The organism is Endozoicomonas sp. G2_2, from assembly GCF_017744135.1.
Classification (GTDB): domain Bacteria; phylum Pseudomonadota; class Gammaproteobacteria; order Nevskiales; family Salinisphaeraceae; genus Salinisphaera.
This window is the reverse complement of the sequence record NZ_JAGHQU010000014.1, coordinates 1-55,195: the sequence shown is the minus strand read 5'-3', so window position 1 is coordinate 55,195 and position 55,195 is coordinate 1. Positions and strand designations below refer to the sequence as shown.

Genomic DNA, 55,195 nt, shown 5'->3' with positions numbered 1-55,195 from the left:
TGTCCGGCGGGTGCGCGAGCTGGAACAGCCCGCCCTGGCGGATGCCGCCCGGGCGATGATCCATACCGAGGGCCTGACCTGGGTGGTGGTCGGCGACCTGAGCCAGATCGAGAACTCCATCCGCGAGCTCGGATGGGGTAAAGTCCGCACCGTGGACCCGGAGACACTGGAAATGTCGTCCGGGGATTCCGTCGAGGGGGAAAAGGATGAATAGGCGGATGTGGAGTCGCTTCACGGCGACGCTGCTGCTGGCTGCCTGCGCGACGCAGGCACTGGCCGTGGTCGAGCGCGAAGACATCATCGTGCTCGGCGCCGACGGCCTGCGCTATACGAGCTACAAGACGCTGCGCTCGGATCTGGCCGAGCGGGTTCTCTATCTCGGCCCCGACGAGGCGCCCGAGGATGCCGTGTTCATCGTGCCGGCCGACTACGAGTCGACGCCGCTCGACGACGGCGGCACACGGCTGCATTTCAAGAGCGGCAGTTTCGCCCTCATGAACACCGGCGTGTTCGACGCCGAGGTCGAACGCAAGGCCAACGGCATTCGCGTGTTCACCAGCTGGGACGGCGTCACGCGCAGCGACGGCCACCTCGGCAAGTGGAACGCGCCGGACGATTTTTCGTCGTTCTCCTATACCTGGGTCATGCCGCGCAATATCGATATCCTCGCCTACGAAGCCAACCGGGCCGGCACCTGGGAAAAGCGCGAGAACACGCTTAACTGGACCGGCAAGCAGGTCAACGACATCGCGTTCACCATCCGCTATCGAGTGAACGATCCGGATGCGCAGACGGCTCAGGCGCAACCGTCCACGCCGCGCCAGGCACCGTCGTCACAGCCGCCGGCCGCGCCGGCCCGGCCACAGCCGAACTACGCCGGCAACGGTCTCGAAACGGCGCCCTCCACCAGCTTCGACGGCGAACCGCCGCAGCCGGACAGCGCGCTGGCCGAGACCTCGCCGGCGCAACAGGCGCCCGAGGCGTCCCAGCCCGAGCCATCAGGCGACATCGATGCAAAAGCGCGCAGCGTGACGCTCGACAGCGTGGTCACGCTGGCAGACGGACGCCCGCAGGTCACCGCGCGCGGCCAGCGCGTGCTGCGTCGTCTCGCCGGTGCGTTGGCCACCGACGACACCCAGCGCGTGGTCATTCACGGCCCCGGCTTCGTGGCAAGCCGCGACACGGGCGGCTCGGTGGCCCAGGCCGCACGGGTCTCGGATTTCCTGGCCGCCCACGGGGTCGCCGAGGAACGGATCGAAATCCGCGCCGGCGAGCGTTCGGACGATGCGAGCGGCCGCACCATCGAAGTGACCGTGCAACCCGGCGGGCTGCTCGACCAGTTCTCCGAAGGCCGTTAGCCGACGCCGCGCCATTCGCGCACAAAAAAGCCGGGCCCTGTGCCCGGCTTTTTTCATGCCGCAAAAACGGCTGCGATGCTGGCGATCAGCGCGCCGGGCTGCTCGCCTGGAAGTTGCCGAGCGGACGAACGAAAGTATATTTGCCCGGCTCGACCACCAGCCGATTGCCGGCGTCGCTCGCGTTCATGCCCAGCAGCGAGAACGGCAGCGACACCACGAACAGACCGGCGCCGAGCGCGGTCGCCGCGAGGCTCACCGGACGCACGAGTACCATGTCGACACCCATCGCCGCTGCAGACGGCGTCCCGGCCGAGGCATAATCATCGATGGCCGACGCAGGGCCGGCCAGCCCGAGCCCCAGCGCGGCCACGAGAACGATAAGCGCGCGGCGCGCGGAGAATACGGTCATGATTCAAACCCCCTTTGACTACGTGCAAGTCACATTAGCAAAGCGCTCCGGCAAGTCAATTACAGACGCACTACCGGCGTGCGCGGGCCGACAAACGGCGCCATGAGCGGTCGGGAAGTCTATCTCGCCGCCGATCCGGTGAATGCCGAGATCGCCAAGGATCTGCTCGCCAGCCACGGCATCGAGGCCCATGTGCGCAACCAGTATCTCTGGGGTGGCATGGGCGATCTGCCCGCCAACGTCTTCCCGAGCGTCTGGGTCGACGAGGCCCGCGACTACGACGCTGCCCGCCGCCTGGTGCTCGAACTCGAACGCGGCCCGATTCGCGCCGGTCGCCCCTGGCAATGCCCGGCATGTGGCGAATATCTGGATGCCCAGTTCGAGCAATGCTGGAACTGCCAGACACCGAAACCGGCCGACGCCTGATGCATATCGTCCTGCATCAGCCCGAAATTCCACCCAATACCGGCAACGCCATAAGACTGTGCGCCAACATCGGCGCCACCCTGCACCTGATCCACCCGCTGGGTTTTTCCATCGACGACAGACATATGCGTCGCGCCGGGCTCGACTATCGCGAACGCGCGGTGATTCACGAATGGGACGACTACGACGCCTGGCGCGCTGCCCATCCGCAGGCGCGCGTATTTGCCGCCACCAAACGCGGCACCACGCGCTATGACAGGATCGCCTATCGAACGGACGACGCCCTGCTGTTCGGCTGCGAAACGCGCGGCCTGCCCGCCCCCCTGATCGCCCAGGCCGATGCGGCGATCTATCTGCCCATGCGTGCCGGCAACCGCAGCATGAACCTGTCGAACAGCGTAGCGGTAGCGGCTTTCGAGGTCTGGCGCCAGGCCGATTTCGCCTAGCATTAGCGGCGGCTAGCGGCTCAGATCCTGGTGATCGTGAGTGCCCGGTGCGGTCATGCGATCGAGCAGCACTTCCCAGCCGGCGCCGTCGGCGGCCTCGGAGAGCCGCTTGTCCGGCTGAACGGCCACCGCCTCCTCGACCGCGCGAAACAGATGCGCGTCGGTAATCGAATCACCAAAGGCAACCGCGCGATCCAGCGACAGCCCCGTCTCGCGCGCCAGCGCCCGGGCGGCATCGATCTTGGTCGGACCGTAGGGATGACGCAGCGGCGGCGCGCCGGTATAGACGTTGCCGCGCGTTGCACACAGCGATGCGTGGCTGTGCGTCACGTCCAGCGATTCGGCCAGCGCGTCGGCGATGAACTGCGGCGTGCCGGAAAGCAACGCGACCCGGTCGCCGGCTGCCTGATGCGCCCGCAGGCGCTCGAGCGCGGGGGTATAAAGCGCGTACGACAATCGCGTCGCGACGAAATCGCGCGCGAGCGCGGCAATCTCGGCCTTGGTATGGCCGCTCAGGTAGGCCTTGTTCTTCTGCATGACGTGCCGGCCATAGCGCGGAAAATAACGCAGGCAGAACCAGGCGAACGCCAGCAGTTGCCGCATGCCGAGCGCGCCCTGATCCCATAGGTAGCGCGCAAACCGCGCCTCGGAGCTGGCGCCCGGCACCAGCGTGCCGTCGATATCGAACAGCACCAGGCGCATCAGGCCTTGCCCACCTGCGCACCCGGGCGCGCGTTGGCACAGAATTCGATGATCACCGGCAGGCCGCGGGCGATACAGATCGCCGCCGATGCCCAGGCCAGCGCCAGGCCGATACCGTTGAGCAGCGGTCCCCAGGCGGTCCAGAACTCGGGCGCGAGGAACGGCGCCGGCTGCCAGGCCAGGATCCAGGCGAAGGTCACGGCCTTGAGGACCGCGTAGAACCCGCGCATGAAACGCCCCGCGACCAGAAAACGGCCGATGGGCGACTGCATCATGTCGAAGGCGGCGGTGCCGGACTGCGCGCCCTTGCTGCGGATCGCGTCTACGAGATTACCGCGGATGATGAACAGCAGCGGGATCCAGACGCCGATGAAGCCCAGATGCGCCAGCACCACCCAGAGCACGGTCTCGACGATCCGATCGATGGCGATATCGAACGTCGCGCCGAACAGCGACTCTTCACCGAAACGGCGCGCGACCCAACCGTCAACGCCGTCGAGGGCGATGATCAGGATCGTCAGCGGCGCATTGACGAGCTGCAGCGCGGGCGCACCGGAGTAGACGATGCCCAGCAGCACGAAAAGCAGCAGAAAACGGCCGAAAGTTACCCAGTTCGCCATGGCCCGGAAGTCTTTTGTGTGGTTCTTGGTGCGGTCTAGAACATGCAGCGGCGTGGATTACACCAGCGCCGACTGTCATATTTTAGTCTTTTTCGGCCCGGAACGGGCGATCCGTCAATTTACGCACGGCATCGCGAGGCGCGACACCCTCGTGCAGCACCCGGAATGCCTGGGTGGCGATCGGCATTTCCACGCCGAGTTGTTCGGCGATGCGATGCACCTCCCGGGCCACGCGCACGCCCTCGACCACCTGCTGGATCTCGCGCTGCGCCTGTTCGACGTCGTGCCCGGCCGCCAGCGCCAGGCCCATGCGGCGGTTGCGTGACTGATCGTCGGTGCAGGTCAGCAGCAGATCGCCGAGGCCGGCCATGCCGGTGAAGGTGGTGCGTTCGCCGCCGAGCTTCTCGCCCAGGCGCATCATCTCGGACAGGCCGCGGGTGATGAGCAGGGCCCGCGCGTTGGCGCCGTAGCCCAGCCCGTCGGAAATGCCCACCGCGATGGCAAGCACGTTCTTGACCGCGCCGCCCACGCCCACGCCGACCACGTCGGTCGTGGTGTAGACACGAAAAACGCCGTCGTGAAAGGCGCCGGCCATGTCGCGGGCGAAATCGGCGTCGGCCGCGGCAATGGTGACGGCCGTGGGCATGCCCTGGCCGACTTCGCCGGCAAAGCTCGGACCCGAGAGCACAGCCGTGCGGCGTTGCGACCCGAGCACCTGCTCGGCCACCTGGTGGGGCAGCAGGGCCGACTGGGGCTCCAGGCCCTTGGTCGCCCAGATTACGCGCTGAGCATCCCCGAGCAACGGTGCCAGCCGCTCGAGGGTTTCGCGCAACGCATGGCTGGGTACCACCACGAGCACGTCGTCGGCAGCGGCGACAGCCGCCGCCATGTCGGCTTCCGGAACGAGGGTGGCCGGAAAGGCGCAGCCGGGCAGATAGCGTTCGTTCTCGCCCGCCGCGGCCATGGCGCTTACCGCCGCGGCCTCGCGTGCCCAGAGCCGCACGTCATTGCCGTTGCGCGCCAGCTGAATCGCGAGGGCCGTGCCCCACGAGCCCGCGCCGAGCACGGCCATGCAGCGGTCGGCGTTGTCGTGCGGCGCCGTCATGGGCAATCAGTGCGTGGCACTGCCGACGTCGGTCGGCTGGCCGCCCTGATTCTGCTGATGCTGGGCATAGAGCAGATCGAAGTTGACCGGCTGCAGCAGAAAGTGCGGAAAACCCGCGCGCTGGACCATGTCGCCCACGCTCTCGCGAATGTAGGGAAACAGGATCGACGGGCAATAGGCCCCGAGCAGATGCCCGCGCGCCTTATCGTCGTCGAACCCCTCGATCTGGAACACGCCCGCCTGCTGCACCTCGACGATATAGGCCGTGCGCTCGCCCTGCTTGGCCGTGACCGTCACGGTGAGCGTGACCTGATGGGTCTCGCGGCTGAGGTTCTCGATGCGAGTGTTCAGGTCGACGTTGACGTCCGGCTTGTATTCCTCGGTGAACACACGCGGACCGTTCGGCACTTCGATGGACGCGTCGCGGATATAGATCTTCTGCAAGCCGACCTGGCGCTGGGGTTCGCCGTTGCCTGCTTCGCCCTGCCCGTTCTCTTCGGCCATGTTCGTCTCCTCGTTCGCCTGAATTGAAACTCGTCTCACCCGGCGCGACCCGAGCGGACAGACTTGCGATTCGCCGCGCCGACTACTTGCTGGTCACCGGCATGCCGTCGGCCTGCCAGGCGTTGATGCCGCCCTTGAGGGCATGCGCACGGCTATAGCCCAGCTTGCGCAGCTTGGCGGCCGCCTGCGGCGCGACATTGCCGATACCGCAATAGCAGATGATCACGCGGTCGGTGTTCTTGCTGATTTCCTTGGCGCGCTCCTCGATACCCGCCATGGGCACGTGCTTGGCATTGAGGATATGGCTTTTCTTGAAGTCGGAGGCCGAACGCGTATCGACCACCACCGCATCCTCGGTGTTCATCAGCCGCACGGCCTCGTTGGCCGGAATCGGGTTCTGGCCCTTGACCGCGCGCAACGCCTCGTTGACCGCCAGCGCGATCAGCGCAATCACCAGCGCGCCCCAGAGGAACGGATGATTGACGACGAATTCCTGAATCTGCTCCATGTTCATGGCGTGTACGGTCCAAATCAGCCCCGATCGGGGCCGGTGAATTCACGATCGAGAGATGCGCAGGCCGCGCGTCGGCCGCGATTATTGCATACAGGGCGCGGCGCTCGCCCGCCGACGTGGCTTACACTTGGCGCCATGCGGTTCGTTCTGTTCGCCGGCCTTTGCCTGCTCGCCCTCGCTGTGGCCCGCCCCGTGCTGGGCCAGGACGACGACGCGCGCTCGCAGCGCGCCGCCGCCGAGCTGGACGCGCTGCGCGACCGGATCGACACCGTGCGTCAGCAGATCGCGGCCGACAAGACACAGCGCAGCGAACTGTCCACCCGCCTGTCGCAGACCGAAGCCGAGATCAGCTCCGCCGCCAAGCGCCTGCGCTCTCTCGACGACAAGATCGCCGAGGCGCGCGAGCGGGTCGCCCAGCTCACCCGGCGCCGGGATACCGAGCGCGATCGCCTCGCCGACCAGCTCAGCGGCCTGCGCGATCAGGTCCGCGCTGCCCACGCCAGCGGCCAGATGGACAAGATGCGCCTGCTGCTCTCGGGCGAGTCGCCGGAAAAGCTCGGCCGCATGCTGGTGTATTACGAATACTTCGCCAATGCCCGCACCGCGCAGGTGACGTCGCTGCGCGACGCGCTCGCCGATCTGGCAATCCGCCAGAATGCGCTCTCCAACGAGCAGGCCGAACTCACCCGCCAGCGCAGCGCTCGCGCCGACACCCTGGACAGCCTCAAGGCGAGCCAGGCCCAGCGCAAACAGGCGGTTGCCGCGCTCGACCGCCAGCTTTCGAACAAGCAGGCCAGCCTCGAAGAAATGAAGGCGGACGAGCAGCGCCTGCAGCGGCTCATGGGCCGGCTGCAGAACGAGCTATCGAGCCTGCCCCCGGCCACCCCGGGCGACGACACGCCCTTTGGCCAGCTCAAGGGCCGCATGCAGCCGCCGGTCAGCGGCCAGGTGCTCGCCCGTTTCGGCACCGCCAAGGCGGGCGGGCCGCTCAAGTGGCAGGGTCAGTGGCTGGCCGCCGATGCCGGCGCGCCGGTGCGCGCGGTCGCTGGCGGGCGCGTCGTTTACGTGGGCTACATGCACCGCTACGGGCTGATCGTGGTGCTCGACCACGGCGACAACTACTACACGCTCTACGGCCACGCCGAGAGCACCTATGTCGAGGTCGGCGACCGCGTCGAGCGCGGTCAGGCCGTGGCCAAGGCCGGGCACAGCGGCGGCCATACGCGCGACGGCACCTATTTCGAGCTGCGCCGCGGCCGTACGCCGATCAATCCGGCCAGCTGGCTGTCCGGCTAGAACCGGCAAAATTGCCTGCGATCCCGGCGGGAAACGGCACGCGTTATGCTATCTTTTGACTGCATTATTCGCGTATCGGATACGTTCAAGCATTAGCGCGCGAGTTGCGCGTACCGGGCCGGTGGGACGGCCCCAGGGGAGTCAGGATTCATGCGACCGAAAACCCGCAGCTCGCTGCTGATTGCGCTGGGCGTGGTCATTGGTGTGATCGTGAGCATCGGCCAGGGGGTCTGGGCCGAACGCAGCGACAACAATGGTGACGACGACGGTGACATTGCCGCCCACGGTCTGCCGCTCGAAGAGCTGCGCACCTTCGTCGAGATCCTGAACCGCGTGAAGCAGGGCTATGTCGAGGATGTCTCCGACCAGGCGCTGCTCGAAAACTCGATCCGCGGCATGCTCGACGGCCTCGATCCGCATTCGGCGTATCTGAACGCCGAAGAGTTCAAGGAAATCTCGATCTCCACCTCCGGCAAGTTCGGCGGCTTGGGTATCGAGGTGCAGATGCAGAATGGCTTCGTGCGCGTGGTGGCCCCCATCGACGACACGCCCGCAAGCAAGGCCGGCATTCAGGCCGGCGACCTGATCATCCGTATCGACGATACCGCCGTGAAGGGCATGACGCTCATGGACGCGGTCAAGGCGATGCGCGGCGAAGCAGGCAGCGAGACGACGCTGACCATCCTGCGCGAAGAGCGCGACGATCCGTTCAAGGTCACCCTCGAACGCGCGGTGATCCGCGTACAGAGCGTGAAGTCGCGCATGCTGGACGATGGCTACGGCTATGTGCGCATCACCCAGTTCTCCAGCCAGACCGGCGACAGCCTGCAGCGCGAGATCAAGAACCTGGAAGACGAGGCCAACGGGCCGCTGCGCGGCATCGTGCTCGATCTGCGCAACAACCCGGGCGGCGTGCTTAGCGCCGCGGTCGACGTGGCCGATACCTTCATCAACAACGGCGATATCGTCTCCATCCGCGGACGCGCGCCCAACACCGACCAGCAGTTCGACGCCACGCCCGGCGACATGCTCGACGGCGCGCCGATCGTGGTGCTGGTCAACGAAGGCTCGGCTTCGGCGTCCGAGATTGTCGCCGGCGCCCTGCAGGACGACAGCCGCGCGGTGATCATGGGCACGCGCACCTTCGGCAAGGGTTCGGTACAGACCATCGTGCCGTTGCAGAACGGCGCCGCGCTCAAGCTGACCACCGCCCGCTACTACACGCCCAGCGGGCGCTCGATACAGGCCGAGGGGATCGAACCGGATGTCGGCATCCAGAACGTCAACGTCACCGCCGCCGAAAGCAGTGGCGTGACGCCGTTCTCGGAAGCCGATCTCGCCGGCGCACTCGCCAACGACACGCTCGACGAAGACGCGATCGTCGCGCCGCCCAAGACGAAGAGCGAGGGCGGCGGCCTGGCCGAGTCCGACTATCCGCTCTATGAAGCGCTCAACCTGCTCAAGGGCCTGCATATCCTGCGCTCACGCGACTAGCGCGGGCCGTGGCGGCCTGGATCAGCCTTGCCGGCACTGGCCACCGGCCGGCCAGCGCATCTCGATGTGCATCCGGGTCTCGCCCGTCACTTCGAAACCGTGGCGCTCGTAGAAAGCGCGGGCACGCGGATTGCTGCGAAACACCTTGAGCGTCACTGCGCGCCGCTGCCGTTCGGCCGTCGATTGCAGGTAACGGATCAGCACCGCGCCGACGCCCTGCCCGCGCGCGTTCGGGCGCAGCACGATGTTGGCCAGGTGTAGCGCGCCCTCGCGTGCCTGGATCTGGATATAGCCGACGCCCACGCCATGGCGCATCACCACCAGCGGCGGCAACGCGGCGAACAAGTTGCCGAAATCGCGGCGCTGCCAGTCCTCGTCCCAGGACCACAGCTGCTCGATGTAGGCGCGATACGCCTCCACGTGCCAGCGATAGAGGATCGGCCGGTCGAGCGCATCCGCCACCCGTAGCGACAACGTCTCGTCCACCGCTCCGGCGACCAGCGCCGGCTCGGGCGCGTTCACGCCCGCGAGGCGCGCACCCAGCAGCCGAAGCCGGCCAGGCCGCCGACCACGCCGAGCCAGACCGGCACCGGCGGATAGATCACCAGCAACACGGCCGAAACCACCAGCCCGGTGCCCACGACCGTCCAGCGCATGGCCCGGCGCGCACTGCGCAGCTCGGCGGTGATATCGGTGAGCGCGCGTTCCAGCTCGCGGGCGGCCGGGTTGGTGCCTTCATCGAGCCGCTTCATCAGCGTGGGCACCATGCGCGGCAGGCTGTCCATGATCTGCGGCAGCTGCGTCTTCAGCCGCTCGCCCGCCACCTTCGGGCTGGCGCGGTGGTGCATCCATTCCTCGAGCACCGGCTTGGCGGTCGCCCAGAGATCGAGCTGCGGGTAGAGATCGCGGCCCAGGCCCTCGACGTTGAGCACGGTCTTCTGGAGCAGCACCAGCTGCGGCTGGACCTGATAGCGATAGCGGCGCGCGATCTTGAACAGCCGCACCAGAAACAGGCCGAAAGAGATCTCGGCCAGCGGCTTGTTCATGATCGGCTCGGAGACGGTGCGGATCGCGCCCTCAAACTCCTCGATGCTGGTATCCGCCGGCATCCAGCCGGATTCGACGTGCAGCTCGGCGATCTTGCGGTAGTCCTGGTTGAAAAACGCCAGGAAGTTCTCGGCCAGATAGCGCTGATCGTCAACCGTCAGCGAGCCGACGATGCCGAAATCTAGCCCGACATAGCGGGGCCGGTGCGGCATGTCGGTCTGCACGAAGATGTTGCCGGGGTGCATGTCGGCATGGAAGAAGTTGTCGCGAAAGACCTGTTTGAAGAAGATCTCCACGCCCCGCTCGGCCAGCGCCTTGAAGTCCACGCCGGCCGCCTTGAGCGTGTCCACGTCGTCGATGGGCACGCCCTGCATGTGCTCCATCACCAGCACGGTTTCGGTGCTGTAGTCGAAATGGATCTCGGGATGCACGATCAGGTCCGAGCCGGCCCAGTTGCGCCCCAGCTGACTGGCGTTGGCGCCCTCGCGCATCAGGTCCAGTTCGTCGGTGATGATGCGGTCGTATTCGGCCACGATCTCGACCGGCCGCAGGCGCTTGGCCTCCGGGTGAAAGCGCGCGGCCAGGCCGGCCAGCCGGTAGAGCACGGCCACATCACGGCCGATGCGCTCGTGGACGTCGGGCCGCAACACCTTCACCACGACCTCACGGCCGGTGGCTTCGCCTTCGCGGGCATGCAGGCGAGCGGCGTGGACCTGGGCGATCGAGGCGGCCGCCATCGGCTCGGTCTCGAAGTGTTCGAAGAAACGATCCAGCGAATGGCCGTAGGCCGCCTCGATCAAGCGACGCGCCTCGGCGCCCTCGAACGGCGGCACCTCGTCCTGCAGCTTGGACAGCTCCTCGGCCATGCCCTCCGGCAACAGGTCGCGGCGGGTCGACAGGGTCTGGCCGAACTTCACGAACACTGGCCCGAGTTCTTCCAGCGCCAGGCGCAGCCGTACGTTCAAAGGCTTTTCGAAATCGCGCGGCTTGCCCAGCAGCCAGGTCGGCGCGGCATCGCCCATGATCTCGCCGAGACCGTAGCGACGCGCCGTGCGCAGGATTTCCAGCATGCGGCGGCTGCGATCGAACATCAGCGGCCTCCCTCGAGGCGGCGCAGGCGGGCGGCGAGCCGCTCGGCATCGTCGCGCAGGGTTTCCACCTCGGCCGCGAATTTCTCGTGCTCCCAGGCGCCGATCACGTCGCGGGTCTCCTCGCGCAGGTATTCGGCGGTCTGTCCGGGCAGCTCGCTCGCCGCACGCGAGAACAATGCCCGCGCCTGCTTGAGGCCCTTGCCGATGAAATACGCCGGCACCGGGCCAAGGCGGGCATCGATGAAATCGGTGAGATCAAAATCCACGCTGGCGAACAGGTCGGCAAAACGCTGGGCCACACCGACATCGCCCTCGATCCGCAGGCCACCGCCGGTGATGCCTTCGCGCCCACCGGAAAACAGAATGCGCCCGAACGCACTGGCCGTGCCGGTCAGGCAGACATCCGCTTCTGTTTCCGGGGTACCGCGCAGCTGCATGCCGTGGCTTTCGGCGATGAACACCAGCCGCAGCCCGAGATCGGAAAAGCGCAGTTCCAGCGCGCGACCGGCCAGGTCTTCACAGAGCGCGAGCGCACGCGGATCGCTGCCCAGATAACGGTTGAGCGCGATCTCGGCGGCGCCGAGCGCCGGCGTCGGCAGGCTGCGCAACGACGAATCGGTCATGGCGACTCCCTGAGAATGCGCTACGGCGCGTAGCCGCGATGAACCGCGACGATGCCGCCAGTGAGGTTGTGATAGCCACAACGCACCAGCCCGGCCGTCTGCATCATCGACTTCAGCGTCTCCTGGTCGGGATGCATGCGGATCGATTCCGCCAGATAGCGGTAGGACGCTTCGTCCTTGGCGACATTCTTGCCCAGCCAGGGCAGAACCGAGAACGAATAGATATCGTAGAGCTTGTCCAGCCCCGGCACGGCGGGCTTGGAGAACTCGAGCACGATGGCCCGGCCACCGGGGCGCGTGACCCGGTTCATCTCGGCCAGCGCGGCCGGCTTGTCGGTCACGTTGCGCAGACCGAAACCGATGGACACGCAGTCGAAGCTGTTGTCGGCGAACGGCAGTTTCTCGGCGTTGGCCAGACAGTAATCGACATTTCCGACCACGCCGCGATCCATCATCCGCTCGCGGCCGTTGGCGAGCATCGCGCCGTTGATGTCCGACAGCAGCACGCGCCCGGTCGGGCCGACCCGGCGCGCGAAACCCGCAGCCAGATCGCCGGTGCCGCCGGCCAGATCCAGCACCCGTTCGCCTTCACGCACGGCCGCCAATTCCAGGGTGAAGTGCTTCCACGCCCGATGAATGCCCATGGACATAAGGTCGTTCATCAGGTCGTAGTTGTCGGCCACCGAGTCGAAGACCGCGCCCACGCGACGCTGCTTGTCACCGCGGGCGACGCGTTCGTAACCGAAATCGATGGTGTTGTCGTCGCCGGGCGGCGTTTCGGCGCGCGGCGTGCCGCGGCCGGAGGAATCGTCTTGCGGGACCATGGCGGACCTGAGATTGAGGCTGCGGCAAGCTTACGCGAGGCACGGCAGGCGGCCAAGCAAGACCGGCCCCCATGCGCTCGCCGCCGGGTAATCTGCGTTGTCTAGTAGATTGTCGGGCAAATCCCTATCGGCATATCCCAGCATGGACAAACCCGCTTTCGACATCGTGGTCTTTGGTGCAACGAGTTTCGTCGGCCAACTCGTCTGCCGTTATATGGCCGAACGCTACGGCGACGATGGCGACGTGCGCTGGGCCATGGCCGGCCGCTCCAAGCAAAAGCTCAGCAAGGTGCGCAGCGAGATCGGCAATCCCGAAGTCGCGATGATCATCGCTGACGCCAACGACACCGATTCGCTCGAAGCCCTGTGCAAGCAGGCGCAGGTCGTGGTGTCCACGGTCGGCCCCTATGCTCTGTACGGCGAAGCGCTGGTCGCGACCTGCGTCGAAACGGGCACCGACTACTGCGATCTGACCGGCGAAGTGCACTGGATCGCGGACATGCTGGCGAAATACGAGGCCAAGGCGAAAGCCAGCGGCGCGCGCATCGTGCACTGCTGCGGCTTCGACTCCCTGCCCTCGGATCTGGGCGTGCATTTCCTGCAGAAGCAGGCCGCCGAGCGTTTCGGCGCCCCCTGCACGCGGGTGAAGATGCGCGTGAAGGCCATGCGCGGCACGTTCTCCGGCGGCACCGTGGCCAGCCTGGTGAACTTCGCCAAGCAAGTACGCAGCAATCCGGCACTACGCAAGCAGCTGGCCAACCCTTACTCGATCTGCCCCGAAGGCTATCGCCCGGAAGTACGCCAGCCCAATCCCAAGGGCGCGTCCTTCGATGACGACGCCAACAGCTGGATCGCGCCGTTCATCATGGCCAGCACCAATACCCGTGTGGTCCAGCGCAGCAACGCCCTGTCGGGCCAGGCCTACGGCGCCGACTTCAAGTACGACGAGGCGATGATGACCGGCCGCGGCACCCGTGGCCGTCTCAATGCCTATGGCCTGACCGCCGGACTCGGCGGTTTTCTGATGGGGGTCGCGCTCAAGCCGACCCGCGCGCTGCTCCAGCGCTTCGTGCTGCCCGAACCCGGTGAAGGCCCAAGCCCGAGCGCGCAGGAGAAAGGCTTTTACGATATCCGTTTGTTCGGCACCACCGCGGCCGGCGACAAGCTCACGGCCAAGGTGCTGGGCGATCGCGATCCGGGCTACGGCTCGACCTCGAAGATGCTGTCGGAGGCCGCGATCTGCCTGGCCACGCGCGGCGAGACGGAAGGCGGCTTCTGGACACCGGCCACGCTCATGGGCGATGCCCTGATCGAGCGCCTGCACGAACGCGCCGGCGTGACCTTCGAACTGCTCGACTGACGCGCGCTCAGCCGGCGATCGGCTGCGCGAGTATCCAGAGCCCGGCCGCCGTGAAAGCGAGCATCAGCGCGAGCATCGGCAGCTGGCTGCGCGCCGCGCGCCAGCGCCCGCCGAACACCTCGAGCGCGATGGCATGGCTGACATACACGCCCACGATATGCCCGAGCACGATCACGCCCACCTGGACATGCCAGACAGTAGTCGGCTCGGGCACGTTGGCGCGCTGCCACCAGTCGGCGGTGCCGAACAGGTTCCAGCCGTACCCGAACGGGTCGGAAGCCAGCGGCACGATCTTGAGCCCCTGGGTCTGGAGCAGCGTGTAGTAGTGGCTCACGTGGTAGGCCAGCGCGATCGGCAGCAGCGACGGCGCAAACCGCCGCGCCAGTTCGGCGGTCGAGCGCTCGCTGCGCGCCACCCATCGCATCGCGGCGACGAACAGCCAATAAACCACGAGGTAAGTCAGCGGCGACAGCACCAGCCATAGCGTGTTCCAGTACGCATAGAGCTTGAGCAGGACGGGAAACGCCGCGATCGGATTATTGCCGACCCAGCCGGACAGCACCGCCGGATACAGCTCGACCCAGAACAACCGCCGCCAGAGCTGGGTCTCGTGCAGGCCGTCGAACGCCGTTGACGAGAGCATGAACAGAATGAACAGCAACAGGCTGTTGTGCGCGATGGCCATATAACGCAGCCCGGCAAACGGCGCCCGCCAGGTCCACGAAACGCCTTGCCCGCGCGCGGCGACGACCCGGGGCGCCATGCGGCCGATCAGGCAGAAGAACACGCCGAACAGCTCGCCGTAGCGAAACCAGTCACGCGCACCGAACAGGCCCACGGCCACCATATTGATCGCGGTATAGGCCAGCAGCGCTACCGCGAGTGAAAACGGCCCCGTATCACCGAACAGTTCCAGCCAGACCAGCGCAACGTAGAACCCGAGCGCCGGCCAGTAGGCGAGCCGTTCGGGATAACGAAAACGGCCATCCGCGAACCCACGCCAGAGCCGTTCCAGGCCGTACACAAGCGCTCGCCAGGGATTGACGGGTCGATAGACATCGCCGACCAGCGCCACGAGATAGGTCAGCCCGAGCAGAAACACGATCCAGAACGCGGTCATGCTGAAATTCGCGTACGGCCCGGCGACACCGAACAGCCCGCTCGCAATGCACAGCCCGAGCAAAGACGTGCCGACGATCGCAGGCAGCCACGACAGGCGCGACCGACGGCTTGCTCGCGCGGGCTCATCGTCCGCCCGCGTTGCATTCGTTATCGATGACGGCTGCTTCGTATCGGCAGTCAGGAAAAACGCCATGACCAGAAAGGACAGCGCCAGCGCAGCGCAGGCGCCGTACAGATAGAGCCAGACCGGCACCGGCAGGCGATAGACCTGGCCAAAGGAATGCGCCAGCAGCGGCGCCGACATGACGAGCGTCGCGCTCGCGCACCCACGGGCAGCCCATGCCGGGCCGCGACGAACGCGCCTCACGCCGGCGCGACCTCGAGCGTGGTCAGCACCTGGTGCGTATCGTGCAGTTCGATCGTAAAACGCCCGGCGCGGTCGAGTTGCAGGCGCAGCGTGGCCGGCGTGCCGGCCGCCACGGGCAGCGTCCGGTCGTAGCCATGCACATGCAGTTCGTCGTCGCGGTCGGTCGTGACCTGCAGTTCGAGAACCCCGCCCTGGTCCATCGCGATCACCGCCGGGCCCTGCACGCGCTTGCCGTCGCGCAGCTCGAACGCCTCGCGGCGCGGCGTGTCGGACACCGCCGCCACGCCGGGTCGCGCCGGGCGCTCGGCCGGCGCGAACGCCCAGAAAAGCGCGGCCAGCACGGCTACACCCACGGCAATGAAGAACAGCCCGCGTCGCATCGCTGACCTCGCGGCAAGGGTCGAAAAGTATGTTTTTACCGTAGCTGGCCGCAGGCCGGCGCGCTAGATTTAGGCAGGGCCGCTTCGGCCCGGCGACGCAGCATCGCCCAGAGCCGCCATACAGACCGGTACGACAGAAACCGGCAGCACATCGACGGGGAGAACGCCATGCGATTCCAGATCGTATTCATGCCATTGCTGATCAGCCTGGCATTGCTGCTCGGCGGCTGTCCGTCGGACAACGACGACGTGGCACTGCGCTCTGGCAACGCGAGCGAAAACGACAGTGGATCGGACGCCGGATCGGGCGCTGGTGACGATAGCGATGACAGCAAGGGCGAGGAAGACCCCGACGACGACGATCCGGAAGCCGTCGGCGATATAGTCGAGCGCAACCGTTATGCGTTCAACAATCAATGCTTTGCCATCCGCGCGAACGACACCGGCCGATTTCTCGTACGCACGGCGGACGGCGGCTACCAGAGCAGCGCCGACAGCGCCGAAAACGGCGAGGCTTTCTTCATGAAACCCGCGGCGCTGGGCGCGTATCTGCTGTTCGACAGCGAAAGCCGCCTGCTCGCCGCCGGCGCGCCGGCAAACACCAATACGCTCGAGACACCCAGCGACGACAACATCTGGACCGTGACCGGCGTGGGCGATTCCACCGCCTACCCCGAGACGCCCGAAGTCTGGACCGAGCCCACAGTCGACTATCTCGACGGCTACCGCAGCTTCGACGACCCGGAAACCGCGTTCGACGCCTTCACGCTCGGCGCGGCCACGCCGGCGCAGAACCTGGCGGTGGATGCCCAGGGTGTGCTGACCACGGCCGAGGCCAACGACGCGGCCGCCGCCCAGCAGTTCGCCTTCGCCCGCCGCGCGAACAGCGACTGCGCGGAGTTTCCGGAGGCCCAGTCGAACACCGTCGGCGAAACGTTCAAGGGCACGACCGCCGACGGTCGCGTGCTCGGCATGGCGGATGTGCACGTGCATATCAGCGCGACCGAGTTTCTCGGCGGCGCCGAGTGGGGCGCGCCGTTCAGCCGCTTCGGTGTGACCCAGGCGCTCGGCGACGGCGTTGAACGCCATGGTCCGAACGGCACGGCAGACGTGCTGGGCGCGTTCTATGTCGGCGATTTCGACGGCCACGACACCGCCGGCTGGCCGACCTTTCCGGACTGGCCGTCGGCCGAATCATTCACCCACGAAGCGATCTACTGGAAATGGATGGAACGCGCCTGGCAGGCCGGGCTGCGTATCGCCGTCAATGACCTGGTAGAAAACCAGACCCTGTGCGAACTGCTGCGCAACCTCAACGGCGCGAACCCGCTGCGCAACTGCAATTCCATGATCAGCGCCCGGCGCCAGATCGGCACCATGTACGCAATGCAGGACTACATCGACGCCCAGTACGGCGGCCGCGGCGAGGGCTGGTTCCGGATCGTGCTCGACCCGGCCCAGGCCCGCGACGTGATCGAGGACGGCAAACTCGCAGTCGTGCTCGGCATCGAGATATCCAACCTGTTCGACTGCAAGCTCACCTACAGCCAGCTGCGCACCCAGGAGCCGTTCGAGGAAACCGGCGAAGGCGCGCTGGAGAACAGCTACGACTGCGCCATGACCGAAACCGGCGCCGACAACGAAGTACTCACCCAATTGACCGCGCTGCACGCGCTTGGCGTGCGCCAGATCATCACCATCCACGAGTTCGACAACGCCTTCGGCGGCAACGGGCTGTTCAACGACCTCCTGCTCAACGTCGGCAACCGCGAGAACAGCGGCGGCATTCCCTCGGGGGATCTCTCCCGGATCACGCAGTTCATCAACAGCGGCGCGATCAATCAGCTGCAGGACCCCACCAGCAACGATCAGGAAGGCCTGATAACCCTGCAGCCCTTCGGCGACCTCATGCTGGGGGACTATCTACAGGGCCTGCTGTCCGACGAACCCGAGCTGCCGACGGGCGAGTTCTGGACCACCTACGACTGCCCGAACGACACCAACACGGAAGACTTCGAGGGCTATCTGTTCAGCGATCACGGCGGCGTCATGCTGCAGAGCATCCCCGGCCTCGGCCCGCTCGCGAGCTTTACCGGCCAGGGCGGGCGTCCGGGCGGCATCGCGCCGCTCTACCCCGAACGCTATCAATGCAACGCCCGCTGGCTGACGCCGATCGGCATGTACACCTTCGAAAAGATCATGGAATCCGGGATGATCTTCGATTTCGACCACATGGAGCTGGAGATGAAGAACCAGCTTCTGGAAATGGCGGAAGCGCAGACGCCGGTCTACCCGCTCGTGTCCACGCACGGCACGTTCGGCGGCATCACCAACGACCAGGCCGCCCGGGTGCTGCGGGGCGGCGGCTTCATCTACCCCAGCCTGGACAACGGGCCGGATCTGCTGTCGAAGATGGAAGAACTGCGGCTGATCTACGACGAGGTCACCGCCGACATGCCCGCCAGCGAACGTCCGCTCTACGGCTTCGGTTTCGGCACCGACACCAACGGGCTGTCCAAACAGGCTGCGCCGCGCGCGACCATCGAATCCGGCAAGGCAGTTCGCTACCCCTATACCTTGTTCGACGGCGCCGTGTTCGACGACATCGACGACTTCGACAACATTCCGGGCGTGGTCTTCGAACAGCCGCGAACGCGCGCACCCGACGGCCGTGGCCGTACCTGGTCGCTCGACATAGACGGCAGCGCCCACTACGGCATGCTCAGCGGCATGGTCGAGGAAGTACGCCAGGAAGGAAACGCCGAGCAGGTGCGTAACCTGTTCGACTCGGCCGAGCATTTCCTGCGCACCTGGGAGCGTACGCTCGAGTCGAGCGCCGCGATCCGCGAGAACGGGTTCAACCGGCCATCCGGCGTACTGCGCGCGGCGCCGAAACCGGATCTGCCGATCGGCCAGCTACCCTTGCAATAGACCTCGGGCACGCGTTTCGCCTGCACGTTTCCGATCGCGCAGGCGATCGCTTGCCGGCTCAGTCGTATTCGTAGGCCCCCACGTCCACTGCGCCACCGTTCAGGCGCGGTCGGCCCTCGAAATCGAGATCGCCGAAGGCGGAGTCGCCGATATTCAGACCGGCGTCGATGGCCGCCGAGCGATGGCCGAGCCGGAAATCCTGCACCGCGCGCGCCGCCACGAAGCGGGGGTCGGCAAACCGCGAATGCCGGTCGTTGCCGGTTGCCCGCACATAGGCCGCCATGCCCTGGAAATGCTGGCCGCGCCATTGCCATTGGCCGGCGGACCGGCCGCGCTCGACATAGAACAGGTTATGGTCGCTGGCCAGCGGCCGCGCGGTGGATTCGACGTAATAATTGATGAACACCGCCTGCTCGTTGGCGTAGACGATGTTGTTGTGGAACCGGTTGTCGCGCGCGTTGTGCTGGATCACCACCTCGCCGCCCCAGCTCCGGGCCGTATCGTTGTGATAGAAGGTGTTGTGCACGATCCGGCAGCCCTCGGCGCCGCCCACGTCCGGCGCATAACCGCCGATCGCCAGGCCCATCGAGCGGTTGTGGTAGATCAGGTTGTTGCGCACGAGCACGTTGCGGGTGGCCTTGCCGCCATGCTCGCTGGCGAGTTCGATGCCAATATCGTTGTCGAACAAGCGGTTGCGTTCGATGATCACGTCGCGGCCGCCGTCCACATAGATCCCCCCCGCGGCCATTTCGCCGTCCGGATAGGCGCTGTTGGCGCTGGAGGTGATGCCGTGGACGGTGTTGGACACGATCACGCCGTTGCGGGCGACATCGAAACGCGGGTCCGGCGCCATGCCTTCGTGGCCGATCACGTCGATACCGATATTGTTGTTGTCGTGGATATGGTTGTGCGCGATCTCGAAGTCGTCGACATTGCCGTTGATCGATACCGATTCGCTACAGCCGGTCTTCAGATGCGCGACCTCGTTGCCGCGGATACGGATCTCCGACAGCGCCTCGGGCGCGCGACGACCATAGACCGCGATGCCCAGCGCGTTGCCCTCGCAGCCCGGCTGATGCGTTTCGATGGCGGTGACGCGGTTGTCGAGCAGCTGGATATGGCGCCCTGCCCCGGTGACGAACACGCCCATCGGTACCGATTCGTCATCGGAGCGAAACCTGGTGATGTTCAGCCCCTGAAGACGGATATAGCTGCGATCGGCGATGGTCACGAGCCCCTGCTCGCCACCCGCCACGCGCAGGCCGCTGCCATCGATCACCGCCCGCTCGCCGGGCACGTTGCGCAGCGTGATGAAGCCATTGCGCCGCGAGCCGGAACGCGGAAACCGGACTTTCTCGGCATAGCGGCCGGCGTGCAAAAAGACGGTATCGCCGGCATGGGCCCGTGCCAGGGCGAAGTCGATGGTCCGCCAGGGCGCATCGCGCGTGCCGGCCGCGGCGTTGCTGCCGTGCGGGGCCACGTGAAACTGCGCGGCGTGGCTGGCCGCGGTCACACACAGGCACAGGAGCGCGGCCAGCACGGCCTGGACGATCAGGCGTGGCGGCATCGGCGAGCTGGCATGTCGCGGTTTCGGCATCGATCGCTTCGGCATGTGGTTCGGCACGGGCGGCAAGGCATCGCCACCCACGGCGCGCCCGACTGTTACGGGTATCGACCGCGCGCACCGGCTCTTGACCGCGGACAGCCGCGCCATCCGCGGCTAGAGTAACGGGCGACGCCCGCTGACCCGCGAACGCCGATGAAGAAATACGGACTCCTGATCGCGCTCGTGATCGCGCTGGGCCTGGGCGCCGAACGCCTCGCGCCGGTTCTGGATACGCCGCCGAGCACGCAAGCGGCCCGTGGCGACGACGCCCTCCGCACGGCGTTCCGCGACAAGGCCGAAAACCGCGCCGTGCGCGGCCAGGGCGAGGTCGCGGCCGTATTGCCTGACGATACCCGCGGCAGCCGGCATCAGCGTTTCATCCTGCGACTCGCTGATGGGCATACCGTGCTGGTCGCCCACAATATCGAACTCGCCCCGCGTATTCCGGCGCTGGAGCGCGGCGATACCGTGCACTTCAAGGGCGTGTACGAATGGAATCCCGAAGGCGGCGTGGTGCACTGGACCCACCACGACCCCGACGGGCGTCATGCCGGCGGCTGGCTGCGCCACAACGGCCAGACCTATGAATAAACAGCCGAATCGTCCCCGCGACCCGTTGGGCTCGGGTAGGCTGGCTATCGTCACATACGCCGGAACCGCGCCATGACCACGACCGATAACCGCACGATCACCACGCAACGCGGCGCATTCCACGTGCGCCTGCGCGGCCCGGCCGACGGCACGCCGGTCGTGCTGCTGCACGGCTGGCCGGAAAGCAGCTACTGCTGGCAGGGGGTGGCCGACGCATTGCCCGACGACTATCGCCTGATCATGCCGGATCTGCGCGGTCTCGGTGACTCCGAACGCACCCTCGACAACAGCGCCTACACCAAGCAGGCGCTGGCCGCCGACATGCTCGGCCTGCTCGACGAACTCGGTATCGAGACCTTCGCGCTGGTCGGCCACGACTGGGGCGGCGCCACCGCGCAGGAGATGGCGCTCGCAGCGCCCGAACGCGTACAGCGCCTGGTGCTGCTCAATATCCATGTACTGCCCAACGCGCGCGGCAACCAGGCCGCCCAGGACGTATTGCGCCAGCGCGGCGCGCAGTCCTTCTGGTACCAGTTCTTCCAGGCCGCGCCGAACCTGCCGGAAGCGATGATTCCCGGCAACGAGGCCGCCTGGCTCGGTCACTTCCTGCGGACCTGGAGCCGCGAGGGCTTTCCCGACGCAGCCTTCGACGAGTATGTGCGCTGCTATGCCATCGAGCACACGCCGGCGACCGGCGCCGCCTACTACCGCTGCTACAAGGCCGACACGGCTCGCTGGGCCGAGATCGCCGGCACCCGTTTCGCCATGCCGGGGCTGTATATCTATGGCCGCCACGACCCCGTGATCATCCCCCCGTTCACCCGGCATCTCGACGATGTGTTCGACGACATCCGGCTCGAGGAGCTCGATGCCGCCCATTTCGTCCAAGAAGAGCGCCCGCGCGAAGTCGCCGCGCTGATCCACGATTTTCTCGGCGGCAACGCCACGCGCTGACCCTGCCAGCCAACTTTCGATGTAAGCATTCGTCCGGATACCGAGGGGGTGCCCCCGCTGCATAGACTCGTCGCAACTCAGTTCCCAAGGTTTGCGCCATGTCTGTTTCCACCGATGCCGACGCAGCGGGCATACGCACGCTGGCCCAGCGCCACGGCTTCAGCGAGGCGGCGGTACGCCACATGGCCGACGCCGTCGCGCGGGGTCACGGCAGCATGGCGGCCTTCGATCACCCCGAGTTCGGCGGCCCCGGCCAATGGATGCGCGGCGGCCTGCTGATGCTTGGCGATGCGTTCAATCATGAGCTCAAGGCCCGCGTGGATGCGCTGTGCGACACGCTCTCGGGCCAGGTGCGTCTGGCACCCGGTATGGCCTGGGCCACGTCCACAGCGGATCGCTGGTGGCCGGGCACGCTCGGCCAGCCCACCGCCACCGGCCAGCAGAACGATCTGTATTACGCCTATTTCGCCGACTCGCGGCGCCTGGCCGTGCGTCGCGGCGAGACGGTCAGCGTGCACGACACCGGCGATCACCGTATTCAAGGGGTATCCCAGCAGCAGTCCGGCGGCCATTCCGCGGTGCGATTCGACAGCCAGCACGGCGCGGTCGATCTCGGGCAGCTGCCACAGGTTTCACCAAGCAGCAGCAGCCGGGGCGCCAGCGAATCACCCCCCGAATTCCCGCCGGAGAGCGCGCCCCGGGCCGCATCGAGCGACGCCTTGTTCGACGCCATCGAACGCCTCGGCGATCTGCATGAACGCGGCCTGCTCACCGACGAAGAGTTCGCGGCCAAGAAACAGGCGCTGCTCGCGCGCATCTGAGCGATCGTCGTCGCGGCTTCAGCGCGCGGCTCCGCGAATCGCGGCGAAGTCGCCCGCGAGCTGTGTACGCACCAGCGCCGCCACGAACCGTGCGAACGTACCGCGCTCGACCAGCGCCGCCAGACCGTCGGCGGTGGTCGGCAGATCGAGCTGACCGGCCGCCTTCGCCGTTGCCTTGTCGATGAAGGGATGAAACTCCGGCCAGGCGGCCTGGACTTCGCGCAGGAAGATACCGGCCCCGACATCGCCGATGCCCTTGAATGCCTTGAGACGCGCGATCGCCTGCCGTGGGTCGCCGTCGGCAGCGCGCCGCAGCCGACGCAGATCCCCCGCGTATTCGTCACGCAGGTGGTCGTTGAAAGCCACTAGCTGCGTTGCCGTCTTTTCGTCCACCCGGGCATAGCCGGCGCGGTTGAGCACCTGCACCCGCTCGGACCAATCGCTTTCTGCCAGCTTGTGCGGCGTCGTCCAGCCGGCTCGGGCGAGCGCTCGCGCCGCCTGCATGGCGATATTCGCCTGCACCGGCGCGCTGGTGAGCATGGCCAGACACAGCAGCCGGAACAACGGCGACGGCGTGTTGCGCTCAATACGTACGCCCAGTTCGCGCGCGAACGTGCGCCCGTGGGTGTCGAGCAGCGCCGTGACAATCGCCTGCTGTGCGCTCATGTGGACTCCGGCATTCGACAAATCGTTGGGCCGATTCTCCGCGCTCAACAGCGCGCCGGACAATCCGTGATACACCGGTGGCACGATCCATCGCCCGCTTTCGAGTAGCATCGCGTATCGCACCCGCGGGATCGAAAAGGGCATGGCTGAACACAAGCGAATACTGATCACCGGCGCCGCCGCCGGCATCGGCCGGGCCACGGCGCAGGCGTTTCTGGACGCGGGCTGGTTCGTCGGCGCCTTCGACGTGGACGAAATCGGCGTGCGGGCCTGGGCCGACGCCGCCGGCCCCGAGCGCGCTTGTGCCGGGCGTCTGGACGTGACCGATCACGATCAGTGGCGGTCGGCAATCGCCCGATTCGAGTCCGCCGCCGGCGGACTCGATGTGCTGGTCAACAACGCCGGCGTGCTGGTCGACGGCGCTTTCGAGGCGCAGGACGCCGAGGCGCACCGGCGGCTGGTGGAGGTCAACGTCACCGGCACGATGAACGGCTGCCATGCCGCCCGGGCCGCCCTGACCGCCAGCGGCGGGCGCGTGATCAACCTGTCGTCGGCCTCGGCGCTGTTCGGCCAGCCCTATCTCGCCAGTTATTCGGCGAGCAAGTTCGCGGTTCGCGGGCTGACCGAGGCGCTGCGCGTGGAGTGGGCGCCGGCCGGCGTGCGGGTCTGCGATGTGATGCCACTGTTCGTGCGCACCGCGATGGTCGACAAGATGACCGAGGTGCCCGCGCTGCGCCGCCTGGGCGTGCAACTCACACCCGAGGATGTCGCACGCGTGATCATGCGCGCCGCCACCGCGCGCCGGCCGCGGCTGCACTACACCGTCGGCTTTCGCACCGCCGCGCTCAAGCAGATGCTGCGCTTCAGCCCGGACCGCATCGCCGCGGTGGTGAACGCGGCGATCGGCCGCTAGCGACCGCCTCTTGTCGACTGCCGCGTCATCCGCCGCGCCGCCCCACTGGCATCTGGTCGGCGCCGGGCATATCGGCACGCTGGCCGCGGCCTATGTACGGGCGGCCGGCCACGGCGTTACCGTCGTACGCCCGCATACCGCCGGGCCGATCAAAACCACGCTGGCGTTTGCCGACGGCCGGCCCTTGCAACGGCTGACGCTCCCGACCGTGACCCCGACGTCGATCGAGCAACCGATTTCGCATCTGCTGGTCGCCTGCAAGACGCCCTACACGCGGGCGGCGCTCGCGCCGTTGCCGCTGGCCGCGACGGTGACGGCCGTACGGCTTCAAAACGGTATCGGCAGCCTCGACGGCCTGCTGCCCAGCGGCGCCCGCCTGATCGACGCCGTTACCACCAGCGCGGTGAAAGGCACGCGCGCGCATCATGACGTGGTCGCGGAAAACACGACCTGGTTCGGCGACGACGGCGCCGCGCCAGACTGGTTCGATGGCCTGCGCGCCCATTGGCCCAACCTGGAATGGAGCGCTTCGATTCGCCGTCGCCAGTGGCAGAAGCTGGTCGCGAACGCAGCGATCAATCCGTTGACGGCGTTGCACGACGTCCCCAACGGCGCGCTAATCGAGGACGCGGCGTTGCATGCACGCATGCGCGATCTCGTCGCCGAGGCCGACAGCGTGCTCGGCGCACTGGACGACAGCTGGCCGGGCGACTCGCTTGCTGCGGTCGCAGCCATCGCACGCGCCACGGCCGGCAACACGTCCTCGATGCGAGCCGACGTGCAGCGCGACGCCCCCACCGAAATCGAAGCCATCAACGGCTGGCTGCTGCGCGCCGCGGCGCCGCTCGGTCTGGCGTTGCCGGCGCATCGGGCGGTCTTCGAGGCCCTGCGCGCGCGCTGATCCGTCCCACTGCACGCCGTCGCAGGCGCCGCGGCACCGGCCCGATATCTGCCGATACGCCCGTGGCGCCAAGCCGGTCGCAGGCTCGCGGCGCCTGGCGGCACCCAATGCCAACGCGGGTCGCGCGCCGTCATTCCGCGCCACCCTAAAAGATCGGCCCGCTCGGCCGATGAGTACCGAGGCAGGGAAACCTTCTCGTCGATTCGTGCAGCCGGCGTGGCTAGATCGCCCGCCTTGCAGCCCGTATCCACCAGGGGCGTCCCGACATGCCGTGACGGAGTTGTTTTGAGCGGACGAGTGTCCGCGCCCATGCGGGGCAGTCTCGTCCACGAGGTGCCTGCTCGACAGATTAAATCCAATGAACAAGACGATTCAGAATCAGCTCCGCCTCTGTCCCACGCTGCCGACGATCTCCAGCGTGGCCCTGCGCATCATCGAGATCGGTCGCGACCCCGATATCGATCTGCGCGAGGTCGCCCAACTGCTGTCGAACGATCCCGCGCTGGCCACCAAGACGCTGCGCGTGGCCAATTCGCCGCTCTACATGCGCGGGCGTCAGGCCCGCAATCTCCACCAGGCGGTGACGGTGCTTGGCCTCAATGCCACGGTGAGCGTGGCGCTGAGCTTTTCACTGGGGACCTGCCTGCGCGATATCCGCGAGTCCGGCATCGATCTGGACCGCTACTGGCGGCGCGCACTGCTGTCGGCACTGGCCGCCCGGCTGCTGGGCAACGCCCACGGCATCTTCGTCAAGGAAGAACTGTTTCTCGCCGGCCTGTTGCAGGACCTCGGCATGCTCGCCCTCGACTCGGCGATGCCCAAGGAATATGGCGTGCTCAAACCGCATGTCGGCGACCACGAGTCGTTTCCGGCGCGCGAGCGCGCGGCTATCGACGTCGACCACTGCGAGGCCGGCGAATGGCTGATGAAGGAATGGGGCCTGCCCGAGTACCTGACACTCGCCACCCGCGGCAGCCATGATCTGCGCGACGTCGACGCGCCGGACGATCTGCAAACGTTCATCGGCTGTGTCGCGGTATCCGGGCGTATCGCCGAGATCTATCTCGCCGAGGATCAGCAGAAGGCCACCGCCGACGCCGTACGCGCGGCCCGCGATTTCCTCGACATGTCGCCCGAGCAGCTGAGCGAGGTTCTCAGCCAGATGGCCGAGGAACTGCCCGAGGTCGAGTCGCTGTTCGAGATGACCGTGCTCTCGGCCACCCAGGCGCTGGGCCTCACCGACCAGGCCCGCGAACTGCTGGCCACCCGCAACCTGCAGCTGCTGCGCTCGGCCACCGAGCTGCAGGAGCGCGAACAGGAATTCAAGAAGCAGGCGAACCGCCTCGACCACATCGCACGACAGGACGCCCTGACCGGCATATTCAACCGCCGGCACTTCGACGAGAGTTTCGCCGAGCGCTTCACCCAGGCCGTCACGGCCGGGCACGAACTCAGCCTGGCCTATCTCGATCTCGACCACTTCAAGGCGATCAACGATCGGCACGGCCATCCCATCGGCGACGAGATCCTCGTCAACGTCGCCAACCGGATCCAGCGCCAGTTGCGCCAGGACGACCTGTTCGCCCGCTACGGCGGCGAGGAGTTCGTGCTACTGCTGCCAGCGATCGGCCCGAAGGCCGCCCAGAAGATCGTGGACCGTATCCGCACCGGGGTCGAGGCGCTGGAACACCCGCTGGAGAACGGCGAGCTGCTCAAGGTCACGCTATCGGCCGGTATCGCCTCTTATCCGCTGGGCCCGCGCCGCTACGACACCCCGGACGCGCTCATGCAGGCGGCCGACGAGGCGCTCTACCGCGCCAAGCAGAAAGGCCGCAATCGCGTGGTCTCGGCCGCCTAGCATCACGGCTGTGCCGCCGGCTTACCGGCGGCACAGCCCGCGGCATATTCCAAGGCTAGTACTCGCCGATCACCTCGACGGCGTGCGCACGCGCCTCACGGGTGACACCCAGCAGCAGGCTGCCGATCACGCACACGGCGACATTGAGCGACAGGCCCCACAGCCCGCTGAAAACGCCGAGCGGTTTCCAGCCCGAAAACGTCATGGTCGATGCCAGCAGCGTGCCGGCAAGCATGCCGATGAACACCGCGCGGCTGTTCAGACGCGTCCAGTACAGCCCCAGCACGAGCGCCGGCGCGGCCTGAATGAGCAGCTCGAACTTGAGCACGAAGATCTGGTACAGCGTGGACGGCGGATACCAGGCGATGATCACCAGCACCACCACCGCGACCAGCCCGATCAGCTTGCCGACCAGGATCTTGCGGTGTTCCTGCGCCTGCGGGTCGATGAAACGCCCGTACAGATCGTTCGACACGATCGACGAAAACGTCAGCAGTACCGAGTCGGCCGTCGACACGATCGCCGCGATCACGCCGCCGAACAGCAGGATCATGGCCCAGTAGAACAGCGGGTTTTCCAGCGCCAGCGCGTTGGCGATGCGCCCGACCAGCTGTTCGGACTCACCCGTGGTCAGCCCCGGAAAGGCCGCGATGCCGATGATGCCCACCAGAAACACGACGCCCGCGGTGATGAACGGCATATAGGCCATGCGGATGAACGAGCGCTTGAGCGTGGCCTCGCTGCGCGCCGAGAAAATGCGTTGCACCGCATGCGGATAGACCGCCGCGCCAATACCCACGATGGCCAGCAGGCTGAACCAGTTCGCGATGCCGCCGGCATCCGGCGCGCCGAGTTTCTCGGGTGCCTCGCTGCGCATCACTTCGGCCGCAGCGGACGGGCCGCCGAAATAGATCACCGAACCGATGAGCAGCATGAACACGCCGAACAGCAGCGCGATGCCCTGGATGGTGTCGGTATAGGCGACCGAGCGCATGCCGCCCAGCCAGCTGTAGGCCACCATGATCACGATGAAGAACACCACGCCCACCTGGTAGGGAATGGTGCCGCCCGTCAGCCCGGATACGCCCTGGCCGATAGCCACGAACTGCTCGAGCAGATAGTTGCCCAGCGCATAGAGCATGAGCGTGGCGGCTAGAATCGTGACCGCCTTGGACTTGAAGCGGATATCGATCCAGTCCACCGGCGTGAGCAGCGAAAAACGCCGCCCCATGGCGTACAGCCGCGGCGCAAAGAACAGATACACCGCGATGATCATGATGAAGAACGGCACCGACACCAGATACTGATAGCCGATGCGATACGCCGTGGGCGGATAACCGACCACGGTATTGCCGGAATACTGGGTCGCGAAGAAGGTGAAGAACAGCACCATCACGCCCAACCCGCGGCCACCGAGATAATACTCGTCCAGGCTTTCGTGGATATTGCGGTTGCGCAGGAACGTGATCAGGCCGACCGCGAGCATGAGCCCGCCGTAGGCCAGCAGGACCACGATGCCGGAAGTGCCGCCGAATGCGAGTTCTACAGACTCCATCGATCAGCCCTCCCCATGGTCTTGGCCGCGATCTTGGCCATGGTATTGGCCACGGTCGTCACCGATGTCGTCATCGGCGCCCATGTCCCACTGGCAGCACACGACCCAGGTCACGAACACCGACAGCGCGAGCGACGCGGCGAGAATGATCCAGGCCCAGTACGGCACGCCCCAGATCAGCGGCTCGAACGAACCGGCCGGGAAGTACCAGGGATTGATCGCGGCAAACACCACGACGAAAACGATCCAGACGAGCGGGCTTTTCACCGGCTCTTTCGACTTGCGTTTCACGTTGCTCCTCCTGCTTCGACGTCGGCACGGCGCGCTCGTGCCCGCGGCGCGCCATGCGGGTGCGGCTTGACCTGTTGCATCGGTCGCGCTGTCATGCTTGTGCCGTCGCCCCGCGTGCGCAGCATGACCGGCGCCGACGCCGGGCGACAATCAAGCAATCTGAAAGGGTGACTTCGTGAAACACGAAACCTCGGGCGCCGCACGGTGTCGATGAAGCGTCTCGATCTGGTCAGCCTGCGGCTGTTCGTGTCCATCGCCGACGCGGCCAGCCTCACCGGCGCGGCAACGCGCGAGCACATGGCACTGGCCGCGGTGAGCAAGCGCGTGCGCGATCTCGAAGCACAGCTGGACACGGCGTTGCTCTACCGACACCCGCGCGGCGTGGAGCTCACGCCGGCCGGCGACGCCCTGCTGCACCATGCCCGAACGGTGCTGGCCGACATGGAGAGCCTGCAGGCCGAACTCAGCGAGTACAGCCGCGGGGTGCGCGGTCATGTGCGTATCCATGCCAACACGTCCGCCATCATCGAATTCCTGCCCGAGGACCTGGCGCTGTTCGCGCGCGAACACCCGGAAATCAAGATCGACCTGCAAGAGCATGTCAGCACCGAGGCCATCCACGCGGTGCGCGAAGGCCTCACGGATATCGGCATTTTCGCCAATACGCCGACCGTCGAGGGGCTGCAGGTCTTCGACTACCGCGAGGACCGGCTGGTGCTGGTGGTGCCCAACGATCACGCGCTCGCCGCACGCGAACGTGTATCGCTGATCGAGGCGCTGGACTACGATTTCATCGGCCTGCAGCACGATGCCTCGCTGTACGGGCTGGTGGCCAAGGCCGCGCGGGAGAGCGGCACACCGCTGCGCATGCGAATTCAGGTGCGCAGCTTCGAGGGCATCTGCCGCATGATCGCCCACGACATGGGCGTGGGCGTGCTGCCGGTCAAGGCCGTGACCCATCTCAGCGGACTGCCGCTGACAGCGGTCGAGCTCACCGACGCCTGGGCACAACGCATGCTTCATCTCGGCGTACGCGACTACGACGCACTGTCCGTGATCGCCCGCGAAATGGTCGATCACCTCATCCGGGACACCGCACACGGTCCGCCAACCTGAACGGCGCCTACGCCAACCGCGAAACCTGAATGCGCAATTCGATGATTGTCGCGCGCTCGGCAGCTGCCTAGGCTCGACGTCGAACTATTCCACGGCCCGCCATTCAGGATCGAGACCATGACCCGTGCCGACTCTGCCACCCGCGCCCCCCAGCCGATGGCCCTCGAAGGGCTGAAGGTACTGGAACTCGGCCAGCTCATCGCCGGCCCCTTCGCCACCAAACTGCTGGGCGAATTCGGCGCCGACGTGATCAAGATCGAACCGCCGGGCACCGGCGACCCGCTGCGCCGCTGGCGCGTGATGCGCGGCGATACGTCGCTGTGGTGGCACGTGCAGACGCGCAACAAGCGCTCGGTCTCGCTCGATCTGAAATCCGAGGAAGGCCAGGACATCGTCAAGCGCCTGGTCGCCGAGGCCGACATCGTGGTCGAGAACTTCAGCCCCGGCCGGCTGGAGAAGTGGGGTCTGGGCTGGGACGCGCTGTCTGCCATCAATCCCGCGCTGATCATGGTGCGCATCTCGGGCTACGGCCAGACCGGGCCGTATCGCGACCTGCCCGGCTTCGGCGTGATCGGCGAGGCGATGGGCGGGCTGCGCTATCTGTCCGGCCACCCCGGCGAGTCCTCGGTGCGCGTGGGTATTTCCATCGGCGATTCGCTGTCGGCCCTCTATGGCGTGATCGGTGCCCTGCTTGCCTTGCAGGAACGTCGGCAGAGCGGCCAGGGGCAATACATCGACGTCGCACTCTATGAGTCTGTGTTCGCGATGATGGAATCGCTGATTCCCGAGTACGACGGCGCCGGCGTCATCCGTGAGCCCAGCGGCAGCGCCCTGCCCGGCATCACGCCGTCGAATGCGTACCGCTGCGCAGATGGCACGGAAGTGCTGATCGCCGGCAACGGGGATTCGATCTTCAAGCGCCTCATGCAGGCCATCGGCCGCGACGATCTCGCCGATGATCCCGATCTCGAACACAACGACGGCCGCAGCCAGCAGGCCGCGCGTATCGATGGCGCGATCAACGACTGGACCCGCGAACGCGAGCGTGAAGCCGTGCTGGAAACGCTGGAAGCCGCGCGCGTGCCCTGCGGGCGGCCCTACAACGCCAAGGACATCGTCGAGGATCCGCACTACGCGGCCCGCCAGGTGCTCCAGACCATCACCACCGACGACGGCGACGACCTGAAAGTGCCGGCCGTACTGCCGCGGCTGTCACGCACGCCGGGGCGCATCGGCGGCGGCGGACCACGGCTGGGCGCGCATACCCAGGACGTGCTCGACGAGCTGGGCATCGATCGCGACACCCAGGCCCGGCTGCGCGAGGCCGGGGTACTCTACGAAGACGACCGCAGGGGAGGCGCATCATGAGCGCACGGGTTTTCATCAACGAGGTCGCCCCGCGCGACGGCTTCCAGATCGAGCGCGATTTCGTGCCCACGGCCGACAAGATCGCGCTCATCGACGACCTCTCGCCGCTGGGTTTCGCCAAGATCGAAACCACCTCTTTTACATCGCCCAGGGCGATCCCCAATCTCGCCGACGCGGGCGAAGTGATGGCCGGCATCCGGCGCCAGCCCGGTGTCGATTACGTCGCGCTGATTCCCAACGAAAAAGGCGTGGAACGCGCCCTGGCCTGCGGCACCGACGAACTCAACTTCGTGATGTCCGCCAGCGACAGCCACGGCCGCGCCAACCTGCGCATGACGGCCGACCAGTCGCTGGAACGCTTCGCGCGCATGGCCGATCTAACCGAGGGGAGCGGCGCGTTCCTGAACGCCTCGATCTCGACCGCTTTCGGCTGCCCGTTCGAGGGCGAAGTGCGCCCCGAGCGTGTACTCGAAATCGTGGCGCGCCTGGCCGCGATCGGCATCCAGGGCATCTCGCTATGCGATACCACCGGCATGGCCAACCCGCGCCAGGTCGCTGCGCTGTGCGAGGCGGTGCTCAGCCGGCAGCCGAAGCTGTCGCTCACCGTGCATCTGCACAACACCCGCGGCATGGGGCTGGCCAACGCGCTCGCTGCCCATCAGGCCGGAGTGATGCGCTTCGACGCCGCGCTCGGCGGCCTCGGCGGCTGTCCCTTCGCGCCCGGGGCGACCGGCAACGTCTGCACCGAAGACCTCGTGCACATGTTCGAGCAGATGGGCGTGGATACGGGTGTCGATCTCGACGGGCTGCTGCGCGTGGCCGAAACCCTGCCGACTATCGTCGGCCACGAGGTGCCCGGCCAGGTGGTGAAGGCGGGCACATCGCAGCGCCGCTACGCGATGCCCGAGGCCGCACGCTGACCACGGCGGCCATGCACCGGCCTCGCCGCGATGCGCTAACGTAGCGGCGAGAGCGGCGCCACCGATCCGTAACTCGCGGTCGCCGCAGTCATTATCCAGCGCAGGAGCCGATCATCGTGGACACTCTTCTTGCCGGCCGACGGGCCCTGATCACCGGCGGCAGCCGCGGTATCGGCCTGGCCATCGCCAACGCGCTCGCCGCCGAAGGCGTGCATGTGTCGATCTGCGGGCGTGGCGCCGACACGCTGCAGGCCGCGCACGACCAATTGGGCACGCACGGCACGACCGTGCATACAGCCGTCTGCGACGTGGCCGATGCAACAGCCATCGAAGCCTATGTGAACGAAGCCGCCGCCGCGCTCGGCGGGATCGACATCCTCGTCAACAACGCCTCCGGCTTCGGGCCCGGCGACAGCGAGGAAGGCTGGCAGAAAAGCATCGACGTCGACCTGCTCGGTACCATCCGCGCCACGCGCACCGCGCGGCCGTGGCTGGCGCAGAGCGAACAGGCGAGCGTCATCCATATCGCATCGATCGCCGGCCAGGCGGCATCTGCCCGCACTGCGGCCTATGGCGCGATCAAGGCCGCGCTGATCCAGTACACCCAGTCACAGGCCTCGGAAATGGCCGGCGAGCGCATCCGCGTGAACGCCATCGCGCCGGGCTCCATCGATTTCCCGGGCGGGCTCTGGCAGCAGCGCAAGGCAAACAATCCGGCGGTCTATGACGCGACACTCGCCAGCATCCCATTCGGGCGTTTCGGCACGCCTGAAGAGATAGCCAATACGGCGGTCTTTCTCGCCTCGCCGCTGGCCTCGTGGATCACCGGCCAGACGCTGACCGTGGACGGCGGCCAGCTATTGCGCTAGCCGTTTGACGTGACACGCGCTGACGCCTCGGTCGGGATACCGGCCGCGCAGCGCGTCCGCGCGGCCGGCGCGCCTCACTCGCCTTCGAGCCAGCTCTCGATCAGGTCCGGATGTTCCTTGATGAACGTCTCAGCCGCCTCGTCATAGGACGTGCGCTCGGCCTCCGCGAGCATGGGGTTGATCTGGTCGAGCTCGAACGTCATCCGGCGGATGAAATCGGTGATTTCGGGTTCGGACTCGACCAGCGCGGGGCTGGCGATGGCGTCGACGTGCTCTTCGCCACCGAGCGTGCCTTTCGGGTCGTCGAGATAGCGCAGGTCGAAGCGCTCCCATTTCCAGTGCGGGCTCCAGCCGGTCACCACGATCCATTCCTCGTTCTCGATCGCACGCTTGAGCGCGGCGGTCATGGCCGGGCCGCTGGCGGTGATCAGACGATAATCGTCGAGCGCGTACTCCTCGACGGCCTTGTTCGACAGCTGCATCAGGCCGGCGCCGGCACTGATGCCCTGGATGCGGCCGTTCAGCCGCTCGGCGACCGCGGGGTTTTTCAGGTCTTCGATACTGCCCAGCTGATCGGCCGGCACGTAGTCCGGCACCACCCAGCCCAGCTTGGCGCCGGTATAGATGGTGCCCAGGTTGACCACGTCGTCCTCCACGCGGGCCATGTACTCGCCGTGCGTGGCCGGCAGCCAGGCCGCCAGAAACATGCTGCGCTCATCGCGCGCGGTCCCGACGAAAGACACGCCCACCGACACCGGCTTGAGTTCCACCGGTGTATCGAAATGCTGCTCGATGAGATCGCGGGCCACGCGGCTCATCGCCTCGTCGGCAGCATAGTTGTCGGTATAGATCGTGACGGGCTCATCGGCCGCCATGGCCGGACCGGTGACTACGAGCAGCGCCAGTGCCGCGGCTGCCATACGCAAGGCGATATGCCTCATTTCGAACCCCCTGTCTTGTCGAACGGAAACCGGATCGGGCACGTCGGCCGTCGCAGCGCGATCCGGACAGCTACTGTAGCAAGTCGTGCCGAATTGCCACGCCACCACCACGGCCGGCAAGACTAGTAGATAACGTTACGGATGAAGGTCAGCCGCGTATCCGTTTCGTTGGCGTAGACGTGCTCGCGATCGCTGGAAAACACGTGAAAATCGCCGGCGGCGATCGTTCGCGACTGGTTCTCTAGCATCAGCGTGAGCGTGCCCGCCGTGACCACCAGCATCTCCTGCCAGCCGGCCGGGTCGGCCGGCGATTCGTAGCGCTCGCCGGGCGCAAGCGACCAGGCCCAGAGCTCGACTTCGTTGCGCGCCGGCTTGCTGGCCAGCAGCCGCGCATGGCTGTCGGGGTGCGCGCCGGCCCAGGCCAGTTCGTCGATACGTGCCGAGTCCGGCGTTTCCGGCGGCTGTACCAGGGCATAAAACAGCACCCCCAGCGCTTCGGCGATGCGATCGAGCGTGTTCAGGCTGACGTTGACGTCGCCTTTCTCGATATTCACCAGCATGCGCCGGCTCACGCGCGCGGCGTCGGCAAGCGCCTGCTGGCTCAGCCTCGCGTCCCGGCGCAGCCTGTGCACATTGCCCGCCACGTGCACGAGCACGTTGGGCCGCTCGTCGTCATTGTGCAATATATTGCCCATTCATCGATTATGCGTCATCATCCACCCCGCCGGCGCGCCACCATCCTGCGTGCCGGCGTTCTTACGAGTGCTGTCGATGACATCGTATAACGCATCCCTGCGGGCACGCCTGATGCCCATCGGTCTGCTGCTGATCGCGATGAGCTGCATCCAGGGCGGCGCGTCGCTGGCCACGTCGCTGTTCCCGGCCGTCGGTCCGGCTACCGCGACCTCGCTGCGCCTGATCATGGCCGCGCTCATTCTCTGGGCGATCTTCCGGCCCTGGCGCTGGCGCGTGGCGCGGCGGGATTGGCGCGACCTGCTGCTCTACGGCATCGCCATGGGCTCGATGAACTTCCTGCTCTATCAGGCAATCAATCACATCCCGCTCGGCATTGCGGTCGCGCTCGAATTCACCGGCCCGCTGGGCGTGGCACTATGGTCGTCGAAAAGCCGTTTCGACCTGCTCTGGATCGCCATCGCGATCGCCGGGCTCGCGGTACTGCTGGGTCTCGACCACGGCAACAGCGACCACACGATCAACCTCACCGGCGTGCTCTGCGCGCTCGGCGCAGGCGGCTGCTGGGCAGCGTATATCCTGTTCGGCCAGCGTGCGGGCGAAGTCAACGGCATGCAGAGCGCGGTCTGGGGCATCACCATTGCCGCGGTCGTGATCGCGCCGATCGGGCTGGTGAACGCCGCGCCGGCCATCACGGAATCGCACGTGCTGTTGATCGCGCTGTGTGTGGCGCTGCTCTCGACCGCTCTGCCCTATACCCTGGAAATGGTCGCCCTGCCGCGTCTGCCGACCCAGACCTTCGGCACGCTGATGAGCCTGGAACCGGCTTTCGGCGCGCTCTCCGGCCTGCTGTTTCTCGGCCAGGCGCTGAGCCTACTGCAATGGCTGGCGATCATGGCCGTGGTCACTGCCTCGATCGGCACCACGGTTACCGGCCGGTCGGCAGAACCGATCGAGGCGCCGTACCCGGATTGAGCCGGATCACGTTCGAGGCGGCACGTAACAACGCGTGGCGACATCCACGCTAGACTCGCCGCCCGGCCAGCCGACCGCCACCGGCCCGACGACCGTCTGCCCGCGCTCGGCGGTGCATAGCCGCGGCCGGCCGGGCTTGCTCATTGTCAAACCGGATCGCACGTCTTGTTTCTGATTCGCCACGCCCGACTCCGCCGTATCGAAAGCGGCCGCCTGCTCTGGCTGGCGCTGCCGATCCTCGGCGCCCAGCTCGCCCAGGTGGCGATGGGCACGGTGGACGTGGCGATGACCGGCCATGCGAGCGCGCGCGATCTGGCCGCGGTTTCGATCGGCTCCAGCCTGTGGCTGCCGCTGGTGCTGTTCATGATCGGCACCCTCATGGGCCTGACACCGATCGTGGCCCAGCATGTCGGCGCGCGGCGTTTTGCGGCGATTCGCCCGGCGGTCCATCAGGCGCTGTGGGTGGCCGCCGTGCTCGGGCTGCTCTGCGCCGTCGGCATCCGAGCGCTCGCGCCGCCGGTGTTCACGCTCATGTCGGTACCGGACGACGTGGCCCCGCTGGCAATCCGCTATCTCGACGGCGTCGCGCTGGGGCTGCCGGCGATCGCGCTCTACGAAACCCTGCGTTTCTATTCCGACGGCATGGGCCATACGCGCGCGTCGCTGCAGTTCGCGCTGCTCGGGCTGGCGGTGAACATGGTCAGCAACTATGTGCTGATCTATGGCGGCGACGGGCTGGTCGCGCTGTTCGGGGCGTACGTGCCCGAGGCACTGCAAGCGATACCGGCACGCGGGGCGGCCGGCTGCGGTATTGCGACGGCCATCTCGATGTGGTCAATGTTCATCGCCATGCTGATCTATAGCCGTTGCTCGGCTGCGTACACGCGGGCGCGCTTCGGCGCGGCCTTCGCCTGGCCGTCGGCCGCGCCGATCGGCGAATTGCTGCGGGTTGGGCTGCCGGTCGGCGTGGCGATCTTCGCCGAGGTGTCGCTGTTCACCGCCATTGCGCTGTTCCTGGCCGGCTACGGCGAGATCGTGATCGCCGCCCATACCGTGGCGCTGAACTTCAGCTCGGTGCTGTTCATGCTGCCTCTGTCGTTGGGCATGGCGCTGACCGTGCGCGTCGGCCAGGCGCTCGGGCGCGGCAAACTGCGCCATGCGCGCTTCGTGGCCTTCAACGGGGTCGCGTGTGCGCTCGCGGCCGCGTTCCTAATCGACCTGCTCATCGTGCTGGGCGGGCCGTTCGCGGTCTCGCTCTACACCAGCAACGCCGAGGTCCAGCAGCTCGCGGTCGAGTTGCTGCTCATCGCGACCCTCTATCAATTCTCCGACGCGCTGCAGGTGAGCATCGCCGGCGCGCTGCGCGGCTACAAGGACACGCGCATCATCATGGTCGTCACGCTCGCGTCCTACTGGGGCGTGGGCATGGGGCTGGGCAATCTGCTCGGCCGCGGCGTCTCGGGCGCGTTCGACGGCCTGGGCGTCTATGGCTACTGGATCGGGCTGATCGCGGGCCTGAGCGTGGCGGCGGCGCTGCTCGGCTGGCGACTGCGACGGGTATCGCGCCTGCAGCGCTTCGCGGCGGCCGGCCCCTGACGCCGGCTACGGCAGTCCATCAGAGACATCCGTCACCGCGTGATGGACCGCGACGCCAGCTGCTCCAGTACCGCGCGAATATCGTCACGAACCCTCTCGGGCAACGGCATAATCGGCCGCGGTGGCCGGGCGTTGGTAATGCCCATCGCCTGCGCAGCCGCGTGAATGACCCGATAACTGCTGTGGGCGCGAAACAGCGCCCAGAGCGGCTCGAGTGCCGTATTCAGCCGACGCGCTTGTTCGTAGTCGCCGGCCTGCACGGCGCGCACGATCCGCAGGCAAGGTTCCGGAAACAGCCCGGCCGCGACCGAATACCAGGCGCTACCGCCGGCAATCAACGCTTCGGTCGCATGCCAGTCACCGCTATAGCCGAGCGAGAAATCGGCCCCCGCGGCACGCGAAAACGCCTCGTGCGCCGCCGCCATCTCGCCGGCCGGGGCGGCCGGGTTCTTGGCGGCACGGATGTTCGGCACCCGGCTCAGACGGCCGAGCAACGCCGGGCTGAAAGTGAAGCCGGTCGTCGCCGGGTTGTTGTACACGCACAGCGGCAGATCGGTCGCGCCCGCAACGCACGCGTAATGTTCGAAGACCTCGTCCTCGAACAGCGGGATATAGGCCACCGGTGCCAGCAGCAGCGCATCGGCGCCCGCGGCGCGCGCATCGGCCGCCAGAGACACCGCCTCGTCGGTTCGCAGCGCACCCACGCCCACCAGCAGCGGCACGCGATCGCGGGTCACCTCGACAGCGGCCGCGACCGCCTGCCGGCGCTGTGCCCGCGTGAGATAGGGATAGGAGCCCGTGCTGCCGAGCAGGCCGATCGAGTCGACACCCGCCTCGGTCAGGCGGGCGAGCAGACGCTGCAAGGCGTCGATATCGAGCTGGCCGGCGTCATCACAGGGCGTGATCGGAAACGCCGATAGACCGCTGAACAAGGACATGGGCGCTCTGCCGGACTGCGAACAGGTGCTCAGCCTAGAGCATTTCCGGCGCAATCTCAGCGGCGACGTGCCGTATGCCGGCTGTCGGGACGTTGGTGCCGGGGGCAGCTATGATGGCGGGCGTCTCCAACGTGACGACATCGTTTTCAATCGGAGCCGCTGTGACCGAGCCCCTCGTACCGAATGCCGCCGAGACCATGGCGAATGTCGATGCCGTCCGGGCCGCGCTCGAACGCCATCGTTATGTCGGCTCCAGCCGGATCGCGACCGTGGTCTATCTCGCCTATCAGCTGCGCAAGCCGGTGCTGGTGGAAGGCCCGCCCGGCGTCGGCAAGACCGAGCTGGCCAAGACCGCGGCCCGCATGCTCGGCCTGCCGCTGATCCGCCTGCAGTGCTATGAAGGTCTCGACGAGGCCAAGGCGCTCTACGAGTGGAAATACGGCAAGCAGCTGCTCTATATCCAGGTGCTCAAGGAACAGCTCGACGATGCGCTCGGCGGCGCCAAGGGCCTGCGCCAGTCGGTGGAACGCTTGCATGAGTACGGCGATATCTTTTTCTCCGAGCAGTTCCTCGAACCGCGGCCGTTGTTGAAGGCGCTGCGCGAAGCCGAGGGCAGCGTGCTGCTGATCGACGAGATCGACAAATCCGACGAGGAGTTCGAATCCCTGCTGCTGGAAATGCTCTCGGATTACCAGGTCACCATTCCCGAAATCGGCACCATCGCGGCGTCCGGCCAGCCGCCAATCGTGTTTCTCACCTCCAACAACAGCCGCGAGGTCTCGGACGCGCTCAAGCGTCGTTGCCTGCATCTGTACATTCCCTATCCGGATGCGGCGCTGGAACAACAAATCATCCAGGCCAAGGTGCCGGAAATCACGCTCGAACTGCGGCGCCAGCTGGTCGCTTTCGTGCAGGCGCTGCGCGAGATGGATCTGCGCAAGGCGCCGGCCATCAGCGAAACCATCGACTGGGCGCGCACGCTGTTGCTGCTGCATATCGACGCGCTCGACGACGACTGGATCCGCGAAACGCTCAACGTCCTGCTCAAGTTCCAGGACGATGTCGACAGCGTCGAGGCCCAGCTGCCCTACCTCACCCGGCGCGCCGCCGGCGGTTAGCCGCGTGGAACGCACGCTGGCCAACTTCGTGCGCGCGCTGCGCATGGCAGACGTGCGCGTGTCCACCGCCGAAACGCTGGACGCTTTTCGCGCCGCCGAGATGGTCGGCTGGGCCGATCGCCAGCGCTTCAAGGACGCCCTCGGCGCGGTGCTGAGCAAGAGCGCCGACGAGCATGCGGCCTTCGACGCCTGCTTCGACCAGTTCTTTCATTTCGACGATTTCGAAAGCGGCGCCAACCGCCCGGCCACCGACAAAACCGACGATGAGCCGCTCGATGCCGCCAACGGCGCGCCACCGGCGGCAAGCGACGCGGCCGCCCCCGGCGAGGGCGAATCCGAAAGCCAGGGCGGCGGCGGTAGTAACAATCGTGAAGACAGCGACGGCTCTGAATCCGCAGAAAGCGGAGTGAATCAGCCCACGCCCACGCAGCACGCGCCACAGCCCATCAGCGCGCCCGCCTCGCCGCTCGGGCGCATGCTCATGGCCGACGATCGCACCGCCCTGTCGATGGCGATCTCGCGCGCCGCGCGCGCCAATCAGCTGGAAAACATCAAGGTCTTCACCCAGCAGGGCCTGTATACGCGCCGTATTCTGGATGACCTCGGCCGGGCCGAACTGATCGACGAGATCGGCACGCTGGAAAGCGCTGGCGCCGCGCCCGACCGGCGGCTGGCCGGCGAGCTGCGCGGCCGCTACGACCGCCTGCGCGCGCAGATTCGCGACCACGTCGAAAGCCAGTTCCTGCTCCATGCCGATGCCCAGGGCGAACGCCTGCGCGAGGACATGCTGCGCAGCGCGCGGCTGGCCAACGTCTCGCGCCGCAACGACCCGCTCATGCGTCGTGCGATCGAACGTATGGCCCGGCAACTCGTCGCCGCCCACTCGCGCAAGCGCCGCGTGACCAAACGCGGGCGCCTCGACGTACCGCGCATGATCCGCCGGAACATGCGCCACGACGCGAACATGATCGAACTCGCCTGGCAGTCGAAACGCATCGACAAGCCGAAGGTGTTCGCGATCTGCGACGTCTCCGGCTCGGTCGCGCTCTATGCGCGTTTCATGCTCATGTTTCTTTACAGCCTCGGCGACGTGCTGCCGCAGGTGCGCGCCTTCGCCTTCTGCTCGGACCTGGCCGAAGTCACCGATCTGTTCAAGCAGCACGACCTGGACGAAGCGATCCGGCGCACACTCGCCGAACACGGCCAGGGCAGCAGCGACTACGGCCACGCCCTGGCGGATTTCGAACGGCTCGCGCTGGCCGATATCGACCGGCGCACGACCGTGCTCATCCTCGGCGACGCCCGCAACAACGAAGCCAACCCGCGCACCGACCTGCTGCGCAAGATATACGACCGCAGCCGCCGCGTGATCTGGCTCAACCCCGAGCCGAAGGTAAGCTGGGACACCGGCGATTCGGTCATGGGCCGCTACCGCGCCCACTGTCATCAGACCAACGAATGCGGCTCGCTGGTACAGCTCGAACGGGTAGTCTCCGACCTGCTGCGCAGCGTTCGTTGAGTCCCCGTCTGTTGCCCGCGTTCGAATGACCCACAAACGATAGCGGCATCGCACCACGCCGTTCGTACATACGCCAAAAGCGATCGATAAAAAGAATATCGAGTAGCTCGCGCATGATCGGCTTTCCCATCGGCGTTCTCGCCGCCAACGCTTTCGAGTGGTACGCACACAAGAAGATCCTGCGCAAATACCCGCGCCGTTTTCATGAAAGCCCGTTCTCCAGCCATACCCGCCACTAAAAGCGCGTCCGGCTCAATGCCTTTACCGACCACGGCTAGCAACATTCGATGTGGCGCAACGCCGAGGTCTATTTCGCAAAGAGCTGGCTGCTCGGTCTGTGTGCGGCAACCACCCTCGCCGTGCCAGTCGCAACACTCTTCACGCTGGGCACCTACTAAGCCGCCTGGTGCTATTACCGCGTGCATGCAAAGGCACATATCGACGCGGAATGGGGCCGCCACGCGCCCTGGCACTACGACCACCACATGGGCCACGACCAGAACGCCAATTGGTGCGTCACCCGCCCGTGGCTCGACTACATCACGGGCAGCCGCGAGATCGGCGATCCCAGCATCACCGAAAGCAACCCGTTGGGCATTCGTCTGCCGACGGCCGTGGAGAAACCGGTCAACCGCCTCGCCCGCCGGTTGTTGCCGCATGCCTACCGGCGGATCGAGGGCTCGGTGGATCGCGCCCGCGAAAGGGCTACACCCTTGGCTAACGTCCGAGCTGCTGCGGCATGATCGCGATCACTTTTTCTCGGGTGCCAGACTTCAAGCCAGCGCAAGGCGACTTGCTTGATTGCGGATTTGGGTACGCAGGCGCATAGCCGCAGATTTATTCTAGGAGCGCGAGTACACTATCGAGGGCCTGATTTGCCTGGGCCAATACGGCAGTACCGGCCTGCTGAAGAATCTGAGCTTGGGTAACCCGTGAGGCTTCCTGGGCATAGTCTGCATCCAGAATGCGTGACCGAGCAGCGACGAGATTCCGGGACATCTCTCCCTGTTGCTCTACCGCCGACGCAAGACGGTTCTGAGTTGCGCCGAGTTGACCGCGTTTAGCATCGATCCGGGCGATCGCGCGGTCGAGCGTGGCAAGCGGGTCCAACGGGTCCTTGATACGAATCTCCGGATCTACTTCGCGCAGTTCGACGACGCTTTGGTCTGCAGGCACATCAGTCGTCGCCGAGTCCTGACGCATTTGGTAGTAGATCACCAGATCGCCACTGCCCCGACGTGTCTTGAGCAGCGTACCCATGCTCTCACTCTCGACCAGCGTGGCAGACCGATAGCCCGGCGTGTCTCCGTCGCCCGCGGAGGCCTTGAGAAAATAATTACCCTCATCGTCCTGACGCAGCGCATCCTCGAAGCGATTGCCCTCGTGATCGGTATAGTTGACCGTGACATTGCGCGGATCCAACGTGATGGTCGACTCGCCGTTCACGCTCTCGACCGGCGTGAAGGAAGGCGGCTGCAGACCCGTGCTGGCGCGAGCCCTCGCCGTAATCTCATCGGGCGGTGTCGTCGTAACATCGGCGGCGAAGTATTCGAGACCCGCACCCGTATCGTGCTCGATAAAGTATTGCGCCCCAGTTGCAACGAGCCGACCGTTGTCGAACTCATCGGCCACGCTGTTCTGGTAGCTGACGGTCGCACTGTCGATATCGATCCCGTCGACTTGTTCCACATCGGCATAAAGCGCATTGCCAACGCTTACCTCCACGCGGTTGTCACCACTCGCCGTGTCATGCGAAGGCGTCGCCACAACGCGCGATTCGTACACCTGGCCGGTGGATTGGTCGAGCGTATAGCGGCCGCTTTGGTAACCCGGCGTATTGCTTTCCACCAATAGCGGATCGCCCAGGGCGAGGTTATCGAAGCGCAGCGTAGTGTCCGGGTCGACGACCGGAATATCGAAAGCCGTGCCGGTCACAACATTAAGGGGCGTCACGGGCTCGGTAAGCCCGGCAATCGTGAAATCCTTGAGCCCCAGCGCCTCGACGCTGAAACCGGGCGGCGCCAGATCTAGCGGCAAGGTGTCCGCGTCATTAGCGCCTACCTGAATATCTAACTTACCGGCAGAGCCATCGAGCAGATTGATACCGTTGAATTTCGCCTGCTCGTTGAGCCGGTCAATTTCTTTGAGATTTTGATTGATCTCCTGTTGGATTACATCGGTGTCACCCAGATTGAGAGTGCCGTTGATGCCCTGAACAGTAAGTTCACGGACCCGCTGTAGGCGATCGTTTATCTGCGAAAGGCCGCCCTCAGCGGTAAGCGCCATGGAAATGCCATCGTTGGCATTGCGCGCCGCCTGACGTTGACCGCGAACCTGGGCCGTCATTCGGTTGCCAATTGACTGGCCAGCGGCGTCATCCTTGGCTGAGTTGATTTTCTGGCCGCTAGAAAGCCGTTCAATCGCTTGATTGAGCGCGCGCTTATTTTTTCCAAGTTGCGCGACGACGCTGATTGAGGATTGGCCGCTAATGGAGATCATGTCGTCGCTGTACCAGATGAATCTCTAAAATTAACGGCCGTCGTATTGGGAATTTTAGCGTCTCGAATCGATTCTCCTGTGCGGTGCCGGAGACCGGGGACGAAGGCGTCCCAGCAGCACGAGTAAGCGACAACCATCTTTTTGGGACTGTGGCGACATCCTTCAAATATTCGGATCGTGCTTAAACGAAGTCGCCCGATCTTCCGTATCGACTAGACTGAAACGATTAGCTAATCACGGCCCACCCCCATGAACACCACCGAATTCCAGCGCCGTTACGGTACCGGCATGACGCCGCCGGCGCGGCGCCTGTTCGTCAACGAACTGCTCACGCCCGCGCGCCTGCTGCTCGACCCGGACCAATGGCGGCGCCTGCCGCGCGACGTGGATGGCGGCAGCCAGCCGGTGATGCTGCTGCCGGGCCTGGGCGCGGGGCCCGGTTCCATGTGGCTGATCCGCCGCTATTTGCGTCAGTGCGGTTTTCGCACCTGGGACTGGGGACAGGGCAAGAACCGCGGCGACGTCCAGGCGCTCGCACCGCGCGTGGTCGAACGGCTGCAGGGCCTCGTGAAACAGGTCGGCGAACCGTTCGCGCTGGTCGGCTGGAGCCTGGGCGGCTATATCTCGCGCGAGATCGCCCGCGAGTGCCCGGCGCTGGTCAGGCGCGTGGTCACGATCGGCAGCCCGGTTGTCGGCGGGCCGAAATACACCACGGTGGCGCGCGTTTACGAAAAACGTGGACTGGCGATGGACGACCTCGAAGCCGCCACGCTGGAACGCTACACCACACCCCTGCAGCGGCCGGTGCGCGCGCTGTATAGCGAGTCCGACGGCGTGGTGGCCTGGCGGGCCTGTATCGATCGCTTCAGCGACGACGTCGAGCATATCCGCGTGGGCGGCACGCATCTGGGGCTGGGCTTTTCCAAACAGGTGCTGCGCCGCCTGCCCGGCCTGCTCGTGGACGACCAGCGGCAGCCGGACCGCGCATGAATGCGATAAACCCCGACAAGCTGCACCACAGCAAGTGGACCGCGGTGACACCGACCCACAAGGAAAAGCACTTCCTCGTTACAAAGCTGCTGCGTGACGCCGACGACAACGTGACCGACGTGATCCTCGAAGCTGTGCTCACGCACCACGAACGCACCCTGCCCTGGCGCGCCCTCAAGGACGACGACACCTGGCAGACCGGCTGGCGGTGACGGGCTAAAGCCACGATCGCAGCCGCCGGGCGAGCCCGCGTGCTGCGGCTCAACCCGCCGCGTGCCACCGAGCAACCGCGTTTCCCACGTCCGCCAGCACGCGATCTCGCTGCGTCTTCGTTGCGTTGGACCCCGCGTAGTAAGCCGTCACCAGCAGCGGCGCGCCCACGCCGGCGTGGATGATCGCGATGTCGTTGGCCGTGTTGTCGCCGCCGGAACCCGTCTTGTCGCCGATACGCCAGGCGTCGGGCAAACCGGCGCGCAGCCGATGATCCCCGGTTTCGTTGGCGCGCATCCAGGCAACGAGCTGGCGCTGCGAAGGCGCGCTCAGCCCATCGCCCAGCAACACGCGCTGCATCAGCCCGAGCATCACGCGGGGCGAGGTGGTGTCTTGCAGACGATCCGGGGCGTGTTCGTTGAGCGCGGTTTCATAGCGATCCGAACGGGTGACGTTGTCGCCCAGCGAACGCAGGAACGCCGTTAACGCCGCCGGCCCGCCAACGCTCGCGAGCATGAGATTGGCGGCCGTGTTGTCGCTCAGCGTGAGGCCCGCGCGGCAAATCGCGCCCAGCGTCATGCCGGTCGCCACATGGCGTTCGGTTGCCGGTGAATAGGTCACCAGTTCGGTGGCGGCGTAGTCGATATGCCGGTCGAGCGATTCACGGCCGGCATCCACACGCGACAGGATCATTGCCGCGGCCGGCAACTTCACCGTGCTGCACATCAGAAACCGTTCGTCGTCGCGGTGGGCCACGGCGCGCCCGTTGGCCGCATCGCGTACCGCCACGCCCAGCCGTCCGCCGTGTCGCGCCTCGAGATCGCGAATCGCGGCGATGAAATCGTCGGCGCCATTGGCCCTGTCCGCGGCAAAGGCCGGCACGCCGATCGTCGCCAACGCCGCACCCGCGGCCAACTGCTGCAATACTCGGCGACGCGTCGGCATGGCAAAAGATCACGAATGGATTGCGGCAGAGCAGCTTAGCGCCTGCGGGCAGGCGATCGCGAGCAGGCCTCGAATCGCAGCCGCGCACGCTCTATGCTGGCAGCCCGCATATCGGGCAGGCGGTGGCCGGCACAGCGCGCGGGTGGTTCGCGACACGGATAGCGGCTTCGCCGGTTCCGGACCGCGCACTCACGCGCCGCCTGGCGTCGCAGCAACCTATTCGAGAGAGACAACATGGATCAGGGCATTTCGATCGTCGGCAGTGGCCATACCCGGTTCGGCCGGCTGGAAGACAACCTCGAGACGTTGATCGTCGAGGCCACCCGCGAGGCGGTCGAGGAAGCCGGCATCGCGCCCGAAGACATCGACGCGGTGTTTCTCGGCCACTTCAATTCCGGCATGGTCAGCGACGGCTTCGCGGCCTCGCTGATCCACCAGGCCTATCCCGAGCTGCGTTTCAAGCCCGCGAGCCGGGCCGAGAACGCCTGCGCCTCCGGCTCGGCCGCCATCCATGCCGGCATGAACACCATCCTCGCCGGCAAGGCGAAGACCGTGCTCGTGGTGGGGGCAGAGAAGATGACGCACCGCGCCACCGCCGACGTCACCCGCGCGCTGGCCGGCGCCGGCTACCAGAACGACGACCACGAAAAGCAGCTGAGCTTCCCGCAGGTCTTCGGCGTGGCCGCGCAGCAGTACAGCGAGCGCCACGGCAGCCCGCTCGACGCCATGGCGCATATCGCGGCCAAGAATCACGAGAACGCGATGCGCAATCCGCTCGCGCACATGCAGAAGGCATTCTCGTTCGAGGCCTGCAGCCAGGTTAGCGACAAGAACCCGGAAATCGCCCCGCCGTTACGCCTGACCGACTGCTCGCTGGTCACCGACGGCGCCGCGGCCCTGGTGCTGACCACCGAGGACAATGCGGCGAGTTTCGCGAAGTCGGCCCGCTTTCGTTCGGCGGTGCATGTCAGCGATCGCCTGCCCATGGCCGGCCGCGACTTCGCCGCCTTCGAAGGCCCGGAGCGCGCCTTCGACATGGCGCTGGCACAGGCGGGCGTGGCGCTCGATGATATCGACTTCGCCGAAGTGCACGACTGCTTCACCATCGCGGAACTGCTGACCTACGAAGCCATGGGCCTCGCGCCCAGGGGCCAGGGCGCGCGTGCGATCGAGGACGGCAGTGTCTACCGCGACGGCCGCCTGCCGGTGAACCTGTCCGGCGGCCTCAAGGCCAAGGGGCACCCCGTGGGCGCGACCGGTGTGTCCATGCACGCGATCAGCTACCGCCAACTCACCGGCCAGGCCGGCGAGCTGCAGCTGCCGAACGCCGAACTGGGCCTGATCTTCAACATGGGCGGCGCGGCCGTGGCGAACTATGTGTCGGTGCTGGAGGCGCGCCACGCCTGACGCCGCGCAAGCGCCGGCGTGTGGGTGTGGTCCTCAGCCCGTGGCCGCGTCGTCGTCGAGCATATCGGCAACGCCGATGGGGAAGCGGCGCACACGCCGGCCGGTGGCATGCCAGACCGCGTTGGCGATGGCGCCTGCCGTGCCGGTCACGCCGATCTCGCCCACGCCCTTGATGCCCAGCACGTTGACGTGCGGATCGTGCTCTTCGATCACCAGCGCTTCGATCCCGGCCACGTCGGCGTTCACCGGCACACGGTATTCGGCCAGATCGGCGTTCATGATGCGCCCCGAGCGCGGATCGGTCTCGGCCTTTTCGTGCAGGGCAAAGCCCAGGCCCCAGATCATGGCGCCGAAGAACTGACTTTCGACCATGCGCGGGTTGATCACCCGCCCGGCCGCGAAGGCACCCACCAGACGCGTGACCCGGATCTGGCCCAGATCGGGGTCGACCTTGACCTCGGCGAACACGGCGCCGTGGGCATGCATGGCATAGCGTTCGGCCACGTCCGCATCCGCTCGGCCGCGCCCGTGGCCTTCGACTTCGGCCATGCCGGCACGCCGCAGCACATCCGCATAGCTTTCGCTGCGCGCCGCATCGTCGCCGGCCTGCAGCCGGCCCCAGCGGGCAACCACCTGTTCGGCAGGCACGCCGTGAAGCGGCGAATCGGCGTCGTCGACAGCCATGTCGATGAGCCGCGCAATGGCGTCGCGCCCGGCGGCGTCGATAGCGTTGCCCACCGTTGCCGTATGCCCGGAGCCGCCGGCCACACCGGCGTCGGGCAGATCGGACGCACCCGCGTTGAATACCGTGCGGTCCAGTTCCAGCGCGAGGCTGTCGGCCGCGATCTGGGCGAGCGCGGTCCATGCGCCCTGGCCCATGTCCTGGGCGCCGGTTTCGACCACGCCGGTTCCGTCGGCGCGGATGATCGCCCGCGCCTCGGCCTCGAACATGACCACCGGGAAGGTCGCCGTACCCAGACCCCAGCCGACGCACAGGCCGTTCTCGTCGCGCATGGAACGCGGGGCGAGCACGCGCTTCGCCCAGCCGAATCGCTCGGCGGCCTGCGCATAGCAGTCGTAGAGACGTTTCGAGGAGAACGGTTTGCCGGAGATCGGCTCCTGCTCGGCATAGTTCGCCAGCCGAAACGCCAGCGGGTCCATGCCGCAGGCATGGGCGGCCTCGTCTATCGCCGATTCCAGTGCGACCGAACCGCTGGCCTCGCCCGGGCCACGCATGAACATGGGCGTGCCGGTATGCACGCGCACGGCATCGTGGCTGGTCGAAATCGCCGGGCTCGCATAGAGCGTGTGCGAGATATTGGCGGCCGGCTCGAAGAACTCGTCGAACACCGACGATGTGGTGCGCGCATGATGCGACAGCGCGGTGAGCCGGCCGGTGTCGTCCAGGCCCAGGCGCAGCGTCTGGCGCGTGGCGCCGCGATGGCCGAGCGGGCCGTACATCTGCGCCCGGGTGGGAACGAGCTTCACCGGCCGATTTACCAGCCGCGCGGCCAGCGCGCCCAGCACCTGCGGGCTCATCATCGCGCCCTTGCAGCCGAAACCGCCGCCCAGAAACGGGCTGCGTATGAATATGTCGTCGGCGGCGATACCGAACAGCCCGGCCAAGCGGCCACGGGCGATGGTCATCGCCTGGCTCGGGCTGTCGATGACGAGCCGGTCGCCGTCCCAGGCGGCCACGATGGCGTGCGGCTCCATGGGGTTGTGATACTGATCCGGCGTTTCATAGGTGGCATCGAGCCGCTGGCTGGCCGAGGCCAGCCCGGCCTCGACATCGCCCACTGCGGCCTGTGTGGGCGCGCCCGGACCCACGGATTCGGGCACGAAGGCGGCCTCGTCGGCGTTCATGTGCAGCTGCGGCGGTTCGGCGTCGTAGGTCGGCGCGAGCAGGGCCGCGCCTTCGGTGGCGGCTTCGAACGTCTCGGCGACGACCACCGCGATCGGCTGGTTGGCATAGCGCACGCGGTCGTTCTGCAACACGTCGAGGCGGAACATGAAGGGGTTGTCGCGATCGTCCGGGTTCTTGGCCAGCGGCGGCCGGTTGGCCGGCGTCATCACTTCGACCACGCCCGGATGGGCCTTGGCCGCCGCAACGTCGAGACCGCTCACCCGGCCGTTGGCGATGGTCGACACCGCCATCACGGCATACAGCATGCCCGCGGGATGATTGTCGGCAGCGTAGACCGCCGAGCCGGTGACCTTGGCCACGCCTTCGCGGCGCTTGAGCGGCTGGCCGATACTGGCGCGCTGCGGCTGGCGGGCCGGCGCGACGATGGGGGCGAAATCAGACATGGGCGAGTTCCCCCGCTTCGGTGGCGAAAGGCGAGCCCGGCAGCGCCGGCAGCTCGCGCGGCGTGCCGGCCGCGGCCCGGGCCAGCGCGCGGGCGACGATGTTCTGGCCGAGCCGGATCTTGTAGGCGTTGTCGCCCGACGGCCGGGCCTCGGCAAAGGCCGCACGCCCGGCCGCCGCATAGGCTTCGACGCCGCCGCGCGTGCCGATCAGCCCTGCCTCGGCGGCGCGTGCCCGCCAGGGTTTCGCCGCCACGCCACCGAGCGCAATGCGGGCATCGGTGATCGTGCCCTGCGAATCGATGGCGAGGCCGACGGCCGCAGACACGAGCGCAAACGCATACGAGGTGCGCTCGCGCACCTTGAGATAACGCGAATGCCAGGCCAGCGCCGCGGCTTCGGCCGGCAGTCGCACCCCCACGATCAGCTCGCCGCGGGCGAGTACGGTTTCGTCGGCCGGGTCGTCGCCGGGCAAGCGGTGGAAATCGGTCAGCGCCACCGAACGCCGGCCTTCGGGCCCGGCGATTTCGACCGTGGCATCCAGCGCGGCCAGCGCCACGCAGAAATCCGACGGATGGGTGGCGATACAGGCGCTGTTCCAGCCGAGCACCGCATGGTTGGCGTTCAGCCCGTCGAGGGCGTCGCAACCGCTGCCGGGCGCGCGCCGATTACAGGCGCTGGCCGTATTCTGGAAGTAGGCACAACGGGTGCGCTGCATGAGGTTGCCGCCCACGGTGGCGGCATTGCGCAACTGCGGCGACGCGCCGGAGAGCAGCGCCTCGGCCACGGCCGGAAAATCGTGGGCGAAGGTATCGTCGAAGGCGAGATCGGCATTGCGCACCAGCGCGCCGATCCACGCGCCGCCGTCGGCATCGCGCTCGATGCCGTTCAACGCGGGCAGATGCGTGATGTCGACGATACGCGCGGGCCGCATGACATCGCCCTTCATCAGATCGAGCAGATTGGTGCCGCCGGCAAGAAAGACGGCATCCGGCGCCTGCGCGGCCGCCACGGCGGCGTCGATCGAGTCCGGCCGCAGATAGTCAAAAGGCTTCATGCGGCACCCCGCTCGGTGTTGCCGGCCAGCTGGCGTTCGGCGTCCAGCACGGCTTCCACGATGCCGGCATAGGCGCCGCAACGGCACAGGTTGCCGCTCATCTGCTCGCGTACGCGCTCCGGGTCGCCGTGCACGCGTGCTTCGCGCAGCAGCCCGATCGCGCTCATGATCTGGCCCGGCGTGCAGTAACCGCACTGAAACCCGTCGTGGTCGATGAACGCCTGCTGCACCGGGTGCAGCTCGGTGCCGTCGGCCACGCCTTCGATGGTCTCAACCGTGGCGCCTTCGAGGCTGGCCGCGAGCGTCAGACAGGCATTGATGCGCCGGCCGTCGACCAGCACCGTGCAGGCACCGCACTGGCCGCGGTCGCAGCCTTTCTTGGTGCCGGTGAGATCGAGCCGCTCGCGCAGCAGATCCAGCAGCGTCACCCGCGGGTCGTCGAGGTCGACCCGGCGTTTATCGCCGTTGAGCGTCATTTGAATCGAAAAAGCCATGCACGACCTCCGGTAAGATGGCGCCTGAAACCTGCGATCGGGAAACGGCGCCGCCAGGCTGTTTTCTCGGTGCAGCTGAATATACGGAGGCACCCTCCGTTTTGCAAAGCCACTGTATCGAACGCCAGTGACGAGGGGATGACGACACCACCGGAACGCCCGCAGCGCGCCGACGCGCGCCGTAATCGCGAACGCCTGCTGGCCGCCGCGCGAACGGTTTTCGCCAGCGACGGCGCGCGCGCAAGCCTGCAAGGCGTGGCGCGCGAGGCCGGCGTGGGCATCGGCACCCTGTATCGCCATTTCCCCTCGCGCGAAGCGCTCTATACCGCCGTCTACGAACACGAGGTCGACCACCTCGCGACCATGGCCGGCGAACTACGGCAAACCCACGAGCCGGTGCCCGCCCTGCGCAGCTGGCTGCACGCGCTCGTCGCGCTGGTTGCAACCAAGACCGGCATGGCCTCGGCGCTGGCGATCACGGCCCAAACCAAGTCGGCGGTCTCCCAGGCCACATCCGAGCGGCTGGTCGATGCCATCGCCGCCCTGCTCGACCGCTGCGTGGCCGACCGCCTGCTGCGCAACGACCTGGCCCCGCGCGAATTGCTGCATGCCGTGGTCGGCATGTGTCTCATTCAGGAGGCGCCCGACTGGCAGCGGCGCGTTGCCACCATAATCGACGTGCTCGTCGACGGATTGCGCACGCCGCCGCCCGGCTGAGCCGAGGTATTCGCGGCGCTTGCGCCGCGCGAGCATTGGCTTTGCGCGACCGACCCGCGCCGAATCACCGTCACTGGCCGCGCCGCACAGACAGCGCGACTAACGTTCCGGCACTACCTCGATCACGATCTTGCCGCGGGCACGGCCGGTGCGGTTGCGGTCATAGGCCTGCTGGGTCTCGGCCAGGCCAAAGGTGCTGTCGATGATCGAACGCACCGCGCCGGTCGCCATCCAGTCGCCGATCGTTTCCACGTCTGCCGTCCAGGACTCCACGCGAATGAGCGACGCGTTGCGTCGGCGCGCGAGCAGCGTGCCCGCCATGCCGCGCGCATGGCCCATCGTGGACACGAAATGGCCTTCGGGCGCCAGCAGCGCGGCACAACTGGCCGGCGTTTCGAACGAGGTCACGTCGAACACCAAGTCGAACACGCCCGCCGGCTCGTGCGTGCGCTGCCGGTAATCGCCCGCAGTGTAGTCGATCACCGCATCCGCGCCGAGCGCGCGCACCCGTTCGATATTGCGCGTGCTGCATACGCCGGTCACATGGCAGCCCAGCTGCTTCGCGATCTGAACCGCGTAAGTGCCAACACCGCCAGACGCACCGATGATCAGTACCGCAGAACCGGCCGCCGCGCGGCCCTTGTGTAGCGCCTGCAACGCCGTCTGCGCGGCCAGCGGCGCCGCGGCCGCTTCGGCGAAGCCCGTATTCGCGGGCATCCGCGCGATTCGCCGCTGGTCGATCACTGCATACTCCGCAAGCGACGCGGTACGCAGGCGCATGTCCATGCCATACACCCGGTCGCCGATCTCGAAGCCCGCGACGTTCGCACCCACCTCGACGACCTCGCCCGCCAGATCGTCACCAAACAACGGCGGCACGAGTCGCCGCCCCACCGGCGGCGCGGCCCGCGCCAGCGACAAATTGAGTTTCCAGTCCTTCGGATTCACCGACGCCGCGTGGACTTTCACCAGCACGTCATTCTTGCCCGGCGTTGGCTTGGCGCGTTCGCCAACGGCCAGCCGTACGATGGGCCCGAAGCCCTTGGGGATGATTGCTTTCATGGCGTCGGCGACTGTTTTCGACCAGATGCCTAACCGTAGCCGGGAAGCGCTACCTATGTCCGGTACGAATCACGCACCCGCGAACACGGTTCAGTGCGTCCCGTAAAGATACTCGCGCATATTCAGCAGAATTTTCCCCGGCCAGTCCGCTGCCGTGGCATCGCCGGCGAAACCGACATCCCTGGAGCCTTCGGACACCACATGAACCCGAGTGTCCTCGCCTGTCTGCTGAAAATAGACACCGGCGACCACATTCCAGTCCACGAGCGTAATCCCATGCTCACCCAGGACCATGCCGCGCTCACGATCAGCCCGCTTCACCGCGAAGCCCGAGCGCTCGAGCCCCACTTTCGCAGCCTCGAAGACCTGATCTCCGTCATACCCCTGGAACACGCCGTTGTTCCGGTGTTCCGCCCAACCGGTCTTGCCACGCTCGCCGTCGAACGCCACTTCCCCAGCGCTCTGCGGCAGCGAATTCAGACTCGCGCAGCCTGTCAGCACGAGTGCCGCAACCATTGACCCGATAATCTTCACTTGCTCCCCCTTTTTCCGAACCGCAACAAGCGAGGCTAATTCCTACGCGCCTCAACCAAGTCGAGCTCTACGTGCCAAAAGTCCCAGTCTGCCCGGAATTACACAAACGTTGCCGAGCCTGAACAAAATCGTCATGCCCCTGGGTAAAGCGCTGCGCGTGCCAACTCAAGCTCTGAGTTCGGCTCTTGCTTTCTTCAGCCCGGTCACGAAGTCGCCTGCTGCGAAACCGCCATCACCCATGCCTTGACGGCTGAAAGCGTCGGATCGTGGCGGCGGTTCTCCGGGTACGCCAGAAAAAACGCGCGGTCTTCGAGTTCGGGGCCGAACGGCTGTATCAGACGCCCGTCTGCCAACTCGTCTTCGATGAGTTGACGATTCATCAGTACGATGCCCTGGCCGCCCACAGCGGCTGCAATGGCGTGGTTCTCGTCCGAGAACGCCAGCCCGGCGCCGGTGTTCAACTCCGTCATCTCAGCTTTCTTCTGATAGCCGGGCCAGTCCATGGGGGATATCAGAACGCCTTGGGGCCGAAAGTGAATCAACGGATAGGCGGCCACCTCCTCGCCCAAGCGTTTGGCAAGGCCTGGACTACAGGCCGGGATCAGCGTGGTATCGAACAGCTTGTCGGCGATCAGCCCCGGCCAGTGGCCATCGCCGTGACGAATGGCCATATCCGCCGTCAAGCCATCCAGCGACACGGGCTCGTGTGTCGCATGAATACGCAGATCGATATCGGGATGGGACTCGCGCAGCCTGTAAATCCAGGGCAGTAGCCAGCGTACGGCGACCACCGGGGTAGTCGTCAGGGTCACGGTTTGGCGCTCGGGGACGGCGCTCAGCCGTTCGATGGCATGGCTGATGGCGTCGAAGGACGATTCCAAAACCTGCTGAAGCTCGCGCCCGCGCGGGGTCAACTCGAGCTGTCTCGGCTTACGCACGAACAGCGTCATGCCCAGCGCCTTTTCCAACCCGCGAACCTGATGGCTGATCGCCGTCGCCGTCACCGAGAGTTCCAGCGCCGCCTGCTTGGCGCTTTCATGCCGGGCCGCGGCTTCAAAAGCCCGGAGGGCCGAAAGCGAAGGCAGGCGGCGTCTTTTCGTGGATGAATTCATCTCATTTATCCGCACGCAAAAAGATCGTTTGTTCGGCGCATTGGGCCCGACCTACGCTGAATCCGTCGTCAATCATAGATGAACGCAGTTCAGAACAGGAGCCCGCTCATGTCACACATTCTGCATCTGGATGCCAGCGCCCGACCTGGTCTGGCCGGTACCGATCACCACGGTTCTCACAGCCGCTATTTGTCCCACCGGTTTGTCAGCCGGTGGCAGTCCCACCGGCCAAAAGACGCCGTCGTCTATCGCGATCTAGGGCAACGCCCGCCCTCTTTCATCAATCACGACTGGGTGGCGTCCGCCTTTACGCCCGACGAGCGCCGTGAGCCCTGGATGAAAGAAGCGCTGGCCGAAAGCGACGAGCTGGTCGATGAACTGATCGCCGCGGATATCGTGGTGATTGGCACGCCCCTCTATAACTTCGGCATGCCCGCGCCGCTCAAGGCGTGGGTGGATCAGGTCGTACGGATTGGCCGAACGGTCGATATCGACGACACCGATCCATTCAACCCTTATGTCGCCAGACTCGCCGACCGCGAACGCCAAGTGGTCGTACTCGCGGCGCGCGGGGGCGCGAACATGGCCCCAGGCGAAGCGATGGCACATATGAACTATCTGGAAGCACATCTGGCCACGGCGTTTGAGTTTATCGGTATTACCCGTATTCACACCGTCGCCATCGAGGGGCAGGAAGCCGGCGGCGACGTGCTGGCCAAGTCGATCGCGGACGCAACGCGAAAGGTCGAGCGGCTTGTAGACGAACTACATGTGGGGGCGAATGCGGTACCGATTAATGAATCGGCGTAGAAGCGATAATTCGGCCTCCAGTGATTGGGGGCCGGATTTTTCGTTTGCGTGAGACGGCGGGGCTCAGCATCGCTGAAGGTATCAGTACACAATGCGAGACCTCGTATCTTGACGAAGCCGAAATAAAACAGGACGTTAGTCCTGATGAAGCGGCCGGGCCGGCAGAGGCTGACAAGACTTAAGGCGATATAGCCTGTGGGTCAGATAAGTCCGCCGGCCCGTT

The 55,195-nt window shown here is 66.4% G+C and carries 56 protein-coding genes (1 of these 56 cut by a window edge); 29 read left to right on the top strand and 27 right to left on the bottom strand.

Annotated features, from left to right (window positions below; genetic code table 11):
- Positions 1–214, top strand: the final stretch of a protein-coding gene (locus tag J7355_RS14795) for a pitrilysin family protein (RefSeq protein ID WP_209064034.1). The gene continues 2,966 nt to the left of window position 1, outside the view; 214 of the gene's 3,180 nt are visible here — the last part of the coding sequence; its start codon lies beyond the left edge, outside the window; its stop codon occupies positions 212–214.
- Positions 207–1,358: a hypothetical protein gene (locus J7355_RS14790; protein ID WP_209064032.1), complete on the top strand. Its 1,152-nt coding sequence runs from the start codon at positions 207–209 to the stop codon at positions 1,356–1,358. Before J7355_RS14795 ends, J7355_RS14790 begins: the two co-directional genes overlap by 8 nt.
- A gap of 85 nt (positions 1,359–1,443) precedes the next feature.
- On the opposite strand, the gene J7355_RS14785 is transcribed toward J7355_RS14790, so the two are convergent.
- Positions 1,444–1,767 (bottom strand): hypothetical protein, encoded by a 324-nt coding sequence (locus J7355_RS14785; protein WP_209064030.1) that lies wholly within the window; start codon positions 1,765–1,767, stop codon positions 1,444–1,446.
- 102 nt (positions 1,768–1,869) lie between these two features.
- On the opposite strand from J7355_RS14785, the gene J7355_RS14780 reads away from it, so the two are divergent.
- Together J7355_RS14780 and J7355_RS14775 are read left to right on the top strand one after the other, a co-directional pair.
- Positions 1,870–2,193: a DUF2007 domain-containing protein gene (locus tag J7355_RS14780; protein WP_209064028.1), complete on the top strand. Its 324-nt coding sequence runs from the start codon at positions 1,870–1,872 to the stop codon at positions 2,191–2,193.
- A complete protein-coding gene (locus J7355_RS14775; protein ID WP_348523043.1) occupies positions 2,154–2,639 on the top strand; it encodes a tRNA (cytidine(34)-2'-O)-methyltransferase in 486 nt (161 codons plus the stop codon). Before J7355_RS14780 ends, J7355_RS14775 begins: the two co-directional genes overlap by 40 nt.
- A 12-nt stretch (positions 2,640–2,651) precedes the next feature.
- Here J7355_RS14775 and J7355_RS14770 read toward each other — a convergent pair whose 3' ends face one another.
- The 5 genes from J7355_RS14770 to J7355_RS14750 all read right to left on the bottom strand — a co-directional run bounded on the left by J7355_RS14770 (position 2,652) and on the right by J7355_RS14750 (position 6,084).
- Positions 2,652–3,341: an HAD family phosphatase gene (locus J7355_RS14770; RefSeq protein WP_209064026.1), complete on the bottom strand. Its 690-nt coding sequence runs from the start codon at positions 3,339–3,341 to the stop codon at positions 2,652–2,654.
- A complete protein-coding gene (locus J7355_RS14765; RefSeq protein ID WP_209064024.1) occupies positions 3,341–3,961 on the bottom strand; it encodes a CDP-alcohol phosphatidyltransferase family protein in 621 nt (206 codons plus the stop codon). The genes J7355_RS14770 and J7355_RS14765 overlap by 1 nt, the downstream gene beginning before the upstream one ends.
- A gap of 82 nt (positions 3,962–4,043) precedes the next feature.
- Complete coding sequence (locus J7355_RS14760; protein WP_247740016.1) at positions 4,044–5,066, bottom strand: NAD(P)H-dependent glycerol-3-phosphate dehydrogenase; 1,023 nt, start codon at positions 5,064–5,066, stop codon at positions 4,044–4,046.
- A 6-nt stretch (positions 5,067–5,072) separates the two neighbouring features.
- On the bottom strand, positions 5,073–5,570 hold the full coding sequence (gene secB / locus J7355_RS14755; protein ID WP_209064022.1) for a protein-export chaperone SecB: 498 nt from the start codon (positions 5,568–5,570) through the stop codon (positions 5,073–5,075).
- Positions 5,571–5,652: 82 nt separating this feature from the next.
- Entirely contained in the window at positions 5,653–6,084 is a 432-nt protein-coding gene (locus J7355_RS14750; protein ID WP_209064020.1) for a rhodanese-like domain-containing protein, read from the bottom strand.
- A 135-nt stretch (positions 6,085–6,219) separates the two neighbouring features.
- On the opposite strand from J7355_RS14750, the gene J7355_RS14745 reads away from it, so the two are divergent.
- Together J7355_RS14745 and J7355_RS14740 are read left to right on the top strand one after the other, a co-directional pair.
- The gene (locus tag J7355_RS14745) at positions 6,220–7,380 is read left to right on the top strand and encodes a peptidoglycan DD-metalloendopeptidase family protein (RefSeq protein ID WP_209064018.1); all 1,161 of its coding nucleotides are present in this window, start codon (positions 6,220–6,222) and stop codon (positions 7,378–7,380) included.
- A gap of 150 nt (positions 7,381–7,530) precedes the next feature.
- Positions 7,531–8,874 (top strand): S41 family peptidase, encoded by a 1,344-nt coding sequence (locus tag J7355_RS14740; protein WP_209064016.1) that lies wholly within the window; start codon positions 7,531–7,533, stop codon positions 8,872–8,874.
- A gap of 21 nt (positions 8,875–8,895) precedes the next feature.
- Here the strand turns inward: J7355_RS14740 and J7355_RS14735 are convergent, their stop codons facing one another.
- Genes J7355_RS14735 through ubiE form a run of 4 tightly spaced genes read right to left on the bottom strand, consistent with a single transcriptional unit; the run spans position 8,896 to position 12,459 of the window.
- Positions 8,896–9,396: a GNAT family N-acetyltransferase gene (locus tag J7355_RS14735; protein ID WP_209064013.1), complete on the bottom strand. Its 501-nt coding sequence runs from the start codon at positions 9,394–9,396 to the stop codon at positions 8,896–8,898.
- Positions 9,393–11,012 (bottom strand): ubiquinone biosynthesis regulatory protein kinase UbiB, encoded by a 1,620-nt coding sequence (gene ubiB, locus J7355_RS14730; RefSeq protein ID WP_209064011.1) that lies wholly within the window; start codon positions 11,010–11,012, stop codon positions 9,393–9,395. Before ubiB ends, J7355_RS14735 begins: the two co-directional genes overlap by 4 nt.
- Positions 11,012–11,635, bottom strand: coding sequence for an SCP2 sterol-binding domain-containing protein (locus J7355_RS14725; protein WP_209064009.1), 624 nt, complete (start codon positions 11,633–11,635; stop codon positions 11,012–11,014). The genes ubiB and J7355_RS14725 overlap by 1 nt, the downstream gene beginning before the upstream one ends.
- Positions 11,636–11,655: 20 nt before the next feature.
- Positions 11,656–12,459: a bifunctional demethylmenaquinone methyltransferase/2-methoxy-6-polyprenyl-1,4-benzoquinol methylase UbiE gene (gene ubiE, locus J7355_RS14720; RefSeq protein WP_209064007.1), complete on the bottom strand. Its 804-nt coding sequence runs from the start codon at positions 12,457–12,459 to the stop codon at positions 11,656–11,658.
- A gap of 142 nt (positions 12,460–12,601) precedes the next feature.
- On the opposite strand from ubiE, the gene J7355_RS14715 reads away from it, so the two are divergent.
- Positions 12,602–13,819: a saccharopine dehydrogenase NADP-binding domain-containing protein gene (locus J7355_RS14715; protein WP_209064005.1), complete on the top strand. Its 1,218-nt coding sequence runs from the start codon at positions 12,602–12,604 to the stop codon at positions 13,817–13,819.
- A gap of 7 nt (positions 13,820–13,826) precedes the next feature.
- Here the strand turns inward: J7355_RS14715 and J7355_RS14710 are convergent, their stop codons facing one another.
- Positions 13,827–15,245, bottom strand: a complete 1,419-nt coding sequence (locus J7355_RS14710) for a hypothetical protein (RefSeq protein WP_209064004.1) — start codon at positions 15,243–15,245, stop codon at positions 13,827–13,829.
- Between the two features lie 59 nt (positions 15,246–15,304).
- A complete protein-coding gene (locus tag J7355_RS14705) occupies positions 15,305–15,688 on the bottom strand; it encodes a hypothetical protein (RefSeq protein WP_209064003.1) in 384 nt (127 codons plus the stop codon).
- A gap of 168 nt (positions 15,689–15,856) precedes the next feature.
- Between J7355_RS14705 and J7355_RS14700 the strand changes: the two genes are divergently transcribed.
- Positions 15,857–18,619 carry a hypothetical protein gene (locus J7355_RS14700; RefSeq protein ID WP_209064002.1) on the top strand — a complete coding sequence of 921 codons (2,763 nt, stop codon included), beginning with the start codon at positions 15,857–15,859 and terminating at the stop codon, positions 18,617–18,619.
- Between the two features lie 58 nt (positions 18,620–18,677).
- On the opposite strand, the gene J7355_RS14695 is transcribed toward J7355_RS14700, so the two are convergent.
- Entirely contained in the window at positions 18,678–20,216 is a 1,539-nt protein-coding gene (locus J7355_RS14695; protein ID WP_209064001.1) for a right-handed parallel beta-helix repeat-containing protein, read from the bottom strand.
- 162 nt (positions 20,217–20,378) lie between these two features.
- Here J7355_RS14695 and J7355_RS14690 point away from each other — a divergent pair, with 162 nt between their 5' ends.
- From J7355_RS14690 to J7355_RS14680, 3 genes are all read left to right on the top strand, one after another.
- Positions 20,379–20,816 carry a DUF3465 domain-containing protein gene (locus tag J7355_RS14690; protein WP_209064000.1) on the top strand — a complete coding sequence of 146 codons (438 nt, stop codon included), beginning with the start codon at positions 20,379–20,381 and terminating at the stop codon, positions 20,814–20,816.
- 72 nt (positions 20,817–20,888) lie between these two features.
- Positions 20,889–21,770 (top strand): alpha/beta hydrolase, encoded by an 882-nt coding sequence (locus J7355_RS14685; protein ID WP_209063997.1) that lies wholly within the window; start codon positions 20,889–20,891, stop codon positions 21,768–21,770.
- 98 nt (positions 21,771–21,868) lie between these two features.
- Positions 21,869–22,591: an SHOCT domain-containing protein gene (locus J7355_RS14680; protein WP_209063993.1), complete on the top strand. Its 723-nt coding sequence runs from the start codon at positions 21,869–21,871 to the stop codon at positions 22,589–22,591.
- 18 nt (positions 22,592–22,609) lie between these two features.
- On the opposite strand, the gene J7355_RS14675 is transcribed toward J7355_RS14680, so the two are convergent.
- A complete protein-coding gene (locus tag J7355_RS14675; RefSeq protein WP_209063991.1) occupies positions 22,610–23,257 on the bottom strand; it encodes a hypothetical protein in 648 nt (215 codons plus the stop codon).
- Positions 23,258–23,399: 142 nt separating this feature from the next.
- Here J7355_RS14675 and J7355_RS14670 point away from each other — a divergent pair, with 142 nt between their 5' ends.
- The 3 genes from J7355_RS14670 (at position 23,400) to J7355_RS14660 (ending at position 26,929) form a co-directional block, all read left to right on the top strand.
- Positions 23,400–24,170, top strand: coding sequence for an SDR family oxidoreductase (locus J7355_RS14670; protein WP_209063990.1), 771 nt, complete (start codon positions 23,400–23,402; stop codon positions 24,168–24,170).
- 10 nt (positions 24,171–24,180) lie between these two features.
- Positions 24,181–25,071, top strand: a complete 891-nt coding sequence (locus J7355_RS14665) for a 2-dehydropantoate 2-reductase (protein WP_209063987.1) — start codon at positions 24,181–24,183, stop codon at positions 25,069–25,071.
- Between the two features lie 358 nt (positions 25,072–25,429).
- Complete coding sequence (locus tag J7355_RS14660; protein WP_209063985.1) at positions 25,430–26,929, top strand: GGDEF domain-containing protein; 1,500 nt, start codon at positions 25,430–25,432, stop codon at positions 26,927–26,929.
- A gap of 55 nt (positions 26,930–26,984) precedes the next feature.
- On the opposite strand, the gene J7355_RS14655 is transcribed toward J7355_RS14660, so the two are convergent.
- Both J7355_RS14655 and J7355_RS14650 read right to left on the bottom strand, forming a co-directional pair.
- Positions 26,985–28,484: a sodium:solute symporter family protein gene (locus J7355_RS14655; RefSeq protein ID WP_209063983.1), complete on the bottom strand. Its 1,500-nt coding sequence runs from the start codon at positions 28,482–28,484 to the stop codon at positions 26,985–26,987.
- Between the two features lie 3 nt (positions 28,485–28,487).
- Positions 28,488–28,775 carry a hypothetical protein gene (locus tag J7355_RS14650; RefSeq protein WP_006914897.1) on the bottom strand — a complete coding sequence of 96 codons (288 nt, stop codon included), beginning with the start codon at positions 28,773–28,775 and terminating at the stop codon, positions 28,488–28,490.
- Between the two features lie 210 nt (positions 28,776–28,985).
- On the opposite strand from J7355_RS14650, the gene J7355_RS14645 reads away from it, so the two are divergent.
- From J7355_RS14645 to J7355_RS14630, 4 genes are all read left to right on the top strand, one after another.
- Entirely contained in the window at positions 28,986–29,891 is a 906-nt protein-coding gene (locus J7355_RS14645; protein ID WP_209064063.1) for a LysR substrate-binding domain-containing protein, read from the top strand.
- A gap of 117 nt (positions 29,892–30,008) precedes the next feature.
- Entirely contained in the window at positions 30,009–31,259 is a 1,251-nt protein-coding gene (locus J7355_RS14640) for a CoA transferase (RefSeq protein WP_209063981.1), read from the top strand.
- Entirely contained in the window at positions 31,256–32,179 is a 924-nt protein-coding gene (locus J7355_RS14635; RefSeq protein ID WP_209063979.1) for a hydroxymethylglutaryl-CoA lyase, read from the top strand. The genes J7355_RS14640 and J7355_RS14635 overlap by 4 nt, the downstream gene beginning before the upstream one ends.
- A 116-nt stretch (positions 32,180–32,295) precedes the next feature.
- Entirely contained in the window at positions 32,296–33,048 is a 753-nt protein-coding gene (locus J7355_RS14630) for an SDR family NAD(P)-dependent oxidoreductase (RefSeq protein WP_209063977.1), read from the top strand.
- A gap of 74 nt (positions 33,049–33,122) precedes the next feature.
- Here J7355_RS14630 and J7355_RS14625 read toward each other — a convergent pair whose 3' ends face one another.
- A complete protein-coding gene (locus J7355_RS14625) occupies positions 33,123–33,989 on the bottom strand; it encodes a glycine betaine ABC transporter substrate-binding protein (protein WP_209063975.1) in 867 nt (288 codons plus the stop codon).
- 122 nt (positions 33,990–34,111) lie between these two features.
- Positions 34,112–34,684 carry an XRE family transcriptional regulator gene (locus tag J7355_RS14620; RefSeq protein ID WP_209063972.1) on the bottom strand — a complete coding sequence of 191 codons (573 nt, stop codon included), beginning with the start codon at positions 34,682–34,684 and terminating at the stop codon, positions 34,112–34,114.
- Positions 34,685–34,760: 76 nt separating this feature from the next.
- Here J7355_RS14620 and J7355_RS14615 point away from each other — a divergent pair, with 76 nt between their 5' ends.
- Together J7355_RS14615 and J7355_RS14610 are read left to right on the top strand one after the other, a co-directional pair.
- Complete coding sequence (locus tag J7355_RS14615; protein ID WP_209063970.1) at positions 34,761–35,657, top strand: EamA family transporter; 897 nt, start codon at positions 34,761–34,763, stop codon at positions 35,655–35,657.
- Between the two features lie 165 nt (positions 35,658–35,822).
- Positions 35,823–37,253 carry an MATE family efflux transporter gene (locus J7355_RS14610; RefSeq protein ID WP_247740015.1) on the top strand — a complete coding sequence of 477 codons (1,431 nt, stop codon included), beginning with the start codon at positions 35,823–35,825 and terminating at the stop codon, positions 37,251–37,253.
- A gap of 32 nt (positions 37,254–37,285) precedes the next feature.
- Here the strand turns inward: J7355_RS14610 and J7355_RS14605 are convergent, their stop codons facing one another.
- Positions 37,286–38,191 carry a dihydrodipicolinate synthase family protein gene (locus J7355_RS14605; protein WP_209063968.1) on the bottom strand — a complete coding sequence of 302 codons (906 nt, stop codon included), beginning with the start codon at positions 38,189–38,191 and terminating at the stop codon, positions 37,286–37,288.
- 197 nt (positions 38,192–38,388) lie between these two features.
- Between J7355_RS14605 and J7355_RS14600 the strand changes: the two genes are divergently transcribed.
- The 4 genes from J7355_RS14600 (at position 38,389) to J7355_RS14590 (ending at position 41,571) form a co-directional block, all read left to right on the top strand.
- The gene (locus J7355_RS14600; protein WP_209064060.1) at positions 38,389–39,309 is read left to right on the top strand and encodes a MoxR family ATPase; all 921 of its coding nucleotides are present in this window, start codon (positions 38,389–38,391) and stop codon (positions 39,307–39,309) included.
- A gap of 4 nt (positions 39,310–39,313) precedes the next feature.
- On the top strand, positions 39,314–40,828 hold the full coding sequence (locus J7355_RS18070) for a VWA domain-containing protein (RefSeq protein WP_209063966.1): 1,515 nt from the start codon (positions 39,314–39,316) through the stop codon (positions 40,826–40,828).
- A 113-nt stretch (positions 40,829–40,941) separates the two neighbouring features.
- Positions 40,942–41,067: a hypothetical protein gene (locus J7355_RS17920; protein ID WP_280637629.1), complete on the top strand. Its 126-nt coding sequence runs from the start codon at positions 40,942–40,944 to the stop codon at positions 41,065–41,067.
- 180 nt (positions 41,068–41,247) lie between these two features.
- Positions 41,248–41,571 (top strand): hypothetical protein, encoded by a 324-nt coding sequence (locus tag J7355_RS14590; RefSeq protein ID WP_209063964.1) that lies wholly within the window; start codon positions 41,248–41,250, stop codon positions 41,569–41,571.
- A gap of 94 nt (positions 41,572–41,665) precedes the next feature.
- On the opposite strand, the gene J7355_RS14585 is transcribed toward J7355_RS14590, so the two are convergent.
- Positions 41,666–43,327 carry a flagellin gene (locus J7355_RS14585; protein WP_209063962.1) on the bottom strand — a complete coding sequence of 554 codons (1,662 nt, stop codon included), beginning with the start codon at positions 43,325–43,327 and terminating at the stop codon, positions 41,666–41,668.
- Positions 43,328–43,576: 249 nt separating this feature from the next.
- Between J7355_RS14585 and J7355_RS14580 the strand changes: the two genes are divergently transcribed.
- Positions 43,577–44,317 (top strand): alpha/beta hydrolase, encoded by a 741-nt coding sequence (locus J7355_RS14580; RefSeq protein ID WP_209063960.1) that lies wholly within the window; start codon positions 43,577–43,579, stop codon positions 44,315–44,317.
- The gene (locus tag J7355_RS14575) at positions 44,314–44,529 is read left to right on the top strand and encodes a TIGR02450 family Trp-rich protein (RefSeq protein WP_209063958.1); all 216 of its coding nucleotides are present in this window, start codon (positions 44,314–44,316) and stop codon (positions 44,527–44,529) included. Before J7355_RS14580 ends, J7355_RS14575 begins: the two co-directional genes overlap by 4 nt.
- 49 nt (positions 44,530–44,578) lie before the next feature.
- Here J7355_RS14575 and bla read toward each other — a convergent pair whose 3' ends face one another.
- Positions 44,579–45,472 (bottom strand): class A beta-lactamase, encoded by an 894-nt coding sequence (bla, locus tag J7355_RS14570; RefSeq protein WP_209063956.1) that lies wholly within the window; start codon positions 45,470–45,472, stop codon positions 44,579–44,581.
- A 234-nt stretch (positions 45,473–45,706) separates the two neighbouring features.
- Here bla and J7355_RS14565 point away from each other — a divergent pair, with 234 nt between their 5' ends.
- Positions 45,707–46,879, top strand: coding sequence for an acetyl-CoA acetyltransferase (locus J7355_RS14565; protein ID WP_209063954.1), 1,173 nt, complete (start codon positions 45,707–45,709; stop codon positions 46,877–46,879).
- 33 nt (positions 46,880–46,912) lie between these two features.
- On the opposite strand, the gene J7355_RS14560 is transcribed toward J7355_RS14565, so the two are convergent.
- Genes J7355_RS14560 through J7355_RS14550 form a run of 3 tightly spaced genes read right to left on the bottom strand, consistent with a single transcriptional unit; the run spans position 46,913 to position 50,737 of the window.
- Positions 46,913–49,189, bottom strand: coding sequence for a xanthine dehydrogenase family protein molybdopterin-binding subunit (locus J7355_RS14560; RefSeq protein WP_209063952.1), 2,277 nt, complete (start codon positions 49,187–49,189; stop codon positions 46,913–46,915).
- Positions 49,182–50,243, bottom strand: coding sequence for a xanthine dehydrogenase family protein subunit M (locus J7355_RS14555; protein WP_209063950.1), 1,062 nt, complete (start codon positions 50,241–50,243; stop codon positions 49,182–49,184). The genes J7355_RS14560 and J7355_RS14555 overlap by 8 nt, the downstream gene beginning before the upstream one ends.
- Positions 50,240–50,737, bottom strand: a complete 498-nt coding sequence (locus J7355_RS14550) for a (2Fe-2S)-binding protein (RefSeq protein WP_209063948.1) — start codon at positions 50,735–50,737, stop codon at positions 50,240–50,242. Before J7355_RS14550 ends, J7355_RS14555 begins: the two co-directional genes overlap by 4 nt.
- 138 nt (positions 50,738–50,875) lie before the next feature.
- Between J7355_RS14550 and J7355_RS14545 the strand changes: the two genes are divergently transcribed.
- Positions 50,876–51,454 (top strand): TetR/AcrR family transcriptional regulator, encoded by a 579-nt coding sequence (locus tag J7355_RS14545; RefSeq protein WP_209063946.1) that lies wholly within the window; start codon positions 50,876–50,878, stop codon positions 51,452–51,454.
- Between the two features lie 99 nt (positions 51,455–51,553).
- Here J7355_RS14545 and J7355_RS14540 read toward each other — a convergent pair whose 3' ends face one another.
- From J7355_RS14540 to J7355_RS14530, 3 genes are all read right to left on the bottom strand, one after another.
- Positions 51,554–52,516 carry an NAD(P)-dependent alcohol dehydrogenase gene (locus J7355_RS14540; protein WP_209063944.1) on the bottom strand — a complete coding sequence of 321 codons (963 nt, stop codon included), beginning with the start codon at positions 52,514–52,516 and terminating at the stop codon, positions 51,554–51,556.
- A 90-nt stretch (positions 52,517–52,606) separates the two neighbouring features.
- A complete protein-coding gene (locus tag J7355_RS14535; protein ID WP_209063942.1) occupies positions 52,607–53,050 on the bottom strand; it encodes a hypothetical protein in 444 nt (147 codons plus the stop codon).
- Positions 53,051–53,253: 203 nt separating this feature from the next.
- Positions 53,254–54,162: a LysR substrate-binding domain-containing protein gene (locus J7355_RS14530; RefSeq protein WP_209063940.1), complete on the bottom strand. Its 909-nt coding sequence runs from the start codon at positions 54,160–54,162 to the stop codon at positions 53,254–53,256.
- 108 nt (positions 54,163–54,270) lie between these two features.
- Here J7355_RS14530 and J7355_RS14525 point away from each other — a divergent pair, with 108 nt between their 5' ends.
- Positions 54,271–54,972, top strand: a complete 702-nt coding sequence (locus tag J7355_RS14525; RefSeq protein ID WP_209063939.1) for an NAD(P)H-dependent oxidoreductase — start codon at positions 54,271–54,273, stop codon at positions 54,970–54,972.
- The last annotated feature ends 223 nt before the right edge of the window (positions 54,973–55,195 follow it).

Excerpts from the sequence above, each read along its gene's own strand:
- J7355_RS14770 (WP_209064026.1), bottom strand. The coding sequence starts at position 3,341 with ATGCGCCTGGTGCTGTTCGATATCGACGGCACGCTGGTGCCGGGCGCC.
- J7355_RS14635 (WP_209063979.1), top strand. The coding sequence starts at position 31,256 with ATGAGCGCACGGGTTTTCATCAACGAGGTCGCCCCGCGCGACGGCTTC.
- secB (WP_209064022.1), bottom strand. The coding sequence starts at position 5,570 with ATGGCCGAAGAGAACGGGCAGGGCGAAGCAGGCAACGGCGAACCCCAG.
- J7355_RS14680 (WP_209063993.1), top strand. The coding sequence starts at position 21,869 with ATGTCTGTTTCCACCGATGCCGACGCAGCGGGCATACGCACGCTGGCC.
- J7355_RS14695 (WP_209064001.1), bottom strand. The coding sequence starts at position 20,216 with ATGCCGAAACCGCGACATGCCAGCTCGCCGATGCCGCCACGCCTGATC.
- J7355_RS14750 (WP_209064020.1), bottom strand. The coding sequence starts at position 6,084 with ATGAACATGGAGCAGATTCAGGAATTCGTCGTCAATCATCCGTTCCTC.
- bla (WP_209063956.1), bottom strand. The coding sequence starts at position 45,472 with ATGCCGACGCGTCGCCGAGTATTGCAGCAGTTGGCCGCGGGTGCGGCG.
- J7355_RS14555 (WP_209063950.1), bottom strand. The coding sequence starts at position 50,243 with ATGAAGCCTTTTGACTATCTGCGGCCGGACTCGATCGACGCCGCCGTG.
- J7355_RS14545 (WP_209063946.1), top strand. The coding sequence starts at position 50,876 with ATGACGACACCACCGGAACGCCCGCAGCGCGCCGACGCGCGCCGTAAT.
- J7355_RS14670 (WP_209063990.1), top strand. The coding sequence starts at position 23,400 with ATGGCTGAACACAAGCGAATACTGATCACCGGCGCCGCCGCCGGCATC.
- J7355_RS14645 (WP_209064063.1), top strand. The coding sequence starts at position 28,986 with ATGAAGCGTCTCGATCTGGTCAGCCTGCGGCTGTTCGTGTCCATCGCC.
- J7355_RS14565 (WP_209063954.1), top strand. The coding sequence starts at position 45,707 with ATGGATCAGGGCATTTCGATCGTCGGCAGTGGCCATACCCGGTTCGGC.
- J7355_RS14615 (WP_209063970.1), top strand. The coding sequence starts at position 34,761 with ATGACATCGTATAACGCATCCCTGCGGGCACGCCTGATGCCCATCGGT.
- J7355_RS14700 (WP_209064002.1), top strand. The coding sequence starts at position 15,857 with ATGCGATTCCAGATCGTATTCATGCCATTGCTGATCAGCCTGGCATTG.
- J7355_RS14600 (WP_209064060.1), top strand. The coding sequence starts at position 38,389 with ATGGCGAATGTCGATGCCGTCCGGGCCGCGCTCGAACGCCATCGTTAT.
- J7355_RS14740 (WP_209064016.1), top strand. The coding sequence starts at position 7,531 with ATGCGACCGAAAACCCGCAGCTCGCTGCTGATTGCGCTGGGCGTGGTC.
- ubiB (WP_209064011.1), bottom strand. The coding sequence starts at position 11,012 with ATGTTCGATCGCAGCCGCCGCATGCTGGAAATCCTGCGCACGGCGCGT.
- J7355_RS14690 (WP_209064000.1), top strand. The coding sequence starts at position 20,379 with ATGAAGAAATACGGACTCCTGATCGCGCTCGTGATCGCGCTGGGCCTG.
- J7355_RS14550 (WP_209063948.1), bottom strand. The coding sequence starts at position 50,737 with ATGGCTTTTTCGATTCAAATGACGCTCAACGGCGATAAACGCCGGGTC.
- J7355_RS14745 (WP_209064018.1), top strand. The coding sequence starts at position 6,220 with ATGCGGTTCGTTCTGTTCGCCGGCCTTTGCCTGCTCGCCCTCGCTGTG.
- J7355_RS14760 (WP_247740016.1), bottom strand. The coding sequence starts at position 5,066 with ATGACGGCGCCGCACGACAACGCCGACCGCTGCATGGCCGTGCTCGGC.
- J7355_RS14715 (WP_209064005.1), top strand. The coding sequence starts at position 12,602 with ATGGACAAACCCGCTTTCGACATCGTGGTCTTTGGTGCAACGAGTTTC.
- J7355_RS14675 (WP_209063991.1), bottom strand. The coding sequence starts at position 23,257 with ATGAGCGCACAGCAGGCGATTGTCACGGCGCTGCTCGACACCCACGGG.
- J7355_RS14660 (WP_209063985.1), top strand. The coding sequence starts at position 25,430 with ATGAACAAGACGATTCAGAATCAGCTCCGCCTCTGTCCCACGCTGCCG.
- J7355_RS14620 (WP_209063972.1), bottom strand. The coding sequence starts at position 34,684 with ATGGGCAATATATTGCACAATGACGACGAGCGGCCCAACGTGCTCGTG.
- J7355_RS14655 (WP_209063983.1), bottom strand. The coding sequence starts at position 28,484 with ATGGAGTCTGTAGAACTCGCATTCGGCGGCACTTCCGGCATCGTGGTC.
- J7355_RS14705 (WP_209064003.1), bottom strand. The coding sequence starts at position 15,688 with ATGCGACGCGGGCTGTTCTTCATTGCCGTGGGTGTAGCCGTGCTGGCC.
- J7355_RS14585 (WP_209063962.1), bottom strand. The coding sequence starts at position 43,327 with ATGATCTCCATTAGCGGCCAATCCTCAATCAGCGTCGTCGCGCAACTT.
- J7355_RS14540 (WP_209063944.1), bottom strand. The coding sequence starts at position 52,516 with ATGAAAGCAATCATCCCCAAGGGCTTCGGGCCCATCGTACGGCTGGCC.
- J7355_RS14575 (WP_209063958.1), top strand. The coding sequence starts at position 44,314 with ATGAATGCGATAAACCCCGACAAGCTGCACCACAGCAAGTGGACCGCG.
- J7355_RS14710 (WP_209064004.1), bottom strand. The coding sequence starts at position 15,245 with ATGTCGGCGCCGCTGCTGGCGCATTCCTTTGGCCAGGTCTATCGCCTG.
- J7355_RS14625 (WP_209063975.1), bottom strand. The coding sequence starts at position 33,989 with ATGAGGCATATCGCCTTGCGTATGGCAGCCGCGGCACTGGCGCTGCTC.
- J7355_RS14605 (WP_209063968.1), bottom strand. The coding sequence starts at position 38,191 with ATGTCCTTGTTCAGCGGTCTATCGGCGTTTCCGATCACGCCCTGTGAT.
- J7355_RS14560 (WP_209063952.1), bottom strand. The coding sequence starts at position 49,189 with ATGTCTGATTTCGCCCCCATCGTCGCGCCGGCCCGCCAGCCGCAGCGC.
- J7355_RS14725 (WP_209064009.1), bottom strand. The coding sequence starts at position 11,635 with ATGACCGATTCGTCGTTGCGCAGCCTGCCGACGCCGGCGCTCGGCGCC.
- J7355_RS17920 (WP_280637629.1), top strand. The coding sequence starts at position 40,942 with ATGATCGGCTTTCCCATCGGCGTTCTCGCCGCCAACGCTTTCGAGTGG.
- J7355_RS14790 (WP_209064032.1), top strand. The coding sequence starts at position 207 with ATGAATAGGCGGATGTGGAGTCGCTTCACGGCGACGCTGCTGCTGGCT.
- J7355_RS14765 (WP_209064024.1), bottom strand. The coding sequence starts at position 3,961 with ATGGCGAACTGGGTAACTTTCGGCCGTTTTCTGCTGCTTTTCGTGCTG.
- J7355_RS14530 (WP_209063940.1), bottom strand. The coding sequence starts at position 54,162 with ATGAATTCATCCACGAAAAGACGCCGCCTGCCTTCGCTTTCGGCCCTC.
- J7355_RS14775 (WP_348523043.1), top strand. The coding sequence starts at position 2,154 with ATGCTGGAACTGCCAGACACCGAAACCGGCCGACGCCTGATGCATATC.
- J7355_RS14685 (WP_209063997.1), top strand. The coding sequence starts at position 20,889 with ATGACCACGACCGATAACCGCACGATCACCACGCAACGCGGCGCATTC.
- J7355_RS14785 (WP_209064030.1), bottom strand. The coding sequence starts at position 1,767 with ATGACCGTATTCTCCGCGCGCCGCGCGCTTATCGTTCTCGTGGCCGCG.
- J7355_RS14640 (WP_209063981.1), top strand. The coding sequence starts at position 30,009 with ATGACCCGTGCCGACTCTGCCACCCGCGCCCCCCAGCCGATGGCCCTC.
- J7355_RS14580 (WP_209063960.1), top strand. The coding sequence starts at position 43,577 with ATGAACACCACCGAATTCCAGCGCCGTTACGGTACCGGCATGACGCCG.
- J7355_RS14525 (WP_209063939.1), top strand. The coding sequence starts at position 54,271 with ATGTCACACATTCTGCATCTGGATGCCAGCGCCCGACCTGGTCTGGCC.
- ubiE (WP_209064007.1), bottom strand. The coding sequence starts at position 12,459 with ATGGTCCCGCAAGACGATTCCTCCGGCCGCGGCACGCCGCGCGCCGAA.
- J7355_RS14780 (WP_209064028.1), top strand. The coding sequence starts at position 1,870 with ATGAGCGGTCGGGAAGTCTATCTCGCCGCCGATCCGGTGAATGCCGAG.